41 protein-coding genes (1 of these 41 running past the window's edge) are annotated in these 57671 nt (G+C 50.5%); 31 read left to right on the top strand and 10 right to left on the bottom strand.

Features of this window, described 5'->3' with window-relative positions; all coding sequences use genetic code 11:
* The 4 genes from ACAN56_RS29510 to ACAN56_RS29525 all read left to right on the top strand — a co-directional run.
* Positions 1-4752, top strand: a 4752-nt coding sequence (locus ACAN56_RS29510) for an amino acid adenylation domain-containing protein (protein WP_379147351.1), incomplete at its 5' end; no start/stop codon positions are given.
* Positions 4753-4857: 105 nt separating this feature from the next.
* The gene (locus ACAN56_RS29515; RefSeq protein WP_379147353.1) at positions 4858-8568 is read left to right on the top strand and encodes an SDR family NAD(P)-dependent oxidoreductase; all 3711 of its coding nucleotides are present in this window, start codon (positions 4858-4860) and stop codon (positions 8566-8568) included.
* 33 nt (positions 8569-8601) lie between these two features.
* Positions 8602-9594, top strand: coding sequence for a BtrH N-terminal domain-containing protein (locus tag ACAN56_RS29520; RefSeq protein WP_038588509.1), 993 nt, complete (start codon positions 8602-8604; stop codon positions 9592-9594).
* 79 nt (positions 9595-9673) lie between these two features.
* Positions 9674-9955: a hypothetical protein gene (locus tag ACAN56_RS29525; RefSeq protein WP_038588511.1), complete on the top strand. Its 282-nt coding sequence runs from the start codon at positions 9674-9676 to the stop codon at positions 9953-9955.
* Positions 9956-10241: 286 nt separating this feature from the next.
* Here ACAN56_RS29525 and yhbH read toward each other — a convergent pair whose 3' ends face one another.
* From yhbH to ACAN56_RS29545, 4 genes are all read right to left on the bottom strand, one after another.
* A complete protein-coding gene (yhbH, locus tag ACAN56_RS29530) occupies positions 10242-11405 on the bottom strand; it encodes a sporulation protein YhbH (protein WP_038599129.1) in 1164 nt (387 codons plus the stop codon).
* A 161-nt stretch (positions 11406-11566) separates the two neighbouring features.
* Entirely contained in the window at positions 11567-13252 is a 1686-nt protein-coding gene (locus tag ACAN56_RS29535) for a hypothetical protein (protein ID WP_379147356.1), read from the bottom strand.
* Positions 13249-19971, bottom strand: coding sequence for a DUF7507 domain-containing protein (locus tag ACAN56_RS29540; protein ID WP_379147450.1), 6723 nt, complete (start codon positions 19969-19971; stop codon positions 13249-13251). The genes ACAN56_RS29535 and ACAN56_RS29540 overlap by 4 nt, the downstream gene beginning before the upstream one ends.
* Positions 19972-20129: 158 nt before the next feature.
* Complete coding sequence (locus ACAN56_RS29545) at positions 20130-20777, bottom strand: class I SAM-dependent methyltransferase (protein ID WP_379147357.1); 648 nt, start codon at positions 20775-20777, stop codon at positions 20130-20132.
* A gap of 143 nt (positions 20778-20920) precedes the next feature.
* Between ACAN56_RS29545 and ACAN56_RS29550 the strand changes: the two genes are divergently transcribed.
* Both ACAN56_RS29550 and ACAN56_RS29555 read left to right on the top strand, forming a co-directional pair.
* Positions 20921-22513, top strand: a complete 1593-nt coding sequence (locus ACAN56_RS29550; protein WP_379147359.1) for an amidohydrolase — start codon at positions 20921-20923, stop codon at positions 22511-22513.
* A gap of 172 nt (positions 22514-22685) precedes the next feature.
* On the top strand, positions 22686-23573 hold the full coding sequence (locus ACAN56_RS29555; RefSeq protein ID WP_379147361.1) for a hypothetical protein: 888 nt from the start codon (positions 22686-22688) through the stop codon (positions 23571-23573).
* Positions 23574-23693: 120 nt separating this feature from the next.
* Here the strand turns inward: ACAN56_RS29555 and ACAN56_RS29560 are convergent, their stop codons facing one another.
* Complete coding sequence (locus ACAN56_RS29560; protein WP_156130844.1) at positions 23694-24158, bottom strand: hypothetical protein; 465 nt, start codon at positions 24156-24158, stop codon at positions 23694-23696.
* 172 nt (positions 24159-24330) lie between these two features.
* On the opposite strand from ACAN56_RS29560, the gene ACAN56_RS29565 reads away from it, so the two are divergent.
* Positions 24331-24708 (top strand): DUF423 domain-containing protein, encoded by a 378-nt coding sequence (locus ACAN56_RS29565; protein ID WP_038588519.1) that lies wholly within the window; start codon positions 24331-24333, stop codon positions 24706-24708.
* Between the two features lie 94 nt (positions 24709-24802).
* Here the strand turns inward: ACAN56_RS29565 and ACAN56_RS29570 are convergent, their stop codons facing one another.
* Entirely contained in the window at positions 24803-25309 is a 507-nt protein-coding gene (locus tag ACAN56_RS29570; protein ID WP_379147363.1) for a hypothetical protein, read from the bottom strand.
* A 201-nt stretch (positions 25310-25510) separates the two neighbouring features.
* Here ACAN56_RS29570 and ACAN56_RS29575 point away from each other — a divergent pair, with 201 nt between their 5' ends.
* The 11 genes from ACAN56_RS29575 to ACAN56_RS29625 all read left to right on the top strand — a co-directional run bounded on the left by ACAN56_RS29575 (position 25511) and on the right by ACAN56_RS29625 (position 37637).
* The gene (locus ACAN56_RS29575; RefSeq protein ID WP_038588525.1) at positions 25511-25813 is read left to right on the top strand and encodes a YunC family protein; all 303 of its coding nucleotides are present in this window, start codon (positions 25511-25513) and stop codon (positions 25811-25813) included.
* 372 nt (positions 25814-26185) lie between these two features.
* Entirely contained in the window at positions 26186-26647 is a 462-nt protein-coding gene (locus tag ACAN56_RS29580; RefSeq protein WP_038588528.1) for a Dps family protein, read from the top strand.
* 183 nt (positions 26648-26830) lie between these two features.
* Positions 26831-27403 carry a DUF1802 family protein gene (locus tag ACAN56_RS29585; protein WP_379147366.1) on the top strand — a complete coding sequence of 191 codons (573 nt, stop codon included), beginning with the start codon at positions 26831-26833 and terminating at the stop codon, positions 27401-27403.
* A gap of 230 nt (positions 27404-27633) precedes the next feature.
* Positions 27634-28416, top strand: coding sequence for a Fe-S cluster assembly ATPase SufC (gene sufC, locus ACAN56_RS29590; RefSeq protein WP_038588534.1), 783 nt, complete (start codon positions 27634-27636; stop codon positions 28414-28416).
* 28 nt (positions 28417-28444) lie between these two features.
* Entirely contained in the window at positions 28445-29746 is a 1302-nt protein-coding gene (gene sufD / locus ACAN56_RS29595; RefSeq protein ID WP_379147369.1) for a Fe-S cluster assembly protein SufD, read from the top strand.
* Positions 29743-30969, top strand: a complete 1227-nt coding sequence (locus tag ACAN56_RS29600; RefSeq protein WP_379147370.1) for a cysteine desulfurase — start codon at positions 29743-29745, stop codon at positions 30967-30969. Before sufD ends, ACAN56_RS29600 begins: the two co-directional genes overlap by 4 nt.
* The gene (gene sufU, locus ACAN56_RS29605) at positions 30956-31393 is read left to right on the top strand and encodes a Fe-S cluster assembly sulfur transfer protein SufU (RefSeq protein WP_038588542.1); all 438 of its coding nucleotides are present in this window, start codon (positions 30956-30958) and stop codon (positions 31391-31393) included. Before ACAN56_RS29600 ends, sufU begins: the two co-directional genes overlap by 14 nt.
* A 20-nt stretch (positions 31394-31413) precedes the next feature.
* A complete protein-coding gene (gene sufB / locus ACAN56_RS29610) occupies positions 31414-32811 on the top strand; it encodes a Fe-S cluster assembly protein SufB (RefSeq protein WP_038588545.1) in 1398 nt (465 codons plus the stop codon).
* A 155-nt stretch (positions 32812-32966) separates the two neighbouring features.
* On the top strand, positions 32967-33515 hold the full coding sequence (locus ACAN56_RS29615; RefSeq protein ID WP_379147373.1) for a dihydrofolate reductase family protein: 549 nt from the start codon (positions 32967-32969) through the stop codon (positions 33513-33515).
* A gap of 497 nt (positions 33516-34012) precedes the next feature.
* Positions 34013-35788 (top strand): ABC transporter ATP-binding protein, encoded by a 1776-nt coding sequence (locus ACAN56_RS29620; RefSeq protein ID WP_038588551.1) that lies wholly within the window; start codon positions 34013-34015, stop codon positions 35786-35788.
* Entirely contained in the window at positions 35778-37637 is a 1860-nt protein-coding gene (locus tag ACAN56_RS29625) for an ABC transporter ATP-binding protein (RefSeq protein ID WP_076113281.1), read from the top strand. The genes ACAN56_RS29620 and ACAN56_RS29625 overlap by 11 nt, the downstream gene beginning before the upstream one ends.
* 92 nt (positions 37638-37729) lie before the next feature.
* On the opposite strand, the gene ACAN56_RS29630 is transcribed toward ACAN56_RS29625, so the two are convergent.
* The gene (locus ACAN56_RS29630; protein ID WP_379147376.1) at positions 37730-37978 is read right to left on the bottom strand and encodes a DUF7667 family protein; all 249 of its coding nucleotides are present in this window, start codon (positions 37976-37978) and stop codon (positions 37730-37732) included.
* A 300-nt stretch (positions 37979-38278) separates the two neighbouring features.
* Between ACAN56_RS29630 and licT the strand changes: the two genes are divergently transcribed.
* The 3 genes from licT to ACAN56_RS29645 all read left to right on the top strand — a co-directional run bounded on the left by licT (position 38279) and on the right by ACAN56_RS29645 (position 42678).
* Positions 38279-39124, top strand: coding sequence for a BglG family transcription antiterminator LicT (gene licT / locus ACAN56_RS29635; RefSeq protein ID WP_379147378.1), 846 nt, complete (start codon positions 38279-38281; stop codon positions 39122-39124).
* Between the two features lie 221 nt (positions 39125-39345).
* A complete protein-coding gene (locus ACAN56_RS29640; protein WP_379147380.1) occupies positions 39346-41202 on the top strand; it encodes a beta-glucoside-specific PTS transporter subunit IIABC in 1857 nt (618 codons plus the stop codon).
* Positions 41203-41220: 18 nt separating this feature from the next.
* Positions 41221-42678, top strand: a complete 1458-nt coding sequence (locus ACAN56_RS29645) for a glycoside hydrolase family 1 protein (RefSeq protein ID WP_379147382.1) — start codon at positions 41221-41223, stop codon at positions 42676-42678.
* Positions 42679-42806: 128 nt separating this feature from the next.
* Here the strand turns inward: ACAN56_RS29645 and ACAN56_RS29650 are convergent, their stop codons facing one another.
* Both ACAN56_RS29650 and ACAN56_RS29655 read right to left on the bottom strand, forming a co-directional pair.
* A complete protein-coding gene (locus ACAN56_RS29650) occupies positions 42807-43847 on the bottom strand; it encodes an HD-GYP domain-containing protein (RefSeq protein ID WP_379147384.1) in 1041 nt (346 codons plus the stop codon).
* Between the two features lie 79 nt (positions 43848-43926).
* Complete coding sequence (locus ACAN56_RS29655; RefSeq protein ID WP_379147386.1) at positions 43927-44640, bottom strand: molybdenum cofactor biosynthesis protein; 714 nt, start codon at positions 44638-44640, stop codon at positions 43927-43929.
* A gap of 137 nt (positions 44641-44777) precedes the next feature.
* On the opposite strand from ACAN56_RS29655, the gene ACAN56_RS29660 reads away from it, so the two are divergent.
* The 8 genes from ACAN56_RS29660 to ACAN56_RS29695 all read left to right on the top strand — a co-directional run bounded on the left by ACAN56_RS29660 (position 44778) and on the right by ACAN56_RS29695 (position 52578).
* Positions 44778-46229: a bifunctional metallophosphatase/5'-nucleotidase gene (locus tag ACAN56_RS29660; RefSeq protein WP_379147388.1), complete on the top strand. Its 1452-nt coding sequence runs from the start codon at positions 44778-44780 to the stop codon at positions 46227-46229.
* A 77-nt stretch (positions 46230-46306) separates the two neighbouring features.
* Positions 46307-47134: an undecaprenyl-diphosphate phosphatase gene (locus tag ACAN56_RS29665; protein ID WP_038588572.1), complete on the top strand. Its 828-nt coding sequence runs from the start codon at positions 46307-46309 to the stop codon at positions 47132-47134.
* A gap of 149 nt (positions 47135-47283) precedes the next feature.
* Positions 47284-48387, top strand: coding sequence for an HD-GYP domain-containing protein (locus ACAN56_RS29670; protein ID WP_038588576.1), 1104 nt, complete (start codon positions 47284-47286; stop codon positions 48385-48387).
* Between the two features lie 297 nt (positions 48388-48684).
* A complete protein-coding gene (gene yfkAB / locus ACAN56_RS29675) occupies positions 48685-49821 on the top strand; it encodes a radical SAM/CxCxxxxC motif protein YfkAB (protein ID WP_038588582.1) in 1137 nt (378 codons plus the stop codon).
* Between the two features lie 21 nt (positions 49822-49842).
* Positions 49843-51201, top strand: coding sequence for a hemolysin family protein (locus ACAN56_RS29680; RefSeq protein ID WP_038599143.1), 1359 nt, complete (start codon positions 49843-49845; stop codon positions 51199-51201).
* Positions 51202-51456: 255 nt separating this feature from the next.
* Positions 51457-51675 carry a spore coat associated protein CotJA gene (locus ACAN56_RS29685; protein ID WP_038588585.1) on the top strand — a complete coding sequence of 73 codons (219 nt, stop codon included), beginning with the start codon at positions 51457-51459 and terminating at the stop codon, positions 51673-51675.
* A gap of 4 nt (positions 51676-51679) precedes the next feature.
* On the top strand, positions 51680-51946 hold the full coding sequence (locus tag ACAN56_RS29690) for a spore coat protein CotJB (protein ID WP_038588588.1): 267 nt from the start codon (positions 51680-51682) through the stop codon (positions 51944-51946).
* Between the two features lie 62 nt (positions 51947-52008).
* Positions 52009-52578, top strand: a complete 570-nt coding sequence (locus ACAN56_RS29695) for a manganese catalase family protein (RefSeq protein WP_076113292.1) — start codon at positions 52009-52011, stop codon at positions 52576-52578.
* 99 nt (positions 52579-52677) lie between these two features.
* Here the strand turns inward: ACAN56_RS29695 and ACAN56_RS29700 are convergent, their stop codons facing one another.
* Complete coding sequence (locus ACAN56_RS29700; protein ID WP_038588706.1) at positions 52678-53247, bottom strand: TetR/AcrR family transcriptional regulator; 570 nt, start codon at positions 53245-53247, stop codon at positions 52678-52680.
* A 160-nt stretch (positions 53248-53407) separates the two neighbouring features.
* On the opposite strand from ACAN56_RS29700, the gene ACAN56_RS29705 reads away from it, so the two are divergent.
* Together ACAN56_RS29705 and ACAN56_RS29710 are read left to right on the top strand one after the other, a co-directional pair.
* Positions 53408-54289 (top strand): ketopantoate reductase family protein, encoded by an 882-nt coding sequence (locus ACAN56_RS29705; protein WP_379147393.1) that lies wholly within the window; start codon positions 53408-53410, stop codon positions 54287-54289.
* A gap of 271 nt (positions 54290-54560) precedes the next feature.
* Positions 54561-57671: the 5' portion of an S-layer homology domain-containing protein gene (locus ACAN56_RS29710; RefSeq protein ID WP_379147395.1), read on the top strand. The gene runs 1419 nt beyond the window's last position; the window shows 3111 of its 4530 coding nt (coding positions 1-3111); the start codon lies at positions 54561-54563; its stop codon lies off the right edge, out of view.

A 57671-nucleotide genomic window follows, 5' to 3' on the forward strand; every position in this document is an offset into this window, starting at 1 on the left:
GCGACGGAAGCCACCGTATGGTCTAACTACTATCCGATCCAGGAAGTTACGGCGGATCAAACGGGCATTCCGTACGGAAAGCCGCTGGCGAACAATACCTTCTACATTCTGGACGCAGATCGGCATCCGGTGCCGTACGGGGTGGCCGGCGAGCTGTATATCGGGGGAGTGGGCGTAGCCAGAGGCTATTTGAACGATCCGGCGAAGACCAGCGCATCGTTTATGACCAATCCGTTTGTGCCGCAGGGGCGGATGTACCGGACGGGGGACATGGGGCGCATGCTGCCGGACGGCAACATGGAGTTCCTGGGACGCCAAGATTACCAGGTGAAGATCCGCGGCTACCGGGTGGAACTGGGAGAAATCGAGAACCAGTTGCTGAAGCATGAGGCGGTCCGCGAAGCGGTGGTGATCGCCCGGGAGGATGCGGCCGGCGGGAAATACTTGTGCGCGTACGTGGTGCTGCAGCAGGAGACGGCTTCGGCGGAGATTCGGGAGCACCTCGGGCGGGCACTGCCGTCCTATATGATACCGGGATACATGATGCCGATGGAGCGCTTGCCGCTGACCCCTAACGGCAAGCTGAACCGCAAAGCGTTGCCGGAGCCGGATGCCAGAATGCATTCGGAAGAACGGTATGAGGCAGCGAGTACCGAGACGGAACGGAAGCTGCTTGGGATTTGGCAGGACGTGCTTGGCGTAGAGAACATTGGGATGAGCGACGACTTTTTTGCAATCGGAGGGCACTCCTTGCGGGCAACCGCGCTGGTGTCCAAAATCCAGAAGACGATGAACGTAGAGCTGACGCTGCAGGACGTATTCCGACTGCCGACGATCAAGGAGCAGGCGCAGAAGATCGAGGGGATGTCGAAGATAGCATACAACGCCATCGAACCGGTGAAGCTGGGCAAGGATTATCCGCTGTCTTCGGCGCAGCGGCGGCTATACGTGCTGCATGAGGTGGAGCCGGAGAGCACGCGCTACAACATGCCGGGCGTCGTGGAACTGGCCGGGCAGGTGGATGCGGATCGGCTGGAACAAGCGATTCGCTCGGTCATCGCCCGTCACGAATCGCTGCGCACGTCGTTCAGGTGGATCGACGGCGAACCGAGACAACAGGTGCATGATGACGTGGCATTGGAATGGGTATACCGGGGTGCAGATGAAGCGCAGGCCCGGGAACTCACCCGGAGCTTCGTACGGCCGTTCGAACTGAGTCAGGCGCCGCTGCTGCGGGCCGGGCTGCTGCGGCTGGCGGAGGAGCGCCATTGGCTGGTGTGGGACATGCATCATATCGTGTCGGACGGCGTGTCGATGAACCTTCTGGTGTCGGACTTCATGGCGGCGTATGCCGGCGAAGAGCTGGAGCCGCTGCGGATCCAGTACAAGGACTACGCGGTCTGGCAGCAGGGCACGCTCGGGGTGGAGCAGATGCAAGGGCATGAGGCGTACTGGCTGTCGGCCTATGCGGAGGAAGCGCCGGTGNGGGAACTGGCGCCGCTGCGGATCCAGTACAAGGACTACGCGGTCTGGCAGCAGGGCACGCTCGGGGTGGAGCGGATGCAAGGGCATGAGGCGTACTGGCTGTCGGCCTATGCGGAGGAAGCACCGGTGCTGGAGCTGCCGGCCGACCGGAGGCGTCCAGCGGTGCCAAGCAGTGAAGGCGGACGGGTATACACCGAAGTGAACGCCGAGACGGCAGAGGCCCTAAAACGAATCGCTGCGGAGACCGGAGCCACGCTGTACATGGTACTGCTGGCCGCCTATAACGTGTGGCTGCACAAGTACACAGGGCAGACCGACATCGTGGTCGGGACGCCGGTGTCGGGGCGGACGCATGGTGATACGGAGCCGATGATCGGAATGTTCGTGAACACGCTGGCGCTGCGCAACGCCCCGTCCGGGGAGAAGCGGTTTATGGACTTCGTGCGCGAGGTGAAGGAGCGGACGCTGGTGGCGTTCGAGCATCAGGACTATCCGTTCGAGGAACTGGTAGAGAAGCTGAACGTGCGGCGCGATCGGAGCCGCAACCCGCTGTTTGACACGATGCTGGTGCTGCAGAACATGGAGCAGGCGCGCTTTACCCTGGCGGATGTTGACGTTCGTCCGGTCGAGCTAAATCACCTGGCGACGAAGTTTGACTTAACGCTGAACGTTGCGGAGAGTGATCAAGGACTTCAACTGATGCTGGAATACAGCTGCGCGCTGTTCAACGAGGAGACAGCCGGGCGGTACCTGATGCACTTCATGCAGCTCTTGTCGCAAATCACCGGGCAGCCGGAAGCAAGCATCGGCTCGTATGAGCTTGTCACGCCAGAGGAGAAGCAACAGCTGCTGCACGGGTTCAACGACACGGCGGCGGAGTATCCGCGGGAAGCGACGATTCACGGTCTGTTCGAGGAACAGGTGAAGAAGACGCCGCATGCGGTGGCGGCCGTGTACGGGGAACAGCAGCTCACCTATACGGAGCTGAATGCGCGGGCGAATCAGCTGGCGTGGACGCTGTGCGGGCAAGGTATGGGGCCGGACCACATCGTGGCGATCCTGATGGAACGCTCGGTGGAGATGATCGTCGGGGTGCTCGGCATCCTGAAAGCCGGCGGGGCGTACTTACCGATCGATCCGGCCTATCCGGCAGAGCGCATCCAATACATGCTGGAGGACAGCGGCAGTCAGTGGCTGATAGGCGATGAGGCGCTGCTGGCGGAAACTGCCTTTGCGGGAGCGAAGCTGGGACTGACGATAGCAAAGGCCGAAACCGCTGCGACCGGTACAATGTCTGTCGGGGAAAGCAGCAGTATCGATGGCTGCAATTTAGAAGCGGTCAGCGGGCCGGAGAACCTGGCATACGTCATCTACACTTCAGGCTCGACGGGGCGGCCCAAAGGAGTGATGGCCGAGCACCGGAGTGTGGCCAACTTGACGTCCATGTTTCAACGTACGCTGCAGATTACCGGAGATGACCGGATTCTCCAATTTGCATCGCTCTCGTTCGATGCCTCTCTATCGGAAATCGTGATGAGCCTGTGCAGCGGGGCGCAATTGCATATAGTGCCGGTGGAAGTGATCCATCACCTCGGGGAGTTCGAGCAGTACATCCGGGAAAACGGCATTACAGTAATCACTCTGCCGCCGGCGTACTTAACACGGATGCATCCGGAGCAGGTCCGCCCGTTGAGAACGGTCATCACGGCGGGCTCGGCCTGTCCGCAGGAGGTGGTGCGGAAGTGGAGTCCTTACGTCAACTTAATCAATGCGTACGGGCCGACGGAAACGACGGTGTGCGCCACGATGTGGCCGGCAGACGAGGCGGAAGAAGAGATGGGAATCGTTCCGATCGGTAAACCGGTGTCCAATGTGCGGGTGTATATTCTGGATCAGGAAGGCCGGTTACTGCCCATGGGTGTGCCGGGCGAAATCTGTCTCACGGGAGCCGGCGTGGCCCGGGGCTATCTGAACCGGCCGGACCTGACAGCGGAGAAGTTCGTAGACAACCCGTTCGAGCCGGGGATGCGGATGTACCGGACCGGGGATTTGGCGAGATGGCTGCCGGACGGCAACCTGGAGTACCTGGGCAGGACCGACCATCAAGTGAAGATCCGCGGCTACCGGATCGAGTGCGGGGAGATCGAGGCGCAGCTTCAGGCGCATGGGCATATCCGTGAAGCTGTCGTAGTCGACCGGAAGGACGAGCAAGGGCAGGCATATCTATGCGCTTATCTGGTATGCAGCATGCCGCTGACTGTAGCCCAAATACATGCTCACCTGTCCAGACATCTGCCGGACTATATGATCCCGTCCTATTTTGTGGAATTGGACCATATTCCGCTCAATAATAACGGCAAAGTGAACCGAACACTTCTGCCTGTTCCAGATGTGGCCATGGATGATCAAGAAGAAAAACTGCCGCCTGCTACTGAGATTGAGTCTGGAATTTTGAAAGTATGGCAAGAGGTTCTTCACAAAGACGACATCGGGGTTACGGATAACTTCTTCCATGTGGGTGGAAACTCATTGCGCATTATGGATATATATTCCAAATTAGAGCAAAAGTATCCGGGTGTACTTGTTGTAGCGGATTTGTTCGGAAACCCGAACGTGCGTCAATTGGCTCAGTATATCGAAACGGTCCATGTGCAAAAACAAGCATCTACATGGAAGCACCTCCCCCTCGCATTCCCAACGTCAGGTATGGCCGAGAAAGGTGTCTACATTCCGGGCGATGTATTGCGCTTTGAGCTCTCGGAACGAACGAGTCAAAGCTTGGAACGCATTTCGAGTCACTACAGCATTCAAAAGATGTCTGTGCTGTTGACCGCTTTTGCATATTTAATGTCGGAATACGCACATACAGAAACGGTTACTTTGCCTTGCTTGATAGAAGGCGGCGATGTATGCCGGGTTGAGGTTTCGTTCCGGGAAGCCGAAGAGCTGGAGGAAGTTTTTGCAATAGTAGACGGATACCTGAAAACGGAAGGGCGATTTCATTGGGACCAGGTGAAGTATGCTGCTTATGAGCCGCAAGAAGGCCAAATCCTTTGTGCATTTACAGGCGCTGACCCATTGCCGTCAGGCTTTGCAAAGCAGTTTGATCTTGTGCTCAATTGTGGAGAGGCTGGCATTGTCCAGTCCATGACATGTGAGTACAACCAGGGCCGGATTTTACAAACGTCTGTAGAGAGGCTGCTTCGCCAGTTCGTAAGCTTATTGGCTAAAATGCTGGAACAATGTGAAAAAAAGGTCGGTCTGTAAGAGACGTGAAGTGAACAGGAGAAGAGAGGAGAAGGCAAGCGAAGGTCCTTCTCTTCTGTTCTACCGATTATACATCAGAGCATGTTTCGAATTGGAGGGTACGATGTGAAAAAAAGACTAGTCGACTTCGATACTTCCGAAGTGCTATCAACGAACGAGAATATCAAGTTTGAACAAATCTCAAGTAAGGATATTGCAGTGATTGGTGTATCCTGTCAGATTGGGAGCGCAAAAAATACAAATGAATTTTGGAATTGTATGGTTGAAGGGAAGAGTCTAATAGAAGAAATTCCGCAAACACGCAAAAAAGATATTACAGATGTGCTAAAGCAAAGCGGCATCGCCCCTAAGGAATTTAAGAAAGCTACTTATCTTGGTAACATCGACATGTTCGATTATAAGTTTTTTTCTCTGCCGGCTATTGAGGCCCAGTTAATGGATCCGCACCAACGGCTCTTTCTGGAGACTGTCTATGCCACTATGGAGGATGCGGGATACGGGGGGAGGGAGCTCGTTGGCAGCGAAACCGGAGTATTTGTCGGATTATCAAGCGACGGGCTCAATGAATACAAAGCACTCGCGCAAAGGTCCGCTCCGGAGCTTGTGGGTCTGACAACTTCAGGTAATCTAAAATCGATTATTGCCGGGAGGATTTCCTATATATTTGATTTTAAAGGCCCCAGCAGTTTGGTGGATACTGCATGCTCTTCATCTTTGTCTGCACTTCATCTGGCATGCCGCTCTATCCGCGCAGGCGAATGCAATACTGCGATAGCGGGAAGCGTCAGAATCAATATGTTACCGGCCAGTCAGGCGAATGACTACAAAATGGGAACTGAATCATCAGACGGGTACACGCGAACATTCGATGCAGAATCGGATGGAACAAATACTGCAGAGGGAGTCGCGGCTGTTCTGTTGAAACCACTGCATCAAGCGATGCTGGATCATGATCATATCTATGCGGTCGTTAAGGGCAGCGCATGGAATCAAGATGGAAGCTCGGTAGGACTAACAGCACCGAATCCAGCCGCACAGGAGCGGGTTATTCTAAGAGCATGGCAAGATGCGGGAATCGATCCCGAATCCATTTCATATCTGGAAGCCCATGGTACGGCAACAAAGCTGGGAGATCCTATCGAAATCCAAGGGATACACAATGCATTCCGCAAGCATACCTCAAAGATGCAATTTTGCGCCATCGGTTCTGTCAAAACGAATATCGGTCATTTGGATCATGCAGCGGGAATCGCCGGTTTTATTAAGGCCGTGCTGGCCTTAGAGCATCAACAAATTCCACCGATGCTGCATTTTAAACAACCTAATCCTAATATATCGTTTATTAATTCGCCCGTTTATATTGCAGACCGGTTAATCGAGTGGGAGCGTTCACCAGGTTCAAAAAGAAGATGCGGGGTAAGTTCGTTCGGTTTAAGCGGAACGAATTGCCATGTCGTATTAGAGGAGGCTCCTGAACGAACAGAGGCTTCCCCTGACAATTTGCATCATATTTTCACCTTATCTGCCATGGAACAAACGAACCTGTTAGATATGGTAAACAGATATATACTTTTCCTATCGAGTTCTGCCGGCCAGCATAGAATCGGGGATATTTGCTACACCGTTAATACGGGGAGAGGCCACTACGCTCACCGCTTGGTGCTGAAGGCATGCAGCATAGAAGAACTGCTTCAGCAATTGGAGCGATTTCTAAAAACCCCATTCGTTACGATGGAAGAGCATCATATTTATTACGGCAGCCATAACGTCAGCGCTAACAAAGTCACCTGGCCGAATTATGAAACTGCATCCGGTTCCGCTTCCGAGCACGTCAAAGAACTTCTGTCCAATATTAGCAAAGATTCGTCCGGTGCGGGAAGAACGTTTCATGATTTCGCTCAGGCTTATACACAAGGAACAGAGATGAATTGGAAACTGTTATATCCGACACGTTCTTACAATAAAGTCAGTGTGCCGACCTACAGCTATTCGAAAAGCAGATGCTGGATCAACATTCCGGAGAAGCATACACAGCCTGTTGAGAGACGTGAGACTTTAACATCCGTGCATGAAGAGGAGTATTGTTATTACCAGCCAAAATGGGTGCCCCAAAGTATTAATGACAAACTCCCGGAACCCATTGACGGGATGACGGTTTTCTTTCGAACAACGGCTCCGGTTTGCGGCCAGATCTGTACATTGCTGGAAAGACAAAACCGGGATTATATTGAAGTTTATTATGGACCCCAGTACAGCAAAGTAACGGATTATGAATACGTGATTTCAGGCAATGACTCTGACTACCTCTTATTGATCGAGCAAGTAGGAAAGGTTGGGCATGTCATCCATGCCTTTGATCTCGAAGAACGGCTGCCGCACCATACCTTGGAGCTGCAGGAACGCCTCGTTCGCAGCGTGTACAGCTTGGCTTCTTTATCAAAAGCATTATTCAAGAAGCAGCGAAGACAAGAAACAGTGATTTCTGTCCTTACCCGATTTGCAAATGCCGTGACAGGGGACGAGCCACAGATCGATCCGATCGGTGCCGCTATGCTCGGGATGGCGAAGGTTATTCATCAAGAACATCCGTACCTGTACACTCGCAGCTTTGATTTGGACATAACGATTGAACCTCCCGTAATTGGGCAAATGTTATCATCAATCAGAGAAGCGACAGAATTTGCATACCGCAACGGCGTTAGATATATAGAAAGCTTACAGGCAGCGGATCTTGGAACAACCGAAGCCGTTTCCATTCGCCACAATGGTGTCTATGTCATTACAGGAGGACATGGGGGGATTGGCTTAGAAGTGGCCAAACATTGGGCGAGACAACAGCAAATCTCCATTGCCCTTGTAAGCCGGACGCCCTTGCCGAGCCGTGAAGAATGGAGCTCTATTAAAGCGGGGGATGATCCTAAACGAAAACGCATCATTGAAAGCATAGAAGAAATGGAGAGTCTGGGTTCAACCATACATTCTTACAGCGCGGATGTTACCGATTTCGATCAAATGGACGTGCTGATCCAGCAGATTAGAGCCAGCTTCGGAAATATTAGTGGAATTTTTCATGCTGCAGGCATCGCAGGAGACGGGATGCTGTTCAGGAGAAGCCAAGAGCAAATGGACGCGGTCTTATCTCCTAAAGTAATGGGGACATGGAACTTACACTTGCTTACGAAAGACAATGACCTTGACTTTTTTGTGCTGTGCTCGTCGCTCGCTTCGCTTACTGGGGGAGTGGGTCAAGGGGACTACACGGCTGCCAACAGGTTTATGGATTCATTCGCTTCCTACCGATCCCGATTAGGTATGACGGCTTGTTCTATCAATTGGCCGGCCTGGAAGGAAGTCGGTATGGCTGCTAATTACGGCGTCAAAGAAAGCGATAAAGGTATTAGCCATATTACACCTCGTTCTGCGCTGGCTGCACTTGATCAAATCCTATATTCGAATCGGCCCAGAGTGATTCTGGGAGAGATGAATGCTGTACACGCAAATCAAGTAGCGATGAATGGTCAGATTCAGGAACAACCGTTCTTCAAGAACGTACAGCTGGTTGGAAGAGAATCCGGTGAATACACCGAACTTGAGAAATTATTGGCAAGCATTTGGGGAGAACTGTTCGAACGTGATGTGATGAGGGTGGATGACAATTTTTACGACTTGGGGGGACACTCCTTATTGCTTATCCGGGTGGAGGTTGAGCTGGAAAAGCATGGTGTGGCGGTAGACCATTTAAATATTGAACAAGACCGGACGCTTGAGAAAATAGCGGAAACTCTGGAAAACTCGAATTCTAAGGTTGAGGACTGAGTGCGTGCTTGAAGTGAAAGCGGGGAAAAAGGGATGGCAAAAATCATTGAACCGATAGAACCTTTTAACGAAATCTATTATCAAAGCTGCTTGTATAATTCGTTGTTTCCGGTTATACGGCATTTTCAGCTTAGTATATTGCCGTTACTGATTAACGATTGGGTTGTGTATGAAACGGCCCTGACAGGGGAAGGCGCTCTTTGCGGAATCTCTTACAGAAGCAATAAGGGTCTTATTGAAGCTCTTGCAGGGCTTGGAATCGCAGTCGAGAAGGAACAGTTTGCCGGAACAGTCATTGACAAAATCAAGAGTGCGGTAGACATGGGGAGACCTGTGATACTATGGGTTGATTGTTACGAATTGCCGATTCGCAAAGACACTTTTCGGAAGAAGCATTTGCCACACACCATCTTAGTTCATGGATATAATGATTGTACCGGCCATTTTCATATTATTGAACATTTGCAGATGGAGAACCTGTCCTATGATAAAAAAACAATTCGGATGGAAGATTTGGAGCGGGCTTATATTGAATTTGATCATGAATTCAATCAAGGACAAATGAAGCTGGATTCCTACTATGAATTTTATAAGCTGAATCAAGCTGCTTCCATGATTTCCGGCGAAGCGGAACAATATCAGGAACTCATTCAGGCAAATATGAATGTAATTACAGAAGGTCTAGACCAGCTGCTGGAAGTGTCGGAGCTGTGGTATGGGAGATTGATGCAGCAAGCGCACATATCTATAGATTATGCTGCACAGCAACTCGATAAGCTGAATTCAATCATATTGGCGAAACAAGCGGAGAGCTACAAGCTGAAGCTTTTGCAGATGGAGCAGGAGCCTTTAAGTGCCATTCTACAGAGTATTACTAATGAGTGGAGCATGATTAGAGCGATCGTGGGCAAATATGTATACTCCAATCAGTTTAAAGTTGAACAATTCGCCGAATTGCCGGATCGAATCAGCAGTATTTACGATGCCGAGTTAAAGTTTTACGAAACCTTTTTAACGAAGCGATGAAGAGTACACAGATGAACGGGATTATACAGATCGATGATGGTGTTAACACATACTAGGTCCATACAAAGGAGCGTCTACTATGCATTCCATGGATACGATTACTCAGGAATTGCTTGAAATCATTAATGCTCATCTCTTGCAAAGAGCTGAAGAAGCAGGAAAATCGGGTGAAACTGGATTGCTGACCAGCTTGGAAGGTGACCTGGAGTTGTCCAATTATATTAATTCCCTTGATTTCATCATGATTCTCGTTAATATTGAAAAAAAGTTTAACGTGGTGCTGCAAGGAGACCTGAATATACTAACAGATCGGAGTTTTATCCAAATTGCTGAATTTATTGCAAAAAACAGGAATGATTAATGGTAGCCCTGAAAAAGCTTGTATTTAGGGAAGGGATCTTCAGTCAGGGGCTAGGTGCAGTATAAAAATGCAGCGTGTATCCGCTTAGGCTACGCGCTGCATTTTTATTTTAGGGGATATGTCACTCACGGCAGATGCTGACCGATGCGGTTCGAAGAGAAGCTCTGTTGGATGCCGTCACCTGCGTACCAAGGGACATCGCTTACCCGCCCGATTTGAATTTGTTGAATGAAGCCCGTGGGATACCTTCTTATTATCTTATTAGTTCTCCTCTAAATCCCGCTCATCACGATTTCGCCAAATCTCTTTTGCCGAAAAAGGTCTTGAGCGCCTGGTACACTTCCTTCTTATCCTTAATGACATAATGCATGAACTGCTCCTGCTTCAGATGCCGGTAGGCGGACATCAGCGTGCTGCTGCGGTTGTACTGGTTCACCTCGCCGTATCCGAACATATTGCTGCGTTTCAGCAGCTCCCCGATCAGCTTGACGCAACGTTCGTTATCCGAGGTGAGATTGTCGCCATCCGAGAAATGAAAAGGATAGATGTTGTATTTGGCCGGCGGATACCGGCTGTCGATAATCTCCAGCGCCTTCTGGTAGGCTGACGAGCAGATCGTGCCCCCGCTTTCACCCCGGGTGAAGAAATCATGCTCACTGACCTCTTTGGCTTCCGTATGATGAGCCAGGAACACAATCTCGACCTTTTCGTATTGCCGGCGCAGGAAGCGGGTCATCCAGAAAAAGAAGCTGCGGGCGCAGTATTTTTCGAAGGTCCCCATAGATCCGGAGGTATCCATCATGGCGATGATGACTGCATTGGAATGAGGAACCGTAATATCATCCCAGGTTTTATAGCGCAAATCGTCGGGACTGATGCTGTGGATGCCGGGATTTCCGTTGCTGGCGTTGCGCCGCAGATTCTCCAGCAAGGTGCGCTTCTTGTCGATGTTCGACATCATGCCTTTTTTACGGATATCGTTGAAGACGATGGACTTGACCTCGATCTCTTCTTTATCCTTCGGTGCTAGGTGGGGCAGCTCCAGGTCCTGGAACAGAATGTCCTCCAAATCCTCGAGGTTCACTTCAGCCTCAACCGTATCCTGACCCGGCTGATCGCCGGCCTTGTCACCTTTGCCCGGTTGGGCAGATTGTGAATCACGCCCGAGCACATCACCAACCTGGCTGTCTCCGTCTCCCTGGCCGACATGCTTTTGCTTGCGGAAGTTATAGATAATCCGGTACTCATCCAGACTGCGGATCGGCACCTTCACAATCTGTTTTCCGTCCGACATGATAATGTTCTCTTCGGTAACGAGGTCGGGCAGATTATCCTTAATGGCTTCCCTGACCTTCTGCTGATGACGTTCCTGATCCTGATGGCCTTTGCGGTGAAGGGACCAGTCTTCTTTTGACACGACAAACGCATATGGACCGGGTGATTGCGACAGGATGACCACCTCCCATGGAATATAAATCGGTACGGGCGTAAGCACATGCTTCTTAAAGAGAGTAACTCTGAGGCATGCTGTAACTAAAGTATATTCAGGGGTAGGGAGGATATGTGAAGATATCAATGGGTATAAACTGCGGAGCCGGGAACTTTGATCCCTTATTCACTGATCTCTTCAATATTAAGCTTATAGCTGTTTGACCGGGATTCCCCGGAATATCTCCGGCCGTCAATCGTGAACAGGTACAGCGCGGTCGAGGAGCCTTGAAGGGACCGGCCCATGAAATCGTCATTGATTCTGACAAAATAAGTGAGATGGACCGTCTGACCAGCTTGCACTGTACCCAGCGGCATCGTCCCCCGGTAAGAGGCTTCAGATGAGGTAAGGGTACTGACCGTAACGATGTCGGACTCAATTATGCTTCCTTGGGGCACGATCCGGATGACAGAAACGTCGGCAGGATAATTGCCGCTATTGGTCACTGAAATCCTGAATTGGGCAGTCCCCCCGGGCTCGACAATCGGCGGTTCACCATTCATCTCAATGGATATGACCGGCGACAGAATCAAGGTGGTAACCGCATTTGAGCGGGCAACCAGTCTTACATTTCGTCCGTCTGGCAGTGTGAAGGTATATTGCAGATTGCCTTGGTTCTGCACCGCCGGTGTCTGCTTGATATCAGTGGCTGCAGGGATAGACACAAGAAACTCCACGAGGACCACAGAGCCGGCTCTTATTGTGCCCAGCGGGATGAATTCTCCCGGTCTAATACCCTTCATGGGCACACCGTCAACCATAACGCTGTCCCAGATGAACAATGTTCCTGGAGGAATTGCATCCACCAGTGCAGCATTTACAGCCAGATTTCCGCTGTTTTGTACGGTGAACTTATAATGCAGGTTGTCTCCGGGCGCCGCGCTGTAGCGATCAACCTTTAGACTGACTGTAACGCCTGCCTGGATAATGGATATTTCCAAGGTATTGCTCTCGGTGGTATCAGTAGCTTCATCTCCCTGGTAGGTGGTGCGCGCCTGCGTTGTTAACAGGGAATTCTCAGGGACTGACGTGATCCGTACGCGAAAAGAAATTTCGGCGGCTGTGTCTGTACTTAGGCCTCCCAGCCGGATTCCTTCTGCCGGATCAGCATCGGGATAATAGATACCCCCGGCGACAACACTTCCCGGAACGAAAATGGCTCCATCCGGCACGGGAATGAATACGATAATATCGTTCAGCAGCCGTGCTCCCTCGTTCCTGAGCTGCAGCATATAAGTGACTACATCTCCGGTAAAGGTAGTCGGAGTACTTGCGGCCAGAAGGGTGGAGAGCTGGTAGGAAAGCAAAGAAACTGCTACCGGATTGGAAAGGATTTCGCTTTGCACAAGCCTGCCTTCCGGTGTAGTGAAAGAATAAAATCCCCTGGCTTCATTGCGAAGCTCCAGTGAGGGGGGAAGCGAAACGACAATGACCTGGAAGGCGATGCGGACCTGTGTCTGCGGTGATATTATTCCCAGCGGTATGCCGGAAGACGGAGATACCCCGGGAAGGGGGACTCCGTCTCTTAGCACACTATTAGCAATGAAGGATACGCCTTCAGGGAGAATATCTCTGATCGTTGCCAGTGCAGCCACGTTGCCGCTGTTCTTGGCAACAAGCGAGTAAACCAGCGTCTCCCCAAGGGAGACGCTGGTTTTGTCCGCACTTTTGAATAAGGAAAGTACGGGGCTGAGGACCGGGGTATGGACGGTATTGGAATAGGTTATAGCGTCTATACCCGCTGCCGAGCTGAACAGTACCATGGACTGATTCGTCACGACAGGTTGAGGAAATGAGCCAGGGGTCATGTCGCGATTACCTGAACCTTGAAGGTTACAGTTGTTGAAGCTCCGGCAGCAATCGTGCCGATGACAACGCCTGATCCGGGGTTGGCCCCAGGACGGGCGATATCGTCTACGGTAACGCTGCCCGCAACGAATTGGCTTCCGGCCGGAATCGGGTCAACCAGCACAACGTTGTTGACGGCGACGATACCGTTGTTCGTCACGACAATTGTATAGGTAAGGGTGTCGCCGACTACGGCATCGATAGCCGGTGTGCTCTTGACTGCGGTGACGTCCGGAGACGATACAGGGATCACAAGTACATTGGACAAGGAAGAGCCTGAGAGCAGACGTCCGTCCGGCGGCGTGAACGTGAAGGTTGCGGCTGCCTGATTGACGAGTCGCTGCGGTGAAGGCAGCGAAGCCACGGTAACCTGCAGGGTGACTGTCATGACGACTGTAGCTCCAGGGGCAACCGTTCCAAGGTTGATTCCGGCTGCCGGATCGGCTCCCGGTTGCGGCACACCGTTCACCAGCACACTGTTCGGAACAAATACACCTCCTGCAGGGATGGAGTCCGTAAGGGTAACCACAGCCGGCAAGTTCCCGGTGTTTGTGACGCTAATGAAGTAAGTGACAGTGTCTCCGACGGTTGCATTGGCTGTATCCGCGCTCTTTAGGATATTGATTATCGGCTGATACACCGGAGTAATCAGGTTATTGGAATAGGAAGCACCCGAGAAAGCACCGGAGGTAAAGCTCACGGACGCCTGGTTATTAAGGCTCGGTGGATTCGGCAGCGCAGTAACAACAATATTGAAGGAGACCTGGACAGAAGCTCCCGGAGCCAGAGTGCCAAGGGAAATTCCATTGGCCGGGTTCGCTCCCGGCAGAGGAGTGCTGTCGACAACTACGCTGCCTGTGACAAAGGAAGCTCCCGGTGGTATCGGATCGCTAAGCACGACATTGTTGACCGATGCAATCCCGCTATTGGTAACGGTGACTGTGTAGGGAACGGTATCACCTACTACGGCATCTGTTACAGTGGAGGCTTTTGATACCAATACGTTAGGCGATGAAACGGAAATCTGATTGATGTTGGAGACTGCTGATTCGTTGAAGGTCCGGCCGTCCGGCAGGGTATACGCAAAGGTGATGGTAGCCCGGTTGGTCAATTGCTGGTTTGGCGGCAGCGTAGTGATCAGAACAGAGAAAGTGACTGTTAAGCTGGCGCCGGCAGCAATAGAACCGAGCGGAATGCCGGTTGCGGGATCGGCTCCCGGGGACGGGAATCCGTTAATCAGCACACTGTTTGCTACAAGTAGGGTTCCTGCCGGAATCGTATCGGTCAAAGTAGCAGTAGCCGGATAGTTGCCTGTATTGTTTACAATTACGGTATAGGTAATGGTATCCCCGACGGTAGCATTGACAGAGCTTGCGCTTTTGACTGCTGCCACTATCGGTTCGTAGACCGGTGTGGTGACAATATTGGAGAATGCTACGTTGGAAAGTGCTCCGGAAGTAAAGCTGACGGAGGACTGGTTGTTCAGCAGTCCGGTTGCTGGCAGCGAAGTTACGGTTACAGTAAAGGCTACGGTCACTGAAGCTCCGGGAGCGATACTGCCTATGGTTACCCCGGTAGAAGGTGAAGCCCCGGGCCGTCCGACACCGTCCACAAGCACACTGTTCGGCACAAAGGCGGTACCTGCAGGAAGAGCATCCGTAAAGACAACGTTATTGACGGTTTCGATCCCGTTATTCGTCAAGGTCACGGAATAGGTAATCGTGTCCCCAATGGTGGTTGCCGTTGTCGCGGTGGATTTGAGCACGGCGAGATTCGGGCTGGATACAGGAATCGTGACCGTGTTGGAGAGTGCTGAACCGGTGATTGTGCGTCCGTCAGGCAAAGTAAAGCTGTACGCTGCGGTCCCCTGATTGACCAGCACCTGCGGAGACGGCAGTGAGGTAATCACAACTGAGAAAGTGACGGCGACAGTGGCTCCCGCAGCGACAGTTCCAGCGGTAATACCGGTAGTGGGATCAGCCTGCGGCAGAGGCAGCCCATTGATCAGGACGCTGTTGGGCACAAAAGTGGTTCCTGCCGGAATATTGTCCGTTACGTTCAGAGTGGCTCCATAATTGCCGGTGTTGCTGACAGTCAAGGTATAGGTTACGGTATCGCCGACTGTGGCATTAGCGGTGCTGGCTGTTTTAACCACAGAGACATTCGGCTGGAAGACGGGAACGGCTACCGGGTTCGACAAAGTAGTACCTGAGAAAATACCCGAGGTATAGGTAACGGTCGCCTGGTTGTCAATAGAGGCGTCAGCGGGAACGGAAATGACCGTTACGCTGTAAGAGACGATTGCAGTTGCGCCGGAGGCCAACGTTCCGATCGCAATCCCGGAAGACGGGTTGGCATTTGGGAAAGGCACTCCGTTTACTGATACGCTGCCGGGTATAAATGAGGATCCGTCAGGCACGGGATCACTGAGTAATACATTATTTACGGGATCAATTCCGGTGTTGGTAATGCTTACGGAATAGGCAATCGTATCTCCAACGGCAGCTGCTGTTGCAGGAGTGCTCTTCACTACGGAAAGATTGGGAGCGGAGACCGCGATAGTTACCGTATTAGATACAGCCGTACCCGTAAGCAGCCGGCCGTCAGGCGGAGTGAAAGTGAAGGAGGAGGAGGCCTGATTGACAAGCTGCTGTGGTGAAGGCAAGGAGACAATAAAGACAGTGAAGCTGACGGTAACACTGGCCCCCGGAGCTACGGTGCCGACGGTAATACCGGTATCAGGTGCGGCTCCCGGCTGCGGAAAGCCGCCAACGATAACGCTGTTGGGATCAAAGGTAGTCCCTGCGGGAATGTTGTCAGTCAAAGTAACATTGGCAGCCAGATTGCCTGTGTTGCTGACAACAATCATGTAGATAATGGATTCGCCAACTGTTGCATTAAGATCATTGGCACTTTTGACAAGGGAAATCTGCGGCTGTATTACCGGTGTCGTGGTTACGTTGGAAGATGAAGAACCGGAGAATACACCGGAGGTAAAGCTGACGGTCGACTGGTTGTTGATCTGTGAAGGAATCGGCATTGTTATCCTCACCTCGAATGTTACGGCGACTGACGCCCCTGGGGCCAGACTGCCGATTGGAATGCCGGCGGACGGAACTGATTGCGGCTGGGAAACGCCGCCCACAATTACGGTTCCGGGAATGAAAGCAACATTCTCAGGCAGAGGATCACTGAGAATGATGTTGCTGACAGCCGCGATGCTGGTGTTCGTCAGCACCGAGGTGAACTTAAGAATGTCACCCGTAACGGCATCAATGGCGTTCACGCTTTTGACGATACTGACATTGGGAGCGGAGACAGGAACACTGAGCGTGTTCGAAACAGCGTTTGTTCCGAGCTGCCGTCCGTCAGGCAGAGTGAAGCTGATTGCAGCAGCAGCCGAATTGAGCAGCTGCTGGCCCGGGGGCAGCGCCGTCACGGTGACCAGAAAACTGACGGTGACACTATCGCCCGGCACAAGCGGACCTACCGGGATTCCGGTCACCGGGTTGAAACCGGGAAGCGGTGTTCCGCCAATGATGACGCTGTTCGGTTCAAATACTGCTTGTGGCGGTAAACTGTCAGTCAGGTTCAGCGTGGCGGCGATATTACCGGTGTTGCTGATCAGGATCGAGAAGGATAGGGAACTGCCTACCGAAGCCTGGGCGCTGTTGGCACTTTTAACGAGAGTGATGACCGGAATGAAGATCGGAGTTGTCACTGTATTGGACAGGGCAGTTCCGCTGAACGCTCCTGCCGTGAAAGATGCGCTGGCCCGGTTATTCAGTTCGGAGGGATTTGGCAGGAAGGCAGCATTCACCTTGAAGGTGACGATCACATTGCTCCCTGCCGCGATGGTACCAAGAGCAATGCCCGCCCCCGGATTGGCGGATGGTACAGAAGCCCCGTTCACCGTGACGCTCCCAGCCACAAATGCTCCTCCCGCGGGTACGGGATCAGACAGGACGACGTTGTTTACAGCCACCCCGCTCGGATTGGATACCGCTACGGTATAGGTTATATTCTCACCGACAGCGATGGCGGAGAGATTGGCTGTTTTGAATAAGGTGATATTCGGTGCGGAAACCGGGATACTGACCGTATTCGAGAGGCTTCCCCCGCTGAGGGAACGTCCGCTGGGCAACTGGTAGGTATAGCTGCTGCTTCCTTGGTCGGTCAATACCGCCGGAGAAGGCAGTGACTGCACCGTAGTCAGGAAGTTGACGGTTACCGTAGAACCGGGAGCCACGGCCCCCAGTGGAATTCCGGTGAGCGGAGAATCCGCAGGACGAGCGGAACCGTTCACTGTAACGCTTCCCGCAACAAAGGAAGAGCCGGCGGGGATATTGTCGCTTAGGGTGACGGTTGCTGCCAGATTCCCTGTGTTTTGCACCTGAAGGGTGTAAAGCACGTTGCCGCCTACAGTCGCACTGGCCGGACTTGCGCTTTTGACAATGCCAATGACAGGCTGATACACAGGTGTTGTGGTGATGTTGGATTGGGAAATGCCTGTAAACATCCCGGAACTATAGGATGCCGAAGAACGGTTGGACAGCTGTCCGGTTCCCGGTACAGAGGTGACCGTCACTTGGAAAGCTACGGTTGCACTGTTGTCAGGAGGAATTGCCCCCACAGAGATTCCCGTTGCCGGGTCTGCGACCGGCCGGGATGAGCCGGAAACAGTCACACTGCCCGGAACAAAGGTGCTGCCTGCAGGAATCGGATCGGACAGGACAACATGTGTTACCGCCGAAATCCCGTTATTGCTGATGACGGAGGTATAGGTCAAAGTGTCCCCTACGGCAACGTCAGGGAAGCTGGTGCTTTTGACCACTGTAACATTGGGCAGTGTCACCGGAAGGGTCAGCGTATTCGATGCAGCTGAACCGGCCACGGTACGTCCGTCAGGCACCAGGAAGGTATAGGCTGCAGTGGCCTGGTCGGTTAACTGCGGCGGCGACGGCAGACTGTTCACGGCAACCCTGAACTGAACGGTGGAGCTTCCTCCGGCGGCAATCGTGCCGATTGCGATGCCCGTGGCGGGATTGCCTGCCAAGGGAGTCCCGTTAACGGTAAAGCTCCCGGGAACATAGGTGCTTCCGGCAGGGATGTTGTCGGTCAGCGTCGTGGACGCACCGATATTTCCCGTGTTGGAGATTTGCAAGGTATAGGTAATCTCATCGCCAACGGTTGCGTTGACGGTGTTGGCGCTTTTGACCATACCCAGAACCGGCGAGTACACTGGAACCGTTACTGTATTGGAAGGGATAACTCCCGAAACAATGGGGCCGCCGGCCACACTCTGGAATGTAAATGCGGCATTAGCAGAGTTGGCAATCGTCTGCGGACTGGGCGGCAGCGAGGTCACTCTGGCCTGATATGTAACCGTTACAGAAGAGCTGAGTGCCAGTGACCCTAAGGGAATGCCGGCTGAAATATCATAGCTAGGTCTGGAAACGCCGGCGACCACAACGCTTCCGGCTACAAAGGTCAAGCCGCTTGGCAGTGTATCTGACAGTACCACACTCGTAGCGCTGGCAGTACCTGTATTGTTGATGGTAACGGTATAGGTTATCGTATCACCAACGATCGGACCGGCCACATTGGAGCCTTTGGTCAGCGTGATTACCGGAGCGTTAATATTGATCTGGAGCGCATTCGCGTTGACTACATAGGCATCGCCAGAGGTGGTCAGCGTCAGCAGTGCAGAGGACTGGTTGTTCACCAGCCTTGCCGAAACGTCGACGTTGGTAATGTCCCAGCCTTGCCGTCCACCGATGATATTGGTGCCTGGACTGCCGTTGGTCTGGTTGCGGGTTCCGAAGGTTCCGGTCGTATTCAGAGCGCCGCTGTCATTATTAATCTGCGAAGCAAAAAAGTTGTTGGCAAAGTTGTTGGGACCCGACAAGGCCACCTGTGTGGCGGAGGTCGGGCCGAACAGCGCCTGGTCGCCTGAACGGTTCGCGTCGCCTTCCTGCGCGCTGAACAAGATGCGTCCGCCCAGAGCGCCGGTGACCGGTGTGGCGAAACCCGTAATAGTCGTGACAACCGGGGCTGAAGTGGCCTGTACAAGCACAGCTCCTGCCCGCAGCGACATATTGCGGAAGGGAAGGGAGGGGTTCTGGTAGATCACACCAAGTGTCCAGCCGGCATGGTTGGCGGTTGCATCACCCGTGATTACGATGGTGCCGACGACACCGCTGAGCGTGTAGGTTCCGGCACCGCCGCCCTGAATAATGCTGGTGACATTGGCTGAGCGGACATAGGCGGAGGCCCCGTTTCCCAGATCTATAGTATTAGCAGTGGCTGCATCTGGAGTTACACTGGTCGTACTCCCTGCGGGTGTGGTGAAGGAGACCGGATTATTGATGAAGGCGCTGAGATTAACCGAGCCGTTAATATAGGAGCCGGCCCAGATCAGTTCTGCGTACAGCACGGTGCTTCCTGCGGGAAGCGTCAGTATGGCGGCTGAGCTGTTGTTCTGGTACAGGCTGGTCGTACCGGCTGGGTAGGTGCCGAATACAGAGGCCGTGTTGACCGTACTGAATGCACCTATACTATCCTGTGTACCGGGCACCCCGGCCGTTTCGGATCTGCTTAGTCCAAGTGTATTACCGGTAAATGTAATTGCGCCTGTTGCGTTAATCGTAGCCCGAACGACTAGAGGAATAATTTTCACCTCCTTCAAGGTTGCTGAACTGCGCAGACGAAAAAAAGCAGACCGTCTCCTGGATAAGGACGATGTGCCAAATTTCTTGTGGTATATTAGCCTATGACGGGTGACGGGCATAATTGTTTGTCCACGGGGGATTTTTTTAAAAATACATATTTATATTTCTACTTGCTGAAATCTTGTCTATGCTGTGAGAGAAGCCGCCGTTCCAGCAGCACACGCGGTTCAGGATAAGATTTTCTGCTCATGGTTTCGAGCTCCTCCGGGGTGATTTCTTTCTTAATGACGGCAAAGTGGTACATGATTTCATGAACTACATTAGATTGCAGCGTCTTGAGAATCTCGAGTTCTTCTGCTTCGTAGAGCGAGTCGTTAAACGGGTATTGATAGAACAGCTCCATCCGCAGCAGTCTGTAATCGAAGGGCGGCGAAGGGACCGGATAATCGGGAATCACCGGAGAGAGCGGACTTGCGGAAGGCTGGAAAAAGCGGTTTGTGAAATACCGGGGAGTGTACTCGTCGAATTTTTGTTTGAAAAAAGGATTGGAGACGTGAGCGAAGCTGTGTGCATAAGGTGCAAGAATACAGACAACGGCTTTATGGATGCTGATTCTGTGAATCTCTTTCATCACCGCAAATAGATTGTTTACATAGGGCAGAACTCGGCTGGCCATAATGAATTCGGCAGTATTGTCCGGCAGTGGAATGCCTTTATTAATATCGCAGACCAGATCCACCCCGGGGTATGAAATGCAGTCGATTCCCAGATAACCCAATTCTTTAGCGGAACCGCAGCCGATATCGATTTTCAAGGAAACCACTCCTTTTTAGGGACGTAAATAGGGCTCTTCACCATAGTATTAATTCCACAGCTGCATGCTTCCGGCTCATGCCCATAGATTGAAAGAAACATGCTTTTAATATAAAAGTTGTTATAACAAAGGAGCAGAAGTACATGACCGCAACCTTATTTAAAAATGGCGTTCTGCCATTTCGCAGCCAATCCGGCGATGACGCTGTATATGTGGAGCACGGCAGGATCACTGCCGCTGGAGAGGGCAGGGACTTGGCCCTGCAGCTTAGCGGCAGAGAATACAACGTTGTCGATTGGGACGGAGCCTATGTGCTGCCCGGTCTGACCGATGCGCATGTGCATCTGGGTATGCACGGGATGAAGCTGGACATGCTGGATTTCACGGGTATGACCTCCAAAGAAGAGATGCTGCATGCAATTGCCAGACGCGCAGAGATTACGCCTCCCGGGGAATGGATCCTCGGGCTGAACTGGAACGAGAATGAATTCCGGCCTGCCGCAGCGCCGCATATATCCGAGCTGGATGCGGTGACAGAGCGGCATCCCGTATTCCTTACGCGTACTTGCTTTCATGCCTTCCTCGGCAACAGCGAGGCTTTCAGGCGGGCAGGCGTGACCGAATCCACTCCAGACTTCGCTTCCGGAGCCTACGGCCGTGACGCTGAAGGGAAGCTGAACGGCTGGATTTATGAGGATGCCTCACAGCCGTTTAATGCCGTGCAGCCGGCACCCGATTATGCCGCCAAGAAGAATGCGGTCCGCCGGGGAATTGCCGACGCGCTCTCCCTGGGGCTTACAGCCGTGCATACAGAGGATCTGCGGCTGCTGGACAGTGTGGAAACGATGCTGCAGATTCACCGTGAGCTGCGCGAAGAAGGCCTGTTCTTCCGCACACACCAGCTGCTGTATTATGGCTATCTGCAGGAGGTGGAGGAGCTGCGGCTGCAGGCAGGCAGCGGTGACGAGTGGCTGCGGCTTGGTGCGGTTAAGCTGTTCGCCGACGGTGCCATCGGCGGACGGACCGCACTGTTGGAGCAGCCTTACAGCGATGCCCCGGATACATCCGGCATCGCGATCCATACACAGGAGAAGCTGAATGAAATTGTCGGCGCGGCGAGACGGCTGTCATTCCCGGTTGCTGTGCATGCGATCGGAGATGCGGCAGCCCGGATGACGCTGGCTGCGATGGACCATCACCGGCTGTCTCCGGAAGCCGTCCTGCCGGACCGCTTCATACATGCCCAGGTGCTGAATGGCGCGCTGGTGGAGCAAATGCGCGGACTTCGGCTCATTGCCGATATCCAGCCGCGTTTTGTGGCCAGTGACTTTCCCTGGGTGCTGGAACGGGTAGGCCCGGCAAGAACAGGGCATCTGTATGCCTGGAATAAGCTGATGAAGGCCGGAATTACCTGTGCCGGTGGCAGTGACGCGCCCATTGAGCCGCTGAATCCATTTCTTGGCCTGCACGCTGCCGTTACCCGCCGCAAGCCGGGGGAATCCCATGAGGGCTACTTGCCGGGTGAGAAGCTGAGCATCCCGGAGGCGATAGGTCTGTTCACAACGGGCAGTGCGGCTGCCGCGGGAGAAGAGCGTGAACGCGGACGTATCACACCGGGCTTGCAGGGGGATTTCACGGTAATTGACCGTGACGTGTTGAGCGATCCCGAGGAACTGCTGCAGGTGAACGTACGGATGACTGTGGTCAACGGGAAAGTCGCCTACTGTGCGCAATGAAAAAGCAGTCCGGGTACCGGATGATGAGCTGAAGAAATGCCGCCGCATACACTTCTAGTGCGCTCCCCATCAATTTCGGCAAAGTTTATGCAACCCTGACTATGGGTTAAACGTTAATAAGGGTAGTAAGCAGATATTGACCATACCGCACGTCTATGAGGAGGCAGTCAACATGAAATCACAACGTTCATTACCGGCTATTGCGGCAGTCGCTGTATTGATGCTGACATTAACCGCTTGCGGAGGCAACACTCCTGCTGAGGCTCCGGGTGAGCCTTCGGCAACGGTTTCTCCTTCACCTGTGGCAAACACAGCAGCGCCTGCACCTAGTCCTACCGCTACTGCTGAAGCACAGGTCATCCAAGGAACCGGCAGCTATGTCGGTCAAATTGACAGTCATTCGATTGAAATAGAAACGGAAGAAGGCCCTACCGCTTTTGAACTGGGTGCTGGCACCGAGAGTGTGCTTGAAGGTCTTGAGATGGAGGACCCTGTAGTTTTTGAATATGTAGAAAAGCCGGTGGAGGGTGATCCTTCCGTCGTCCAGCGGATTCTTTCTAAGCTGTCCAAGGCGGAAGAAGGGGCAGCCCCGGTGACCAAACTGCCGGAGACCCGAACCATGAAGCTTACGCTGGAAGGTATGGCGGAAGAGAAGACTGCCACGCTTGCGGACGGAGAAGGTTATTCGCTTTATGTATTTGATATCTTTACCTTTGATGCGGCAAGCAACCGGTTATCTATGAAGGTGGATCCTGATTATTACGCTGAAATTGAAAAATTGCCTTCTGATTTTAATCTCGATCTTTTGGAGCAGGAAGGCCGTAAGGAATTGTCTGCTACTGGCAAGGTGACAGCACTCAGCAAGGAAGAGCGCGATCTCAGAATGTCTGACCTGCGGTTATATTTGACCGCAACAGGTCTCGGCCTGACCCGGCAAACGATCGTCAAGGAAATTGACGGCCAGGGCTACATGATCAAACTCAATATTCCACAGAGAGAGGCCTCGGAAGGCTTCGGGCCACATGTCTACGTGTCGCTGGATTCCATCATAAGCCGCTAGCAGGCGGCAGGCTGAATTGCCTGCATTTCAGCTTGAGTTGCAGTATTAGATAAGAGAAGAGCCACTCCACGAACGACGGGAGTGGCTCTTTTCTATTAATGAAAGTAAATAGCGGGATAATCAGTAGGAGCCGGCATTGACCAGAATGGTAGAAATGAGCAGCATGAACAACAGAAGGATGATAGCATTGATAATGGTGCCGATGACGGCGAACACTTTTCGGCGGTTGCGGAGAGTCAGCCCGATAATTCCGACAACTGCTCCGATTACATTAACAGCTGCAAGTATCAAAACGGTCAATCCCAGAAACATGAAGGTTCCTGCAGACTCATTGATGCCGCTGTTGCTTTCACTAAGAATGGAAGAAGCCTGCTTCCCTACCACCACTAAAGTAATTGCATAACCGATAAACGTGACCAGCGCGATCACAAAAGAGGCGATACCTGGGCCGGAATGTTTGAAATCACGTTTATTCGCTTGGTAGGTGTAAGGTACTTCAGGTTTTGACAGATCATTTTGTCCTGGAAATAGGCTGTCCTGCCGGGATTCCTGTGAGTCGGATTTTGGTGGAGAATTATAGTCCATAATAAAAGTGCGCTCCTTGTAAAAGAATGGATTCTTGATACTATCCACTTTTTCATAAGAACGCTTCAAATGCAAGTCCCACATTGAAAAAATCCCGGAACTCCGCTGGAATTGACCCCTGTTGGTAAGGTAAGATAGGGGAAGTCCAATAATAAGGAGTTGTATTCTGATTATGCAACGGAGATTTATCGCCTGGGGAGCTTTGCTGGCTATGCTGGCAGTGGGGATCGGCGCATTCGGAGCGCATATGCTGAAGGCTTCGATCAGCGAGGATTACATGAAGGTGTATGAAACCGGTGTGCATTATCATATGATTCATGCACTGGGACTGATATTGGTCGCGATTATTGCAGGACAATGGGGAGAGAGTGTCCGCCTGCGCTGGAGCGGCAGGCTGCTGATCGCAGGAATTGTTCTCTTCTCCGGCAGCTTGTACGTACTGAGTATTACCGGGATCAAAATCCTTGGAGCGGTTACCCCGCTCGGCGGCGTTTGTTTTATTGCCGGCTGGATATGTCTGGCCTGGGAAGCCCTTTCCCGCAAGAACTGACTGAAGTCAACCGGAAGGCATAAGCAAATAAAACAAGCACCTTTCACGGAATGCCATTCCGGTAGGGTGCTTGTTTGTGCTGCACAGGTTCGTGCTAATGAAATTCGTCAATTTCATTGAGGTTAAAGGTATAGACCTGTTTCTCATCAACATGGTAGATGCTTATAGAGTTGGCCGCTTCATCAAAATTTAGAATACGGCAGGGCATGGACATCTGCTTACCATGACGGTTCGTCCGGATACGGACCAGTTGATTGGTCTGAATGTACTGTCTGATCTTTCCATAAGCATCCGCACGGCTTTCCACTGAGGGCTTATCCTCTGCGGGTTTTTCCGGTTGTTTGTCCGCCGGCTTCACTGGCAATTTAAATGGAACTGGAGGGGCTGACTCTTGTTGCAGAGCTATCTTCGCAGAACGTAGAAGGTTGTCAATGGTTCTTCCCAGCTCAAGACCTGAGTTAATGTTGAAATCTGTAATTTTGTCGCTGTTGTTCAACATTTCAAGTAAATATTGCAGTGCAAGCGGGTTGGTACGGGCATTAATCAGGATGTCGACGTTAAATAAATAATTTCCGTCCGTGTGTTGTAGTTTCTTGTCCATAAATCCCCCAGCTTTTTACTAAATCGATTCCTAAAGTAAATAAACTATACCATTAAATAAACAATAATCATATACTTCTTTGCTTGGAAATAAGGCTTAAAGTCTCTGTATTTTATTAGGATATAGGACCATCGTCTACACACAGCAAGAGGGCTCCGCATACACATAGAGCGTGGATGACGAAAAAAGGAGGCGCTGCTATTGGTTACCATAGAACCTATTCAGGTCGGAGATCACACCTTAGTTGGAGTCGAGGTGAAACTTCCCAAAACAACGCTGCTCACCATCAGCACAAGCCGAGGGTATATTATGTGCGGAGCGCTGGATGTGGGACTGCTGAATAAGATGCTTAGTGACCGGCAGATTATTGCCGCACGGGCCGTAGGCGTACGCACATTGGCGCAGCTCCTGGCAGCTCCGCTGGAGTCTGTTACTATAGAAGCGGAAAATCTTGGAATTTTGCCGGGGATGACAGGCAGTGAGGCATTGCTCCGCATGCTCTGAGCGGTAATGAACGTAATGATTTGGCGTGTTGCACGGGGCCCTTTGGGGGCCCTTTTGTTGAAATATAAGCATTTATATGCTTTACGCTATAAATTATCCTTCTATTTCTCGCTGAAACGGATACCGTCCTTTTGAGGACGGCGAAGCCGTTTCCACTTGTGAGGGCAGTTAAAGGGCATAAGACGGGCAATCTTGGTCATCCTACGGATAAGGAGTTGGTTTAAGCCCTCGGAGAGAGCTCGATTTCACTGCAGGTGTGGCTTCAATTTTGTTTCGGCTAACCGCTGGAAGGGTAAAGTAAGTATAGACAATTGCAAGGCCGGACCTTGGACAAGCAGCCGGCTAAATTATGGATAAGGATGGGATCATATCATGGCTAAAGCATCTAACAAAGTAAACACTGCATCATTGGAACAAGTCCTCAACCGTCAAGTTGCGAACCTGAATGTATTGTACGTTAAAGTTCATAACTTTCACTGGTATGTCAAAGGCGAACAATTTTTCGCCCTGCATGTGAAATTTGAAGAGCTTTATGATGATATTACGCTGAAAATGGACGAAGTTGCTGAACGCCTGCTGAGTATCAAAGGCAGCCCTGCAGCTACAATGAAAGAATATCTGGAGATTGCCACCATTCAGGAAGCAACGGGCAAAGAAGATGCCCGGGGCATGGTCCAATCCCTCATTGAAGATTTTGCTACGGTATCCGAAGAACTTACGGAAGGCATTGAGCTTGCGGAGAACGCCAGTGATCAGCCGACAGCCGATTTGTTCATCAAGATCCGCTCCGATCTGGAGAAGCAGCAATGGATGCTGCGCTCGTTCCTGGGCTGATTTCAGCCTGACCCGAAATTACATTTGAAATTCTGCAAAGCCTCCTGTGCGGAGGCTTTGTTTTTGTGTTACTGTGGCATGAGCGTTGGCAGGCTGCGAAATTTGTAGACTCCTGCGGCAAGGGATATAATTTATAGTGAAGATGATGATTTTGAACAGGATAAGTGGAAGGAGTGATTATCCTTGAATGCCAACCCCGTAGCTTTAAAAGAATGGGCCTCAGCCATCCAAACGCTGACAGAAGGACGGATGATTATGCTGATGCGCAAAGGGGGGATAGAGGAAGAAACACGGCGTTTTGAACTTAAAAGCCCTTCGTTCTATCTCTATCCCACTTATGAACACCAGCGTGCCGAACTGCTGAAGGAGCCATACCGCCCGCTCGTCTCCCAGACACTGGAAGCAGGCGGCGCTGACTCCGCTGTGATTTCATTAAATGCATACGCTGAAGCGGCTGCTGATTTGGAGGTTCGTAATTTGAATCAGCTGGAACGGCTGTACCCCTATCACATCTGGAGCGAAGGACTTGCGTCCGAAAGATTGCGCTGGAAAGCGAAGGAACCGCTTCATGTCCTGCTGCTTCGTGTATACGTTCCTGAGGCTCCCGCCATTATTCAAGTACAGCCGGAGTATTCAGGTTGCCGCTCCTGGATTGAACTGGAGTCCCCGCCTGAAGCCGGCAACTTGCGCCCGGTTCTGGGCGACGAAGAGTTCCGGATCAGGAAAGAGGAAATCATCTCTGCCCTTGGACAGTAACAGGCTGAGAAAAGCGCTAAACGTGGATGACGGGTATGAAAATTGAAAATAGATATTTGTAAAAAAACTTCCTTTGTAATAAAATTAGTGAGAATCATTGATAATCACTGTGATTCACTTTATAATAATTATAATGTGATATAAAATCTAATTGTGCTGGTAAACAGGGACCCCCTGTTTCAATACAGCTTTCTGATTTTGCAAATTGATGAGTGGAGGGAATAATTATTATGGCAGCAGATTTTGTCATTGAAGGACTAAAAGCGACAATCGAAGGAAAAGAAATTCTGAAGGGTATCAATCTTCAGATGAAGGGCGGCGAAATTCACGCTATCATGGGTCCGAACGGTACAGGTAAAAGTACACTGGCTTCGGCACTCATGGGTCATCCAAAGTATGTAGTAACTGAAGGCACGGCTGTGCTGGAAGGTGAAGACCTGCTGGAGATGGCAGTAGATGAACGCGCACGCGCAGGTTTGTTCCTGGCCATGCAATATCCAAGCGAGATCAGCGGAGTAACCAACTCCGACTTTCTGCGCAGCGCCATCAATTCGCGCCGTGAAGAAGGCAGTGAAATCTCCCTCATCCGTTTCATCCGTCAGATGGAAGCTAAGATGAAGGAACTGGATATGAATCCGGAATTCCTGCACCGTTATCTGAACGAAGGTTTCTCGGGCGGCGAGAAGAAACGCAACGAAATTCTCCAAATGATGATGCTGGATCCGAAGATCGTCATTCTTGACGAAATTGACTCCGGCCTTGATATTGATGCACTCAAAATTGTCGCTGAAGGTGTAAACTCGATGCGCAGCCCGGAACGCGGTTTCCTGGTTATTACCCACTATCAGCGTCTGCTTAACTACATCACGCCTGATTACGTGCATGTTATGATGCAGGGCCGCATTGTGAAATCCGGCGGACCTGAACTCGCGCAGCGTCTGGAAGCAGAAGGTTATGAATGGGTTAAAGAAGAACTTGGCATTGAAGATGAAACTGTAGGACAGGAAGCTTAAAGAGACGCCAGGAAGGAGGAAACCACTTATGACGACGCAAACCATTCTTCCGGTGGATGCCGGACGTCTCAGCGAATTATCGCAGAGCAGCGGTGAGCCAAGCTGGCTGAAGGACAGCCGGTTAAAGGCGCTGGAACTGGCAGCAAGCTTGGAGCTGCCGAAACTGGAAAAGACACGGATAGAACGCTGGAACGTAAACAACTATGGAACCTACAAAGCAAGCCAGCCTTTTACAGCACTTAGTGAAGCACCTGCTTCCATAACGGCCCTGATACAGGGTCAGGAGGAAGGCAGTCTGATTATTCAACGCAATTCAGGCGCTGTCTATACACGGCTGGCTCCTGAGCTTGCTGCGCAAGGCGTGATTTTTACCGATTTGCAGACAGCAGTCAAAGAGCATGGAGATCTTGTGCAGCGTTACCTGCATAAGGCTGTGCTGCCAGACGAGCATTCCATTGCTGCACTTCATGCCGCCCTGTGGAACGGGGGAGTGTTCCTCTACGTTCCCAAGAATGTGGTTATCGACACTCCGCTGCAAGCGGTGCTGCTGACAGACGACGCAGAAGCTGCTTTCGTTCCGCATATTCTGGTGGTTGCCGAATCAAACAGCTCAGTAACCTATGTAGACAACTATGTATCTGACAAAACTGAAGCCGGACTGCATAACGGTGCGGTTGAAGTATTTGTAGGTGCAGGCGCCAAAGTGCGCTTTGCCTCGGTACATCAGCTTGGCGTGGACACTACGGATGTGACCTACCGCCGTGCAGTGGTTGAGAACGATGGAACTATTGAGTGGATTGTCGGTGAAATGAATTACGGCGATACAGCGAGTGACACGAAGTCGGTGCTGAAAGGCAATGGTTCAAGCTCCGATGCCAAAGTGATCGCAGTAGGATCGGGTTCGCAGAAGCTGAACTATACGACGCAGGCGCAGCACTTCGGCAAGAATACGCCGAGTGACATGATTACCCGTGCTGTTATGCGGGATTCTGCGACTTCTATTATTAACGGAATTACGAAGATCGAAAAAGGCGCGACAAGAGCCGATGGACAGCAGACTGAGAAAGTTCTGATGCTGAGCCCGAAGGCACGCGGCGACGCTAACCCGATCCTTCTTATAGATGAAGATGATGTAACAGCCGGCCATGCCGCTTCCGTAGGACGGGTCAATTACGAGCAAGTGTTTTACCTGATGTCCCGCGGAATTACACGGCACGATGCAGAAACACTGATCATATACGGCTTCCTGGCACCTGTAGTGTCGCAAATTCCACTGGAGGGACTGCGCAATCAGCTCCAATCTCTTGTGGAAAGGAAGTTAGGCCAATGATTAACAGTAACATCCGGGAGCAATTTCCCATCCTGAATCAAAAGATTAACGGCCATCCGCTGGTTTATCTGGACAGTGCGGCAACTTCACAGAAACCGCGCCAAGTCATCGAAGCGGTGAAATCCTATTATGAATGGGATAACGCCAACGTCCACCGCGGTGTGCATACTCTGGGCAGCCGGGCTACGGATGCTTATGAGGGAGCCCGCGAGAAGGTTGCGAAGTTCATTCATGCCCGCAGCACGAAGGAGATTATCTTTACCCGCGGCACAACGACAGCGTTAAATATAGTGGCTTCTTCTTATGGCCCTGCTGTTCTTAGTGAAGGCGACGAAATTGTCATCACCCAGATGGAGCATCACAGCAACTTTATTCCATGGCAGCAGTTGGCCAAGAAGACTGGGGCAACCCTGAAATTTCTACCGCTGCAGAAGGATGGAACGATTACCCTGGAGGATGCCGAGAATACGATTACGGACAAGACCAAAATCGTAGCCATCGCGTATGTATCCAATGTTATGGGGGTTACCCATCCGGTTAAAGAGCTTGCAGCCATTGCTCACCGCAAGGGTGCAGTTATCGTGGTGGACGGAGCACAGAGCACGCCGCATATGAAGGTCGATGTCCAGGATCTGGATTGCGATTTCTATGCGTTCTCCGGTCACAAGATGCTGGCCCCGACCGGCATCGGTGCTTTGTACGGTAAGAAGGCATTGCTGGAAGCTATGGATCCGGTTGAGTTCGGCGGCGAGATGATTGATGACGTCGGTCTTTATGAATCCACTTGGAAAGAGCTGCCTTGGAAGTTCGAAGGCGGGACACCGATTATCGCTGGTGCCGTCGGATTGGGAGCAGCAATTGATTTCCTGCAGGAGATCGGACTGGATGAAATTCACCGTCATGAAATCCAGCTTGCCGCTTACGCGGAGCAGCGTCTTGCAGAGGTTGACGGCTTGACACTGTATGGCCCGCGTAATCGTCAGGTGGGTGTAGTCACATTCAATCTGGGTGATGTGCATCCGCATGATGTGGCGACGGTGCTGGATGCGGAAGGTATTGCCGTCCGCGCCGGCCATCATTGCTGCCAACCGCTGATGCGCTGGCTTGAGGTAAGCTCAACGGCACGGGCCAGCTTCTACCTCTACAATACGGAACAGGATGTAGATGCGCTGGTCCAAGCTTTAATCAAGGCAAAGGAGTATTTCGCCTATGAACTTGGATGACTTGTATAGACGCGTAATTATGGATCATTATAAAAATCCCCGGAACCGTGGTTCATTTGCAGACGACGCTGTGAAGATTGAGCTGAACAACCCGACCTGTGGCGACCGGATTACGCTGCAGCTTAAGGTAGAGGACGGCATCGTCAAAGATGCCCGGTATAGCGGCGAAGGCTGTTCGATCAGCATGTCGTCGGCTTCCATGATGACGGAAGCCGTCAAGGGACAGACTATAGAGCATGCGCTTGAGCTTGCTGACAAGTTCTCCTCCCTGATGAAGGGTGAGACAGTAGATTTCGGAGACTATGAAGATATAGAAGCCCTTTCCGGTGTTAATAAATTTCCGGCGCGGATCAAATGTGCCACATTGGCATGGAACGCGCTTCGCAAAGGAATAGACGTCGAAGAAGAACACCAACAACATTAGATAACAAGGAGGCTGACACCATGGCTAAGAAAGCGCCTGATATGGAGGAATACCAGTACGGGTTCCGTGATGAGCACAAGTCGATATTTCAGTCTGGTAAAGGACTTACGGCCGAAATTGTGAAGGAAATCTCCGCAATCAAAAACGAGCCGGAATGGATGCTGAACTTCCGCCTGAAAGCTCTGGAGCAATTCCGCAAGATGCCGATGCCTCAGTGGGGCGGCAACATGGATGATCTGGATTTCGAAGACATTCAGTACTATGTAAGACCTTCCGAGAAGCAAGGAAAAACTTGGGAGGAAGTTCCTTCCGAGATTAAAGAAACCTTCGATAAGCTGGGTATTCCGGAAGCGGAGCAGAAGTTCCTCGCCGGTGTATCAGCACAATATGAATCTGAGGTTGTTTATCACAGCATGCAGAAGAGCCTTGAAGACCAAGGGGTTATCTTCACCGATACCGATACTGCGCTGCGTGAGCATCCCGAGCTGTTAAAGAAATTCTTCGGCACGATCATTCCGCCGACAGACAATAAGTTTGCTGCACTGAACAGTGCCGTGTGGTCGGGGGGCAGCTTTATCTATGTTCCGAAGGGTGTGAAATGCGAAGTACCTCTGCAGGCTTACTTCCGTATCAACTCCGAGAACATGGGTCAGTTCGAGCGTACGCTGATCCTCGCGGATGAGGACAGCTTCGTGCATTACGTGGAAGGCTGTACCGCACCAATCTACAGCACTAATTCCCTGCATAGTGCCGTTGTTGAAATTCTGTGTATGAAGAACTCCCGTGTTCGGTATACTACTATTCAGAACTGGGCACCAAATATCTACAATCTCGTAACCAAACGTGCGGTTGCTGAAGAGAATGCTACCATGGAATGGGTGGACGGCAACATTGGTTCCAAGCTGACAATGAAGTATCCTGCGGTTGTGTTAAAAGGCCGGGGAGCCAAAGGTTCCGTATTGTCGATTGCAGTGGCAGGCAAAGGCCAGCACCAGGATGCAGGCGCCAAGATGATCCACTTGGCACCGGACACGACTTCGACGATCGTATCCAAATCGATCAGCAAGCACGGCGGCAAGGTAACTTACCGCGGACTCGCTTCCTTCGGCCGTCAGGCGGAAGGCGCGAAATCGAATATCAAATGTGATACGCTCATTCTGGATAACCAGTCCACTTCGGACACGATTCCATATAATGAGATCATGAACGATAATATCGTGCTGGAGCATGAAGCGACGGTATCCAAGGTTTCCGAGGAGCAGCTGTTCTATCTGATGAGCCGCGGTCTCACAGAAGCCGAAGCCACACAGATGATCGTCATGGGCTTCATCGAGCCGTTCACCAAAGAACTGCCGATGGAATATGCGGTCGAAATGAACCGTCTCATCAAGTTCGAGATGGAAGGAAGTATCGGATAACCTTGCTGTACTAAGGTTTTCCACCTTCCTACAATTTAAATTAATATTTATAGTTGTCACCATAAAGTGTGTCCGCAGCAGCCCTGATGTTCTCATCTTTCAGGCCTGCCGGGCACATATTTTGCTTTTGCCCACTACGTATTCAGGAGGCCCACATGAGAAACTTGATCGTGTCTGAATTTTTAACTGTTGACGGTGTAATGGAGGACCCGCAGTGGACCTTTCAATACAGCTCGGATGAGCAGGATCAGTTTAAATTCGCGGAGTTAAAAGCTGCCGATGCGCTGCTGCTGGGGCGCGTAACCTATGAAGGCTTTGCGGCTGCCTGGCCTAATATGCTGGAGCAGACCGGGGAATACGGCGAGATGATGAATGGTTATGCCAAACATGTAGTCTCCACAACCCTGACAGAAGCCGGGTGGAACAATTCATCTCTGATTAAGAACAATCTGGTGGAAGAAATCACGAAGCTGAAAGAGCAGCCCGGCAGAGACATTCTCGTGTTTGGCAGCTGCACGCTTGTGCAGTCCCTGATCTCGCTGGGTCTAGTGGATGAGTACCGGTTAATGGTGTTTCCAGTGGTGCTGGGCAAGGGCAAACGTCTCTTTGGAGATGGGCTGGAGAAGCAGGGTTTTGAGCTGGTGCAGACTAAGCGGTTCTCCTCCGGTGTGGCAGTAGTCTGCTACCGGCCTGCAAAGGACTAAGAGCTGTACAGCAGAGGAAACAACAAAATGCAATGCAAAAACGCTACCGCTGGAACATGAATCCCATGTTTTGGCGGTTGCGTTTTTTTGTTGTAACAAGCTTAACGGAAATGGATGAAATATGCATAAAAATGCACCCTGAATCTTGTGTTTGCTTAATTGAACAGTATTTGCGAGGAAATGGAAGCAATTAAAGCTATAGGTAGCCTTTTATTATCATATAGGCCACCTTTATTCGGGAAAAACGTGGAAAACGGCGTATTCTACCCTTTGCCGCATTAAAATATGGGTGATAAACTGCTTAAAGTCCCTAAAATGGAAGCGCTAAAAAAGCTGGCTTGCGATGTGAGATTTGCATCGCAAGCCAAATGTATCTTACGGGGCAGGCGCCGCCCAGTAGGAACAAGTTCATGCTTACGAAGTAAGCTTTACTTCGTAAAGCCAAGTTCATGCTTACGAAGTAAGCTTTACTTCGTAAAGCTTTAAGGAGGAGAGATATGGATGTTCTCAGGCAACTGCGGGGCTTTTATCGGGAGAAGCTGCACTATCTGATTCTGTCGATTTTATGCTTGGCTGCCGCAACTGCAGTGGGGCTTATTACCCCGAATTTGCTACGAAGGTTAATTGATGATGTGATTGTTCCCCTGAAGTTTACTGAGGTGCCCGTACTCGCTCTATCTGTACTGGCCGTGGTAATCGTCAAAGCTTGCCTGCAGTTTGCGCATGGTTTTTTTGGAGGACGGCTAGGTAATTTTCTGGCCTACCGGCTGCGCAATGCCTGCTATGAGAAACTGCAATTTCTGTCTTTCCGCTACTATGATACGGCAAAGACTGGCGACCTGATGTCCCGGCTGACCGGGGACCTTGAAGCGATCCGGAATTTCATCGGCTTCGGCTTCGCCCAATTGCTGAATGTATTTTTTATGGTGCTGTTTGGGTCTATTATGATGTTCACGATCAACTGGCAGCTTACGCTCGTCACACTGATCACTATGCCTTTTCTGGCTGCAGTAGCACTCAGATTCGAATCGAAAATTCATCCGGCCTTTCAGGAGATGCGGCTTGCCCTCAGCTCTCTGACCACGGCTGTTCAGGAGAATATTACAGGTGTACGGACGGTCAAATCGTTTGCCAGAGAGGCTTATGAAGTTGAGAAATTTTCGCACCGTAATGAACGTTATAAGGATAACCAGATTTTTGCCGCCGAGCTGTGGAGCAAATTTTTCCCGGTCATGGAGCTTCTGGCCTCCGTCAGTATAGCCATTCTGCTCGGTGTCGGCGGAACGCTGGTCATCAAGGGCCGCATGTCACTGGGGGAACTGGTCGCCTTCTTCAGTCTGATCTGGTATATTATCGGTCCGGTCTGGGGTCTTGGCTTCCATATCAACAACTATACGCAATCCAAAGCTTCGGGAGAACGTGTACTTGAAGTCCTTAACCAGCAGATTGATGTAAAGGATAAGGAGAATGCCCGCGAGCTTGTATCCTCCGAGGTACGGGGCGAGGTCATTTTCGACCATGTTACATTTGCGTACGGGAATAAAATGCCGGCTGTAAAGGACATTCATTTCGAAGCGAAGCCGGGTGCGGTTATCGGGTTCCTTGGCGGTACCGGCTCCGGCAAATCGACGATTACCCAGTTGATGATGCGCGCCTATGACGTAAATAAAGGAAGCATTACACTGGATGGCGTGGATATCCGGGAATACAATATTCGCAGCCTGCGTTCGCAGATTTCGACAGTGTTTCAGGAGACGTTCCTGTTCTCGTCCTCTATCCGCAATAATATCTCTTACGGCCTCAAAAATGTGAGCATGGAGGAAATCATCCGGGCGGCACAGCTTGCCAAAGCGCATGATTTTATCATGGAGATGCCTGATGGATATGATACGGTAGTCGGCGAGCGGGGAATGGGGCTTTCGGGCGGACAGAAGCAGCGGATCGCTATCGCCCGTGCCTTGCTGAAGAATCCGCGTATCCTCATACTGGATGATGCCACGAGCGCCGTGGATATGGAGACGGAACATGAGATCCAGACCGGCTTCCAGGAGGTTATGCGCGGACGGACCACGCTGATCATTGCCCACCGGATTTCCTCTCTGCGTCATGCCGACCAGATCATCGTGATGGATGAAGGACGGATGGTTCAAAAGGGAACACATGCGGAGCTGATTGAAGTTCCCGGCCCGTATCAGGATGTGTACCGGATTCAATACGCCGATTATCTGGCCCGGAATTCGGTGAGAGGGGAGGGGATTCAGCATGAAGCTTGAAGCCAAACAAGCCACAGCGGCTAGTGCAAAGCACAATAAAACCGAGGAACAGACGCTTGAGGAACGTTTTGTATACAAGGATGATGACCAGATCGACAAATCCTTTGACTGGAAGCAGTTCACGAGGTTGTTCGGATATATGAAGCCTTACGCGAAGCAGATGCTTCCGCTCGTCTCTGCTCTGATGGTTCTGGGCACAGTCACGAAGCTTACGGTCCCTTTTCTGACCAGTATGGCTATTGACAAGGCAATTGCCCCGAAAGAGGGGAACCCCAGCTTAACGTTACTGTACACACTTACGGTAAGTGTAATTGTACTGTACCTGATCCAGTGGATTGCAGGGGTGTACCGGATCAAATATACTAATGTTATAGGCCAACGAGTTATTTATGATTTGCGCTCGGATCTGTTCCGGCATATCCAGAAGCTATCTTTTAACTTTTTCGATAAACGTCCGGCTGGCTCCGTTCTGGTAAGGGTGACGAATGATATTAACTCCCTGCAGGATCTGTTCACCAACGGGGTCGTCAATTTAATGATCGACTGTGTGCAGCTGGTCGGCATTACCGTGATTCTGCTGCTGATCAACTGGAAACTGGGGCTTGCCGTGATGGTTACGGTGCCGGTTATGTTCCTGGTTTCAACCAAGCTGCGGCAGAAGATCCGGATTGCCTGGCAGGATGTGCGGATGAAGAACTCGCGGATCAATTCACATTTGAATGAGTCGATCCAAGGTATCCGGGTCACTCAGGCCTACACACAGGAACAGGAAAATATGCATTACTTTGACGCGATGAACATGGATAGCCGGAAATCGTGGAACAAGGCTTCAGCGATGAACCAGGCTTTTGGCCCGATTATTGAAATAACAGGCGGGTTCGGCACCATGATCCTGTTCTGGTTGGGGGCATACTTGATCCAATCCGGAGAGCTGACCGTCGGTTACCTGGTGGCATTCAGTACGTATGTGAGCAACTTCTGGGACCCGATCAACCGCTTGGGCCAGATGTACAATCAGCTGCTTGTAGCTATGGCGTCTTCAGAACGGATCTTTGAGTATCTGGATGAGCAGCCTTCGGTTCAGGATAAACCGGGGGCAACACCGCTGCCGAAGATTCAAGGGGATATCCGTTTTAACAAGGTCATCTTCGAATATGAAAAGGGCCGTGCGGCGCTGAAGGGTATTGATCTGGACGTCAAGGCCGGCCAGTCGATTGCGCTTGTGGGCCACACGGGCTCCGGTAAAAGTACGATCATTAACCTGATCGGCCGGTTCTATGACATTAAGAGCGGCGATATTACCATCGACGGCAAGGATGTCCGTGAGGTTACCCTGCAGAGTCTCCGGGAGCAGATAGGTATCGTACTGCAGGATACGTTTATCTTCTCAGGAACGATCCGCGACAACATCCGTTTCGGGCGGCTGGATGCCACCGACAAGGAGGTTGAAGAGGTCGCCAAGGCAGTGGATGCCCATGACTTCATCATGAAACTGCCCGGCGGTTACGAAACCGAGGTGGAGGAGCGGGGGAGTGCGCTGTCCATGGGCCAGCGTCAGCTGCTTTCCTTTGCCCGGGCACTCCTGGCCGATCCGCGTATTCTGATCCTGGATGAAGCTACGGCGAGTATTGATACCGAGACGGAGATCAAAATTCAGGAAGCGCTGAAGATTCTGCTGCAGGGCCGCACCTCCTTTATCGTGGCCCACCGTCTGTCAACGATCCGCCACGCCGATAAAATTATCGTGCTGGATCACGGAGAGATTAAGGAAGAAGGCAATCATGCCGAGCTTACCGCCAGAGATGGCATTTATAACGGTTTAATCGAAGCGCAGTTCCGCTTCTTATAGAAGTAAGAGCAGCCCCATCCGGCATGAAAATTGCTGGAGGGGTTGCTCTTTTTTGGATTATCCTATTTACAATAGCGGATAAGAAGAGATGCCTAATTACGTCGTTTCCCAATCTTGCCGGAAATACGCACTTCAAACATCTGTGCGCTGATCTCCTGCTGCCATTCGGTGTCCTCTGTATGCGCAGCAAGAACAGCCTCATGGGTCAGCCTTGCCATCTCCCAGCAATACATGGTGTTCACCTGCAGGCAATGACGCTGCTCGGCTTCTTCGGCCGCCGTTAGCGGGCGCCTGCAGCTTACAGTATAAAGCTCTGCTAGACGCTGATGAACCGGTAGCATAGGTATTCCTCCTCAAAGGTTGTGAGCAGCTCGCAAACAACTTCAATCACTGCCTCTTTTTAAGCCTCGCCATGCGGTGGTTAATCCAAACCATGCAGAATCACCGGGAATAATAAAATTTTGACAAAAGAACAAAAAATCTTGAAATCGCTTTTTTTTGTGCTACAATAACAGTAATACAGGATTGTGACCGGTAAGGCGGGCAATGCCTAAGTTGATGCGAGTATCATTTTTTTAATGATATTGGGATCAGCTTAGGCTTTTTTTGTACAAACTATATGTCGGGGGGGTGATCAACAGATGATTATAGAGAAGATACTTAATAACAATGTGCTCTTAACCAAGAACCAGAAAGGCAAGGAAGTCATTGTGATGGGCAGGGGGATTTCCTTCAATAAAGTAGCCGGCGACTATGTAGATCCGGAAAAGGTCGATAAAATCTTTTTGCTGAACGAAAATCAATTCACGGCCAGACTGACTGAACTTCTGAATGACATTCCGGTGGCTCATCTGGAATTAGCCAATGAAATTGTCACCTATGCGAATGGAGTTCTTGGTACAGAGCTTAGCGACAATCTCTATCTGACCCTGACAGATCATATCCATTTTGCTGTCCAACGTTTTGAAAAGGGGATTGCACTGAAAAATGCGATGCTGTTTGAAATTAAACGTTTCTATAAGAAGGAATTCTCCATTGGGATGGATGCTCTGAAGATCATTGAAAGGGCTACCGGACTTTCGCTGGGCGAGGATGAAGCCGGGTTTATCGCGCTGCATCTGGTAAATGCCAGAATGGACGGCAGTGAAATGAAGTCGACGATCAAGATGACGGAAATTGTCCAGAACATTCTGAATATCGTCACTTACCACTACAAGGTCGTTCTGGACGAGAGCTCACTGAATTATTCACGGTTCCTTACACATTTGCAATATTTCTCCATGCGGGTACTGAAGAAGGAGAGTAGCAGCAGCGGTGAGGATTTTTTGTACAATCAGCTTAAGCAGACTTATGTGAAGGCGTTTGAATGCGCCAACAAAATCAATGATTATCTGGAAAAGGCCTATAGCCAAAGCTTAAGCAAGGATGAATACGTATATCTGACCATCCATATCCAGCGGGTAACGGAACGCAACAATCTGGAGTAAAGCTTGGGTTGAAAGTGAAAATAAAATAATGATCATCTGACAGGGTGTTACTGGTAAGGCAGGCAAAACCTGAACTGATGGCAAAATGGGCGTGTGATGACGTTTCCTTTTTGCCGTGAGTTCAGGTTTTTCTTGTTTGCAGGAGTATAAGGTCAACAGCTGGCACAACCTATACTTGCTGCAACGATCTACATTCTAAAGCTGTAAAGGAGCAAACTAATATGAGCAGCAAAGACTTGTCCAAACAGATTATTATGCTTGTAGGCGGCGAAGACAATGTGAATTCCGTGTTCCACTGCGCCACAAGATTAAGATTTAAGCTGAAGGATTCGAGGAAGGCAGATAAAGCGGCATTGGAGAAAACTCCAGGTGTTATCACTGTGGTGGAGAACAGCGGCCAGTTTCAGGTAGTCATAGGCAACAATGTAAGCCAGGTGTTCGAGCAGATTATGAAGGAAACCTCACTCCAGGATGCCGAAAAATCCGGCAAAGCCGATGAGTCTTCAGAGAGTACCAGTATTCTGGGCAAAGCCGTCGATATCATTTCCAGTATCTTTTCCCCGATTCTCGGGGCACTGGCAGGGGCAGGGATCCTCAAAGGGCTGCTCGCCTTAATTTTATCTCTGGAGTGGATTAATGCAGCCAGCGGGACATATTTGGTTCTGAATGCGGCTTCGGACAGCGTATTTTACTTCCTGCCGGTATTTCTGGCAGTTACGGCTGCGCGCAAATTCAAGGCTAACCAATTTGTCTCCATTGCTGTAGCAGGCGCTTTAGTCTATCCGGCAGTGATAACCGCAGTCAGCGCGCCGGACCCGCTCAGCTTCTTGGGAATACCGGTTGTACTGATCAACTATTCATCCAGTGTCATTCCGATCATTCTGGCGGTCTGGGTACAGTCCTATATAGAGAAGTGGTTCCGCTCGTTCATCCATGAATCGGTTAGAAATATTCTGGTTCCGATGTTCGCACTGCTTATCGTTATTCCGCTGACCTTCCTGGCCTTCGGTCCTGTAGGCTCATTGATCAGTGATGGGCTGGCTTCCGGCTACACCTGGCTCTACAATTTAAGTCCATTGGTTGCCGGTGCCATTGCCGGAGCGTTCTGGCAGGTGTTCGTAATCTTTGGTGTACACTGGGGTTTCGTGCCGGTTATGCTCAGCAATATTGCCACATTGGGCTACGACACTATGCTGCCTATCCTTACTGCTGCAGTCTTGTCACAAGCGGGTGCGGTATTCGGCGTGTTCCTGAAATCAAAGAATCCGCAGCTAAAAGCTTTGTCCGGCTCCTCAACACTGGCTGCCGTGTTCGGGATCACCGAGCCGACGATCTACGGCGTCACCTTGAAGCTGAAGAAACCGTTCATCTATGCCTGCATCTCCGGAGCCATCGGTGGTGCGATCATCGCTATCGGCGGAGCCAAAGCAATAAGCTTCTCCTTACCGGGCCTGTTGGCTCTGCCGACCTATTTTGGCGACGGATTCTCCTGGGTTGTCATCGGCATCGTTGTTGCTTTTGTATTAGCGGTTATTCTGGTGTATATGTTCGGATTCGATGATCCTGCAGTACCTGCTGAGGAGGCTCCCGGGCCTGTTGCCGTATCGTCACCCTCGCAGATTGACAAGGAGACGGTGGTCAGCCCGCTGACAGGAACGCTTATGCCGCTGGAAGCTTTGCCGGACGAAGCTTTTGCCTCCGGAGCCATGGGCCAGGGGATCGTGATTGAACCGGATTCAGGCCGGCTGACCTCTCCAGTGAAAGGAACCGTAACAACTGTATTCCCGACAGGCCATGCGATTGGCATTACCTCTGAGAGCGGCGCCGAGCTGCTGATTCATGTCGGGGTCAATACCGTGAAGCTCAAGGGAAAACATTTTGACAAACGGGTACAAGAGGGAGATCAGGTCGAGCAGGGCCAACTGCTGCTGGAATTCGATGTAGCAGCGATTCGTGAAGCCGGCTTTGTGACTGCAACACCGGTGATTGTGACCAACTCTGCAAATTATCTGGATGTGCTTAAGACTACTGCAGCCAAAGTACAAAATGGCGACCTGCTGTTGACCATTATCAATTAGAAAAGAGGAGATTAAATCATGACAGTGATCAAAAAAGGATTTCCGCAGAACTTCTTATGGGGCGGCGCTACAGCCGCAAATCAGCTGGAGGGGGCATACGATGCCGACGGCAAAGGATTGTCCAGTGCGGACATGGTTGCCTACGTGCCTAAGGCCGAGCGTACAAATGACCATGCTATAGAGATCACCTCCGAGCGGATTGAACAGATTCTGTCCGGGGAATTCAGCGCACGTTTCCCGAAACGTGAAGGGGTGGACTTCTATCACCGTTATAAGGAGGATATTGCCTTGTTCGCCGAGATGGGCTTCAAAGTGTTCCGTCTGTCGATCAACTGGGCGCGCATCTTCCCGAACGGCGATGACGCCGAACCGAATGAAGCAGGACTGCAATTCTATGATGATGTTTTTGACGAGCTGCATAAATATGGCATCGAGCCGCTTGTAACACTGGCCCATTACGAAACACCACTGGGCTTGACACACAAATATAACGGCTGGGCAGGCCGCGAAGTTATCGCTTGCTTCACCCGTTATGCGGAGACCGTATTCCGGCGCTACAAGGACAAAGTGAAATATTGGATCACATTCAACGAGATCAATATGATGACGCTAAGTCCATTCACAGGCGGCGGCGTTGTAATCGACCGGGCAGAGAACAAGCTGCAGACGATCTACCAGGCGCTGCATCACCAGTTTGTCGCCAGCTCTCTCGCCACCAAGCTGGTGCATGAGATCATCCCGGGTTCGCAGATGGGCTGTATGCTGGCCCGGATGGAAAGCTATGCGAATACCTGCAATCCTGAGGATGTCCTGAAGAATCAGCAGGAGAACCAGATGAATCTCTACTTTACGGATGTGCATGCCCGCGGGGAATATCCGAAGTATATGGAGCGGTTTTTCGAGGAAAACAATGTGATTATTCATAAAGAGCCGGGTGACGATGAAATTCTGAAACTCCACACCGTTGATTATGTGGCTTTCAGTTATTACATGACGCTTACTGTGTCTGTAAGTCCAGAGGGAGAACGCGCACAGGGCAATCTGTTCGGCGGTGTGAAGAACCCTTACCTGAAGGCTTCGGAATGGGGCTGGCAGATTGATCCCATCGGTTTGCGGATTATGCTGAATACGATGTATGACCGTTATCAGAAACCTTTGTTCATCGTCGAAAATGGTCTTGGCGCGTATGACAAGGTTGAGGAAGACGGCTCTGTCCATGACAGCTACCGTATTGATTACTTAAGACAACATATTGCTCAAATGAAGGAAGCGGTACTGGACGGCGTTGAGCTGATCGGATATACCAGCTGGGGCCCGATAGACCTGGTAAGCATGTCCACTTCTGAAATGTCCAAGCGTTACGGGTTTATCTACGTTGATCTGGATGACGACGGCAACGGTACCTTGAACCGTTCAAGAAAGGATTCCTTCCACTGGTACAAAAAAGTCATCGCTAGCAATGGTGAGGAATTGTAGGCCTCAGGAGTAATAGTGTGAGCTGCTTCTCACAAGCAATAATTATGGATCATAAAGAAGAGGTTCCCTCAGCCGTCACTGGCGAAAGGGAACCTCTTCTTGCGTGGGAATAACTAAACCGAAGTGAACTATTCCATATAAATTTCAACCACCGTGATTTTGCGTTCGCGGGACAGGTCAAGGAATATGCCTTCGCTTTGCACAAGCGGACGGAAAACATCCAGCGGATTGTTCATGACAATGACACCCATGTCTCCCGTGCTCAGCAATACGCGTTTACCGATGAGATTAGGCATTAAATGCTGGATAAAGGCTTGTACAGGTCTGCCGTTTAGCTTGCCGAAGCTGAGATTATTGATTTCACGCAGCACAGAGATCAGTTCTTGCTTGGATTGATAAACACGGTGTGTGGTCATTGCGCTGTAGATATCAGCTACGGCAGCAATCTGGGCATAAGGGTGGATGTCTGATTTCGTAAGGTTGTTGGGGTACCCGGAGCCGTCTTCACGCTCATGGTGCTGCAGGGCAACCAACGCGGTATGAGGATCGTTCATGGAGCTGCGGATGATTTCGTGACCGTAAATCGTATGTAATTTGACTTGATCGTACTCCTCCGGGGACAGCTTGCCCGGCTTATTCAGAATGGAGGGGGAGATCCGGCATTTTCCGATATCGATCAAGTATCCGGCCCGGCCGATTTCGTAGCACTCTTTCTTGGAATACCCCAGCCATGAGGAGATATAATAAGAAAGCATGCCCACCTGAAGTGAATGGTTATAAGTGTAATTATCATCCCGGTTCAGCAGAAGCAGCAGAGAGACTACATCCTTGTGTTTATCCAAGGAGTTCAGTGACGGCTGGAGAATATCGTCCACTACGGTTTGATTAAAGCTCCCTTTGGTTAACGCTTCCATATATACCGATTCAAAGCCTTCAATACTTGTATCAAAGTTGGCAGCTACGGCTTGAATGATGGAGGATCTGCTGGTTGGGACCGGTGTTATGTGTGCCTCCTCGATATCAACATAATCAACGCCATGCTGTATCAGCTTGGCTATCTCCTCGATCTGGAGAGATGATCCTTTAGGTAGTACATGCAGCCCTCTTGAATTAAAAGTGTCCATCCGCAGGCAATCACCCGGTTTAAGATCCATGACGTGTACTTTCAATGAATATGCCACCTTACATTAGCTATTTTTTCCAGCATAGCAACAAAGTCGGGAATATTCAATGGTTTTGAATTACAGGTTAATCTATCTGGTATTTCTGTGCTTTTAGGTCAGAGCCGAGCCACTGTTCTCCTGATTCATTGATGTCCTTTTTCCACACCGGAACGGAGGATTTAAGCTTCTCGATGGCGTAGCGGCTTGCTTCGTAACAGACATCCCTATGCGCCGCTGACACCGCAATAATAACGCTGGCTTCCTTAAGGCCTACGAGTCCTACCCGGTGCGCAATGGCGCAGCGGGCGTCCCAGCGTTCCTGAACCTCCCTGCCGATTTCCTGCAGCTTGCTCAGCGCCATCGGGATGTAAGCCTCATAATGAAGCGCTGTTGTCCGCTGGTCTCCGGTCATCTCACGCGTAGTTCCGACGAAGACTAAGGAAGCTCCATGATCACTGTCAAGGACTTTATCCAGAAGAGCTTCTGCATTCAGCGGCAGATCGGTAATACTGAACAGACCATCTTCGGTCTCGCTCGTTGAGGGTTCGGCTTCTCCTCCGGAAACGGGAGGAATCAGGGCGACTTCGGAGGTTTCGGAGATCTCAGTATCATCAGGAGCGTATTCATGGTCAACAGCTACCAAAGAAACGCTGATCTGTGCCGCCGCATCAGGGTAGGAGGCAGAGAGAAGCTCCTTTAAACGGCCCGCAGTTACGGAGTTATCGTGAATGTGAAAAGACAGGGTAGAAGACCCGATTACCTCAGCCAGCCCGGCAAACAGACGTATAGTTATATGCATGGTTTATTCACCTCTTAGGTTCTGATAATGATTCAAATATACCATATTAGCCCTGAAAATGTTATGCTAGGTCTTATAAGATGAGACACCTGCCGCTACATTCAGAACGGCTAAACAGGTGGGAGGGATAGAAGCTGATGGAATCCGCGCCGCAAAGATTGACCATATTTCATACGAATGATATACATAGCCACTTCGAAATGATGAGTCCGATTGCTGCGCAGATAGAACTTCTAAAGGCTGAGGCAGGCGAAGATCCCGTGTTGCTCGTGGATATCGGGGATCATATGGACCGGGCAGCTGTGGAAACCGAAGGTACTATGGGTCAGGCGAACATTGATATTCTTAACTTGACCGGATACGACGCTGTCACCATCGGTAACAACGAAGGACTGACCTTCTCGCAGGGAGATGCGCAAGAGACATTGTCTGCGATATTTACCGGCTTACAGTGCCCGGTGGTGTGCTGCAATTTCCTGGATTCGTCGACAGGAGAACCTCCTCACTGGATCAAACGCCATACGATTGTAGAGAAGGAAGGCATCAGAATCGGGATTACGGGAGCTACGGCAGCTTTCACTTCCTTCTATTCCTTGATGGGCTGGGATGTCATGGACCCTGAGGAGGCGCTGCGTGAGGAGTGCCGTCTTCTGGCCCCGCAGGTCGACCTTGTCATTATTCTCTCTCACCTTGGCCTGCCTGCAGACCGGGCGCTGGCGGAGAAGCTGGAAGGTGTGCATGCGATCCTCGGCGGACACACGCATCATATGCTGGAAACGCCGCTCCTCATTAACGGGACCGCCGTATGTGGTGCGGGGAAATTCGGCCGCTATGTAGGAAGTCTTGTGTTTGAACGGACAGCGCCTGGAGATTCGTTCAAGTTCTTGAACGGCGGATGCATTGCTGTTGATCCCAATCTGAGCGAGGGTGTTATTGCTCCTGCCGTAAGGATGAATTTGCAGCGTGGTCTTGAAGTGCTGGAGGAAACGGTGGCAATCAGTGACCGCGAGCTGCCGCTGGATCTGCAGGGCGAATCACCCTTTGGCAATCTGCTGGCGCAGGCGGTGCGGCGTTTCACAGGCAGTCCGATCTCATTAGTCAATACCGGACAGCTGCTCGGGCCGCTTCCGAAGGGGAATATCACTGCAGGGATGCTTCATGCGCTCTGTCCCTCACCGATTAATCCTTGTACTATCAAGCTTGCCGGCAAAGACATCCGCACGGCGCTTGAACAGAGCCTGTCAGACGAGTTCTGCAATAAGGCAATCTTCGGTTATGGTTTCCGGGGAAAGGTGCTGGGCAGCCTGGCTGTGGATGGATTAAAAATCTTGTACGATCCGGCGGTCATGCCTTATGATAACGATATTGCCATTTTTGTCGATGGAGAACCGCTGGAGGAAAGCCGGGAATATGAAGTAGGGACTTTGGACATGTTCACTTTTCGGAGCGGATATGAGAGTATCGCTAACGGGCGTGATACAGTGTATCTGCTGCCACATTTTCTGCGCGATCTGTTGCGGATGGAGCTGCAGCGTCCGGAAAGTCTTGAGGAATGTATGCTCGTCCGCTGGGAGAGCAGAGCGACTTAATGTGGCATCACCTACATATGTAAATCTAGAGCAACAAGCTGCAACAAGTTTCATATGTTCAAGAACAGGAGGCTAAGATGGATACTATTACAGCAATTATTCTGGCTATTGTAGAGGGGATTACGGAGTTTATTCCGGTTTCATCGACAGGCCACATGATTCTTACCACGAAACTATTAGGCTATAACGAGCAAGAGCCGATAATGAAGACATACGAAATTGTCATTCAGCTCGGTGCGATTCTGGCCATTGCGCTGGTCTACCGCCAGCGGGTCCTGAATTTGCTGGGGATCGGACGCAGCCGTCAAGGCAGAGGTGGTGTGATGCCTGCTTCACGTCTCAATCTGGTGCACATCATTCTCGGAATTGCTCCGGCGCTGGCCGTGGCATTTTTTGCCCGTGACTTTATCAAGGGGCTTTTCGGGGCTACGACGGTGTTATGGGCACTGGTCGCCGGAGGGATTCTAATGATCGTTGCAGAATGGGTGAACAAACGCAAGATCCGTGTAACTGCGCATGAGCTTGATGATCTATCTTACGGGCAGGCGCTGGCTATCGGCATGTATCAGATTATTTCCGTACTCTGGCCCGGCTTCTCCCGCTCCGGATCTACAATCTCAGGCGGTATGCTGAGCGGTGTCAGCTATAAGGCTTCGGCGGATTTTTCCTTCCTCATCGCCATTCCGATTATGTGTGCGGCTTCGGGTTATGAGCTGCTGGATTCGTACAAGTATTTTACAAGTGATACCATCTGGGATTTTGCCATTGGATTCGTAATTTCATTTATAGTCGCTTATGTGGTCGTAATCCTGTTCATGAAGCTGATTCAAAAGATCAGACCGACGCACTTTGCGATCTACCGGTTTATCCTGGCAGCTGTTTTCTGGCTGTTTATTATGCGTTAATCTCCAAAAACTTGGTACCGGCAAGGATGTAACCGTTCATCACAAATTTCTTGCCGGATCGCTCAAGGCAACGGTATAGACACAGCGTGTTGACCCTAGGATTTTGAAACAGAATAGTAATTTACCGTTAAAGGCAGGAGTGAGCCAAGGTGCGTTTAGTATCCGTGAATCGGCTTCAGGCGGGAATGAAGCTGGGTAAAAAAATTTATAATGATGAAGGACTTGTTCTGTTAGCGGACGGAATAGAACTTACGGATGCCTTAATTAAGCGGCTGGCAAGGATCGACATCGGCTATATTTATATAGAGGATGCCATCACGGAAGATATCGTAATTACTGGAATGCTGCATGATGAGACGCGCAATCAGGCGCTGAAGGTCATTAGGAGCCAGTTTCAGGATATGTCCGGTGCTTCCGGCATAACTAAAGGCTTCTATCATCTCGACAAAAAATTCTCCAAGATGATGGACTCCATTCTGGAAGACATGTCATCACTGGAGGACCCGATGATTATGCTGGCGGATATGCATACAGCTGACAACTATCTGTATGTCCATTCGCTTAATGTCTGTCTGTATACGCTGGTGCTTGGAATTGCCCATGGCTACAGCAAAGAGGAGCTGCGGGTAATTGGGCTGGGCTCGCTGCTGCATGACATTGGCAAAACGCAGATTCCGGTCAAAATCATCCAGAAGCCGGGGATGCTCAGCGACGAGGAATTCCGCCATATGCAGGCTCACACTGAAATTGGATACCGGATTCTCAAGGATGAGCCGAATATCCCGCTGCTCGCGGCGCATTGTGCCCTGCAGCATCATGAACGTATCGACGGCTCCGGCTACCCCCGCGGGCTGACCGGTCTGCAAATCCATGAATATGCCAAGTGGCTGGGGATAGCCGATTCCTACGATGCCATGACCTCGAACCGGATCTATAAAAAAGCGATGCTGCCGCATCAGGCGGTAGAGGCGCTGTATGTCGGATCAGGGACATTGTATGAGCAAAACCAGCTGGAGCTGTTCAGAGACCGTGTAGCGATCTACCCGCTTGGGCTCACAGTGAAGCTGAGCACCGGTGAGAGCGGCGTCGTGGTCAAAATTGATCCCAGTATCCCCCACAGGCCGGTTGTGCGGGTATTTGCCGGCCCCGAAGGTGAGACGGTTATTCCCTTTGAACGGGATCTTGGCAGAGCACTTTCCGTTGTGATCGTCGGCGTGTCAGATGAGGATCAATCTATGGTGAAGGTGACCTAATTGATGTTGGCGGCAGGGAGATATCTATTCGGCTCCCCTGCCGTTTCGCAGCGAGGGAAGAAAGCAGGGTACGCAGCGGTGCGGCCTGCTTTCTTCCCCGCTGTTTTTTATAACTTCCTAAGGAAAGGTTCCCCGGGCCGCAACAAATGGATCTGGCAATTACACCGCTTGGAGCGGCATAATTGCCAGAAAGTGCAGTTTTTTTGCTGCTCGTGGTATGATATAGGTTAAGTCAACGTTCTTTTTGATTTATTTTGGGTTAATAATAAGGAATACGCACTAAAGGAGCAATAAGAAATGAGTATATTAGAACCATCCTCCACAACTGTCCGTGAACTGTCGCCGAGCTTCGATCCATGGGATCCGATTACTTCACTGCGCAAGCATGGACGGCATGTATTGACCAGTGTGGAGATGACGGTTACCAATCTATGCAACATGCGATGTGAACATTGTGCGGTTGGCGACAGCCTGACGATGAAAGAAGGAGAAATGCTGCCTCTGAAGAATATGCTGGACCGCCTGGAGCAGGTAGAACATCTGCAAACGATCAGTATTACCGGCGGGGAGCCGATGTTCCGCGCATCGACTGTAGAGAATATCATCGTGCCGCTGCTGAAATATGCCCGTGAGCGGGGCATACGTTCGCAGATCAACTCCAATCTGACTATGCCCTACGCCCGTTACGAGCAACTGCTGCCGTATCTGGACGTGATGCATATTTCATTCAATTATGTGAACGGAGACGACTTCCATGAGGTAGGCTTCGCCAACAGCGGTCATCCGGTGTCACGTGAAGCGGCGTATCGTTTATATGACACGATGCTTGAGAATTCACGGCGGCTCAGTGAAGACGGTATGCTGATCTCAGCAGAATCTATGATTAACTACCGTACACACACCAAGCTGCCTGAAATTCATAAGCTGATTGGCGATATGGGTGCAAGACGGCATGAGGTGCATCCGATGTACGCTTCCAGCTTTGCCTCTTCGCTCCCTGTGTTGTCTCTGAAGGAAATGGGTGATGCCATTCATTCCCTGCTGGATCACCGCGATCCGGAGATGTGGATGCTGTTTGGCACTCTGCCGTTTTTTGCCTGCAGCTTCCTGGAACAGGATCAGAAGCTGCTGCGCAGATTGCGTACCGAGAAGAATGTGACGCTGCGCAATGATCCGGACGGAAGAAACCGTGTGAATGTAAATTTATTTACAGGTGATGTGTTTGTCACGGATTTTGCCGATATTTCCGCCTTTGGCAACATCAGTACCAGCAAGCTGGATGACATTTTCGCCGAGTGGCAGACTAAGCATCCGCTTAATCAGAAAGTGAATTGCCACTGTGATGAAGCTGGCTGCTGCGGGCCCAACCTTTTGGTGGCCGATATGTATTATCCAGAGGTAGATTTCAAATCAAGGAAAGCGATCACTCTGTAGAAACGAGGCGTTGTTATAGTGGTGCATACGGAATTTGACATAGGAAGATTGCTGCTTAATCTTTTGCTGGTTCTGGTGCTTGTATTGTTGAATGGTATATTTGTAGCGGCGGAGTTCTCGCTGGTAAAGGTCAGACAGTCCCGTCTGACCCAGCTTGTCAGTGAAGGCAACAAGATGGCTGGATACGCGCTGAAGGTCAACAAAAAGCTCGATTCCTACCTGTCAGCGACCCAGTTCGGTATTACCCTCGCCTCATTGGGTCTAGGCTGGGTCGGTGAGCCGGCCATCTCAGAGCTGCTGGTTGAACCGCTAATGTTTCAGCTCGGCGTCACCGACCATACACTGATTTCCACTGTGTCTGTCGTTGTCGGGTTTTCCATTATTACATTTTTACATATTGTGCTGGGTGAGCTTGCTCCAAAGTCCCTGGCGATTCAAAAAACTGAAGGCTCCGCGCTGCTGCTCTCTGCACCGCTAATGTTCTTCTATAACCTGTTTCTGCCCTTTATCTGGGTGCTGAATGCATCCGCCAATGCTCTTCTTAGACTGGTGGGGGTTGAACCGGCCAGTGAAGCCGAGGCGGCTCACTCGGAAGAGGAAATCCGGATTCTGATGAATCAGAGCGCCAAGAGCGGTGTCATTGATAAAGACGAGATGAAGCTGATGGATAACATTTTTGAATTCTCCGATTTGCTGGCCCGTGAAGTTATGCTTCCGCGTACCGATATGGATGTGCTCTATAGCAATCTTACACTGGAAGAGAATATGCGGATCATTACGGAGACGAAACATTCGCGTTATCCGGTTGCCAACGAGGATAAGGACCGGATTATCGGCTTCATCCACATTACCGACCTGTTGTTCGCACCATTAGAGCAGCAGAATGATCTGGCTTCACTGGTCCGCCCGATTCTGAACGTACCGGAGTCGATGGAAATCAGCCATGCACTGCGCCTGATGCAGAAGAACAAAGCCCAGCTTACGCTGGTTGTTGATGAATACGGCGGTACAGCCGGACTTCTGACCGCTGAGGAGATTCTTGAAGAAATTGTCGGCGATCTGCATGATGAATTCGAGGATGAACGTCCGAGCGTAGAACGCAATGGAGATTATATCTCAGTTGAGGGCCGGATGCTGATTGAGGATGTCAACGATCTTACGGGTGTGATTATTGAAGATGATGAGGTCGATTCCATCGGCGGCTGGCTGTTCAAAGAGCTGGAAGGCAATCCGTCCAAGGGTAAGCGGATTGTTGTGGGCGACGTCACCTTTGAAGTAGAAGAATCCACCCGGCTGCGGATTACAAGAATCAATATCCACCGGGAAAAGCCACTTGTCAATGAAGAGGATGATACCGGGACGGATGAAGAAAAGGAATAAGCTTATATAATATTGCCGGTTCAATACAGCCGGATAGTTTAATAACCGTACCTTTACATGGAGAATTCCTTCTCTTTGTAAAGGTGCGGTTTTTTTGCGTGGGCGTTCTGATTCCACCCCAGCCAGTCATAAATTAGTTACGAGGAGATGTGCGTTCAGAAGAAAAGTAAATCAAGCAAATCCTTCGAAGCGTGGATTGTACGAAGCTGAATCAAGGAAGTATTTGCTAACAAAACTTTGAGGAGGGTGTATCTATTGAACTCCGAGGAACGTGTATGGACACCGTATAGGGGACCATTTGACCCTTGTCCGCCGGTGCCGTTCAAAACGTATGTTGTGCCGCCCAACCAATTTATTGCTTTTCAGCCCCCGGGATTGCCGCAGTTTCCGTTACCTGAAGCACTGAGGGCGGGTACACTTTGGCCTGCCCTGTTCAGTCCGTATGAATCCAAAGCCGGCAAAGGAGGAATTTAGGACGATGGAAGCAAATCCTTGCGAGCCCCGTTACTATGAAATGCTGGAGCAGCTGCAGGTTCTGGATTTTGCCCTGGTGGAGCTTAACCTGTATCTGGATACCCATCCCGAGGACTTAAGAGCGATTGAACAGTTCAATCAGCTGACTCAGGAGCGCACCCGGCTGGCCAATCAATTTCAGGAGCTGTACGGCCCGCTGCAGAACTTTGGCCGCGCCTACTCCAAATGTCCGTGGGAATGGAGCCAGAGCCCTTGGCCTTGGCAGGTATAGCGGCACGCTGGCCCCGGCGAAGCGGCTAGGCGAATAAAACTATAAGGAGGGTTCGTTCCCGAATGTGGATATATGAAAAAAAACTGCAGTACCCGGTACGTGTCGGCAAATGCGATGTGCGGATGGCGCGGTATTTGATGGAGCAATATGGAGGCGCGGACGGGGAGCTGGCGGCAGCGCTTCGTTATATGAATCAGAGATATGCGATTCCCGATAAGGTTATCGGCGTACTCACGGATATTTCAACGGAGGAGTTTGCCCATCTTGAGATGATTGCCACCATGATCTACAAGCTGACCAAGGACGCCTCTATCTGTGAGCTGGAAGCGGCAGGCCTTGGCCCGAATTATGCGACACGGGATCATGCCTTGTTCTACAACAATGCGGCGGGTGTCCCGTTCACCACGACCTATATCGCAGCCAAAGGCGATCCGCTGGCCGATCTCTATGAAGACATCGCCGCTGAGGAGAAAGCCCGGGCTACATACCAATGGCTGATTGATATGACTGATGACGTGGATCTGCAGGACAGCCTGAAATTCCTGCGGGAGCGGGAGATTATTCATGCAATCCGGTTCAAGGAGTCGGTGCAGATATTGATCGATGAGCGGGGGAAAAAGAAGGTGTTTTAATAAGATGTATACATGAAGTAATTATTCAGATTGATAGAAAAGAGCCCAGAGAAGTATCTGCGGCTCTTTTATTCTGGTAACAACTCAATGCAGTTTCGATTAGAGCCGTAAACCGTTCATCACGTAAGAGCGGACAGTATCTACAAGTAGATCGGTTCGATCTTTCTCCCCGCTTATAAACCAGTAATACGCAGCACTATAGATCGCTGAACCTGTCATAGCCGAAATGACCTTGGTATGATGGCGGTCTGCCATACGCTGATTATCACCGTTCAAAATTATGCTTTCGATCATTTGCTGCAGCATCTTTTTTACCTTTTCATGAACAAGCGTATCAATAGATTTGGAGTCCATTCTGCATACCTGATAAAAATCTACGATGTAGTTATGTGTCAGCAAGATCAACTCTGTACATATTTCATCCGTGAACTCCTGCGCTTTCACCACTTGCTCAGGAATCAACTCTTGGAAAGCCTGTTCTGTTATTTTCTCCAGCAAAGCGTATTTATCTTCATAGTGGGCATAGAAGGTGGCACGGTTAATGGTAGCTCTCTGTGCTATATCTTTTATGGTAATTGCATTAAATCCTTTATACCGCAACAAATCTCTGAATGCTTCCCTAATTAACTGTCGTGTGCGCAAAACTCTTGGATCTTCCTGATTTGCCATATCAATATCTCCCTATGTAAACATCAGATATCTAAATGTGTTGTCTATGCAACTTTTTCTTTACTCTGCTGATTGAAATCGTAATAGTACCATACTATTATCGTATCAGACAGGTGTTGCTTAAACAAACTGTGATAGTTAGCTGAAAGGAAGGATAGTATTGAACATCAAACAAAATAGACTTTTGATAGTTGGCGCCGGTGTGATTGGCAGTTTATACGCACTCAGATTTGCACAGTCAGGACTGGACGTCACATTGCTTGCCCGGGGAAAGAGGTTGGATTCGCTTAAAACGGATGGGTTGCGATATAACGATAATGAGACGATACAGCAAATATCTATCAAGATGATAGAAAAGCTTGCGAGTGACGATACCTACGATTTCATCTTTGTTCCTGTGCGCTATGATCAGGCAGAATCTGCCCTGTCTGCGATCAAGAATAATCAGAGCAAAACAATAATCACCTTGAGCAACACCGTGGGATACGACCGCTGGCTTGAAATCGTGGGTGATCGTTTACTTCCAGGATTCCCGGGTGCAGGTGGAGACATCAAAGACGGTGTTCTATACGCCCAATTCGGTTCCAAAACTTTTTTTGGTGAAATAAATGGACAATTGACTGAAAGAGTGACGAGGCTTGCCCAAATATTTGAAACAGTTGATTTGCCTTATGAAATACAAAAAGACATTCAAGCATTCCATGTTTCGCATGCTGCGCTCGCTGTAGTGAACAAGCATCTCTATACGAACGACGGAATGGTGGATATAGAGACAGCAAGAAACGAGAGTACTCTAAGCAAGATTGCCGCAGATATTAAACAAAATATTCATCTGGTAGCGCAAGCCGGAATTCCGGTAATTCCGCCTGAAACGAAGTTAATGGGTGAATTGCCTGTAGAAGATATTATATCCCAATACCGCCAGATGCTGAGCGATGAGTTTATCATTGATGTTAAGCTTGGAAACCAGGCTGTCAGCAGGAAGGCTGAAATAATGTTATTGGATGAGGATTTTCATAAAAAAATATCTGTTCGACAATGACATCAGCGCCGAAGAGAGCGCCCGGCCTATATTGCCGCCAAAGGCGATCCGCTGACCGACCTTTATGAAGACATCGCCGCTGAGATGAAAGAGCCCAGAGATAGTTCTGCGGCTCCTTTTTCATGTTCTGAAATTTTTTTATTGCTAACATTGCGATGATCTTACGAACATGTTGCCGCGTTATGCTGTAATAACTAGTCCTTTAAAATTTTAATTTTAATAAAGAGGTTTCGAAGTTAACAAGAACAGACAACAAGGAGCGTGAAAGCTAGTGAGTTATCATCATCCATTTGTAAAGAGAGTATTGAGCGGGATATTGGCAATGACGGTTCTGCTCCCGCTTATTCCACCCTCCCTTTCATCGTCATCGACTGTCTATGGGGATGCAGCGGAGCCTAGCGGTATCGTCATGGCAGAAGATTTCGAAAAGGTTAACTTAGCTGACTTAACCTTTGACAGTGCACGCATTCATAGCGGCAGTATGGCGCTTGAAACGAATCCGAAATACGTTCGTAACGGGGCAAGGTCCTTGCGGATTGATTATGACTTCATTGGCGTAACAGATAATCCATCCCAAGTTGCGGTAGGGCCAGCAACTCAGTTGGCGTTGACAAACAGAGTTCCCAAAAAAATCGGGATGTGGGTATACGCCAATAACGAAGGACATGGTCTAACCTCTAAGTTCTACATTTCATCCACTGGAAAATCCAAAACGTATGAGATTAGGAGTGAAGAGGTAGGTATAGACTGGAGCGGCTGGAAGTATGTAGAGGCTGAAATAGGGGCTGATTTGACTCTGCCGGGTACCCTGGCGTTCTACTTCCAGATGAAAGAAAGACAAATGAGCAAAAAGAATAAAGGCTCGGTTTGGATTGACGACGTCAGGCTCATTTATGATGAACCGGTGGATGAAGATATGGATGTTCCCGTATTAAGTGCAACTACACCCACTCCCAATCAAACCTTGAACGCCTCCGTCTCTGACATTATCCTGTCAGCGGATGATGCTAAGTCGGGTATCGATCCAGACTCAATCCGGTTAACTGTGGATGGTCAGTCTGTTGCACCGGCGGCCTATGCATATGATCTGAATAATAAGGTGATAACCTATCACCCGGCTATACCGCTCGGCGGCGGCTATCATCAAGTGCTGGCAGAGGTTAAAGATCTGGCCGGCAATCCGGCAGCAGCAGAATATGCTTTTAATATTGAGCATGGCGCCATGTTTACGTTAGAAGCTCCAGCGGAAGCTGTCAGCAACGAGACCTACCGGTTGAAGCTCGAGGCGAAGGATGTAGGCGAAGCCAAGCGCGTGCATGCTAAGATCAAGTTCGATCCGGAGACGCTGCAAGCGAATGCTATTAACGCACGTTCCGATTTAAGCAATGTGCAGACTACCATCGATAATGCAGGCGGTTATGTTGAATTTAGTGCAGAGGGACTGCAAGGCGACCATGCGGATGCTCTGGCAATCATCGATTTCGGCGTGAATAGATCCGCGAAGATGGAACGTGGCGAGAGGTATAAGCATATTGCCATGGTGGGGGGCGGCTTTGGGTATGACGGCGGCCCTTCGGTGAATTCCTTTGCCTCACCGGTTAATTATAAGATCGGGTTTCCGTTCACTCTAAAAGTTAAGGGATCAGGCCTGCAAACACAGAATATAATCACCGTCACAACTCACGCAGGAGATCCGGTAGAAGGAGCGGAGATCGATTTTACCGATGCAAGCGGCCCTCAGACTTATGTGACCGTAATAGCTGAGGGTTCCAATATATATACGAGCGCTGATAGTTCGTCCGCAGTGTTGCTGGCGGCAGAGAAAAACGGGCAATTTTTCGCTGCAACAGGAAGTACATCCGGATTCGTAAAAGTGTATATGCCGGATGGAACCAAGACCGGTTACATACCATCCGCTGATGTACTGCAGAAGGATCTTACCGAAGGGTTGGGCTTGACGGATGCCAAGGGGGAGATCCATACGTCACTAGCTAACCTTGCAATAGGCACCTGGAAGGTGCAAGCGGTCAAGGATGGCGGTACCAGCGAGAGTATCAGCATGACCGTTGTTTCTCAGTTTGGTGGAGACGATCCGAAATATGTACAAACCTTTGTTACCGAAGATATGAGTACAATGATGAGCGTAGGGTGGCAGACGGCACCTAGAGTTCAAGAAACTTCTATCCAATATGTGAAAGATAGCGATTTGGTTAATAGTGACTTGAGTAATGCACCGGAAAAAGCGGCAGAGCAGCTTGCGCTTTCTGATGTGGAGGTCATTCATGAGGTCGCAGGTGGGCCTCTGGGCGAAATTAAATTCCATAAATCATTGGTTACTGGCCTCGAGTCAGGTACGGATTATCATTACAGAGTCGGCTACGAAGGACATTGGAGTACATGGTACGATTACAAGACATTGGAGGCAGTACCGGATCATCCCGTTTCTTTTGTATTTGTAACCGATTCGCATACCAAAGGTGATAATGGGCTTGCAATTTACCAACAATTGATCAGCAATGCTTTAACTAATTATCCGGACACCCAGTTCATTATGCATGGCGGCGATATGGTTGACGATGGGTCAATCTTGAATGAGTGGAACCAGTTCTGGGAAGCTTCATCGATCTACGCATCCTCTATTCCTTCAGGTTACACAATGGGGAATCATGATGTTAAAGGGGAAGGCAAAGATATTTTTGCCAAGGGATTGGATCTTCCAAATAATGGGCCTGATATCCAGAAGGAGTATGCATATTCGTTCGATTCAGGCGAGGTGCATTTCATTGTGCTGAACTCCGAAGCAGACGAAGTAACCATGGACAAGCAAGCAGCATGGCTTCGTGAGGATATTCAAAAAAGTAATAAAAAATGGAAGATTGTTATGTTCCATAAACCTGCTTATCATACCGAAGATGGACGCGGAAATATGATCGAATATACACAAACATATTTTGCCCCTATTCTGGAAGAATTGAAAGTAGACTTGGTGCTGGAAGGCCACGACCACGTGTACGCGCGCACCTATCCAATGAGTGAAGGGAAGCCATTGTTGAACGGAGAGCAGGGGACTGTCTATTTGGACGGAGGCGCATCTGGCTGGAAGTTCTACGATGGAACAAAATATGAGTATCTGAATTTCATGTTTGACGATGATGTTCCGGTATACTCTGCAATTCAAGTTAGCCATGATAAAATCATAATTCAAGCTCGTACTACGGAAAGCGAAGAATTGATCGACAACTACACGATTGAGAAGAAGGATGAGCTAAAGGTGACTTCCGTGGCAGTATCACCGGCCCAATTGACGTTAAAGGTCGGTGACGAGCGCGGGACTGTACTTACCGCTACCTATAGCGATAACTCCGCTGTCGATGTCACGAAT

Origin of the sequence: Paenibacillus paludis, from assembly GCF_042610515.1 — a bacterium.
GTDB lineage: Bacteria > Bacillota > Bacilli > Paenibacillales > Paenibacillaceae > Paenibacillus_AQ.

Excerpts from the sequence above, each read along its gene's own strand:
- licT (WP_379147378.1), top strand. The coding sequence starts at position 38,279 with ATGATTATAGAGAAGATACTTAATAACAATGTGCTCTTAACCAAGAAC.
- ACAN56_RS29580 (WP_038588528.1), top strand. The coding sequence starts at position 26,186 with ATGGCTAAAGCATCTAACAAAGTAAACACTGCATCATTGGAACAAGTC.
- ACAN56_RS29655 (WP_379147386.1), bottom strand. The coding sequence starts at position 44,640 with ATGCATATAACTATACGTCTGTTTGCCGGGCTGGCTGAGGTAATCGGG.
- ACAN56_RS29625 (WP_076113281.1), top strand. The coding sequence starts at position 35,778 with ATGAAGCTTGAAGCCAAACAAGCCACAGCGGCTAGTGCAAAGCACAAT.
- ACAN56_RS29700 (WP_038588706.1), bottom strand. The coding sequence starts at position 53,247 with ATGGCAAATCAGGAAGATCCAAGAGTTTTGCGCACACGACAGTTAATT.
- ACAN56_RS29520 (WP_038588509.1), top strand. The coding sequence starts at position 8,602 with ATGGCAAAAATCATTGAACCGATAGAACCTTTTAACGAAATCTATTAT.
- ACAN56_RS29665 (WP_038588572.1), top strand. The coding sequence starts at position 46,307 with ATGGATACTATTACAGCAATTATTCTGGCTATTGTAGAGGGGATTACG.
- ACAN56_RS29620 (WP_038588551.1), top strand. The coding sequence starts at position 34,013 with ATGGATGTTCTCAGGCAACTGCGGGGCTTTTATCGGGAGAAGCTGCAC.
- ACAN56_RS29535 (WP_379147356.1), bottom strand. The coding sequence starts at position 13,252 with ATGACCCCTGGCTCATTTCCTCAACCTGTCGTGACGAATCAGTCCATG.
- ACAN56_RS29555 (WP_379147361.1), top strand. The coding sequence starts at position 22,686 with ATGAAATCACAACGTTCATTACCGGCTATTGCGGCAGTCGCTGTATTG.
- ACAN56_RS29630 (WP_379147376.1), bottom strand. The coding sequence starts at position 37,978 with ATGCTACCGGTTCATCAGCGTCTAGCAGAGCTTTATACTGTAAGCTGC.
- ACAN56_RS29560 (WP_156130844.1), bottom strand. The coding sequence starts at position 24,158 with ATGGACTATAATTCTCCACCAAAATCCGACTCACAGGAATCCCGGCAG.
- ACAN56_RS29660 (WP_379147388.1), top strand. The coding sequence starts at position 44,778 with ATGGAATCCGCGCCGCAAAGATTGACCATATTTCATACGAATGATATA.
- sufU (WP_038588542.1), top strand. The coding sequence starts at position 30,956 with ATGAACTTGGATGACTTGTATAGACGCGTAATTATGGATCATTATAAA.
- ACAN56_RS29600 (WP_379147370.1), top strand. The coding sequence starts at position 29,743 with ATGATTAACAGTAACATCCGGGAGCAATTTCCCATCCTGAATCAAAAG.
- sufC (WP_038588534.1), top strand. The coding sequence starts at position 27,634 with ATGGCAGCAGATTTTGTCATTGAAGGACTAAAAGCGACAATCGAAGGA.
- yfkAB (WP_038588582.1), top strand. The coding sequence starts at position 48,685 with ATGAGTATATTAGAACCATCCTCCACAACTGTCCGTGAACTGTCGCCG.
- ACAN56_RS29525 (WP_038588511.1), top strand. The coding sequence starts at position 9,674 with ATGCATTCCATGGATACGATTACTCAGGAATTGCTTGAAATCATTAAT.
- ACAN56_RS29695 (WP_076113292.1), top strand. The coding sequence starts at position 52,009 with ATGTGGATATATGAAAAAAAACTGCAGTACCCGGTACGTGTCGGCAAA.
- ACAN56_RS29550 (WP_379147359.1), top strand. The coding sequence starts at position 20,921 with ATGACCGCAACCTTATTTAAAAATGGCGTTCTGCCATTTCGCAGCCAA.
- ACAN56_RS29690 (WP_038588588.1), top strand. The coding sequence starts at position 51,680 with ATGGAAGCAAATCCTTGCGAGCCCCGTTACTATGAAATGCTGGAGCAG.
- sufB (WP_038588545.1), top strand. The coding sequence starts at position 31,414 with ATGGCTAAGAAAGCGCCTGATATGGAGGAATACCAGTACGGGTTCCGT.
- ACAN56_RS29570 (WP_379147363.1), bottom strand. The coding sequence starts at position 25,309 with ATGGACAAGAAACTACAACACACGGACGGAAATTATTTATTTAACGTC.
- sufD (WP_379147369.1), top strand. The coding sequence starts at position 28,445 with ATGACGACGCAAACCATTCTTCCGGTGGATGCCGGACGTCTCAGCGAA.
- ACAN56_RS29645 (WP_379147382.1), top strand. The coding sequence starts at position 41,221 with ATGACAGTGATCAAAAAAGGATTTCCGCAGAACTTCTTATGGGGCGGC.
- ACAN56_RS29565 (WP_038588519.1), top strand. The coding sequence starts at position 24,331 with ATGCAACGGAGATTTATCGCCTGGGGAGCTTTGCTGGCTATGCTGGCA.
- ACAN56_RS29615 (WP_379147373.1), top strand. The coding sequence starts at position 32,967 with ATGAGAAACTTGATCGTGTCTGAATTTTTAACTGTTGACGGTGTAATG.
- ACAN56_RS29640 (WP_379147380.1), top strand. The coding sequence starts at position 39,346 with ATGAGCAGCAAAGACTTGTCCAAACAGATTATTATGCTTGTAGGCGGC.